We start from the raw sequence: 41990 nt of genomic DNA, 5'->3' as shown, positions 1-41990 counted from the left end.
CCACTCGCCACCAGAGCAAGCTCCGTGCTGCCGTTCGACTTGCATGTGTAAGGCATGCCGCCAGCGTTCAATCTGAGCCAGGATCAAACTCTTCAGTTTAATCTCTGTTACTTTGCCGTTTTACCGGCATGGTCGAACTATTTAACTAGTTCAAACCCCTCGCATTGCGAGGTGTTTGCTCACTCAAAAAACTGACAGGCTACTTCCGAAGAAGTATCCTATTTCATTATTTCTTGTGAACATTTGATATTTTAAGTTAGACGCCAATCCTAAGATTGGCGCTGCACTTACATCAAATGCCCACACTTATCGACTGTTAATTGTTAAAGAACTGTATTCGGTACTGCTTTCGCGCTATCGACAAAGCGTTGTGTTTGTCAGCTGCGAAGAAGGAAGAGTATGAAGCGTTTGCAGCATTTCGTCAACCTTCTTTTTCACCCTGCTTTACTCGGCATTTACATGCATCGTTCAGCGAGGGGGCGAATTATAGCCGTGCCCCGCACGCCCCGCAAGGGCTAATTTGCAGTTGGGCAAATATTGCTGTGTGATATCGTAGTACTGACAATACCCAGCCTTATCCAACTTGACTCCCATGCCTATCCCACACCTCTTCCCCACCGCCGATCCCGCCCTGGCCAGCGCACTCGAACATGCCATCAATAGCAAGACCAAGCCGCTGGGCAGCCTGGGGCTACTGGAAACCCTGGCTCATCAGATCGGCCTGATCCAGCAAAGCACACAACTGGCATTGCATCAGCCCGCCATCATCGTTTTCGCGGCTGACCATGGCGTCGTCGCCGAAGGCATTTCCACCTATCCGCAAAGCGTGACGTGGCAAATGGTAGAAAACTTCCTCGGCAACGGCGCCGCCATCAATGTTTTCGCCCGCCAGAACGATTGCGCCTTATATATAGTGGACGCCGGCGTGAATCATGACTTCGGCCCGCGCGACGGCTTGCTTGACCGCAAGCAGGGCCCCGGCACCCACAACTTTGCCAAAGAACCCGCCATGAGCCAGGAGCAATGCCTAGCCGCCATGCAGGCAGGGATGGACCTGGTCGCCACCTTGGACGGCAATGTGCTGGGCTTTGGCGAAATGGGCATCGGCAACACCACCGCTGCCGCCGCGCTGATGCACAAGCTGACGCAAATACCGGTCGCCGACTGCGTGGGCGCCGGCACCGGCCTGTCAAAGGAAGGCATATTGCACAAACAGCAGGTGATCGAAGCGGCTGTCGCCCGACATGCAGCAGCCCATGAGCCACTCGACGTGCTGGCCACCTTTGGCGGCTTCGAAATCGCCATGATGGCCGGCGCCATGCTCAAAGCAGCCGAACGGCGCATGATTCTGCTGATCGATGGATTCATCGTCAGCAGCGCCCTGCTGGTGGCGGCCCGTTTGCAGCCGGCGATCCTCGATTATTGTGTGTTTTCGCACTGCTCCGACGAAAACGGTCATCGCCAGTTGCTGGCAGGCCTGGGAGCACGTCCGCTGCTGCAGCTCGATTTGCGCCTCGGTGAAGGCACGGGTTCGGCGCTGGCCTTGCCGCTGCTGCATGCGGCCGTCAACTTCATGCGCGAGATGGCGACCTTCGCCTCGGCCCAGGTCAGCGAAAAGTCCACACCAGACTAAGACCATGACCAATCCCGTTTCCGCCGCAGTCCATCAGTGCCGACTCTTCTTCATCGCGCTGCAGTTCTTCACGCGCCTGCCCATCCCCCGCTGTGTGGGTTTCGAGCCGGCCTGGCTGCAGCACGCCTCGCGCTACTTTCCGCTGGTCGGCGTGGTGGTGGCGGCCATCAGTGGCGCCGTGTATCTGCTGGCCAGCTGGCTCCTGCCCACACCAGTGGCCGTGCTGCTGGCCGTCGCCGCCGGCATCTACCTGACGGGCGCCTTTCATGAAGACGGCTTCGCCGACATGTGCGATGGCTTTGGCGGTGGAATGACGCGCGAGCGGGTACTGGAAATCATGAAGGATTCGCGCATCGGCGCATATGGCGCCATCGGCATCCTCTGCCTGCTGGCCATCAAATGCGCGGCGCTCGCTTCGCTGCCGCCTGCCACGGTGGTGGCGACATTATTCATCGCCCATCCGCTCTCGCGCCTGGCCGCCGTCTCACTGATCTGGCTCATGGACTATGCGCGCGACGAAGGCAAGGCCAAGCCGATGGCGCAAGAAATGACCGCGGCTGAATTCAGCATCGCCGCTACCGGCGGGCTGCTGCCCGTCGCCGTATGCGGCGCCCTGGGGATATTTTACTGGGCCACGCTGGTCTTTGCCGTCGTGGCGGCAGCTGCTGCCGCATTCTGGCTGGGCCGCAAATGCCAGCACCGCCTGCAAGGCTACACAGGCGACTGCCTGGGCGCCGTGCAGCAAGTGGCGGAAGTGGCGGTCTATCTGGCCATCCTGTCCAGCTTTCAGCCTCCATTGCGCTTTTACTAAGCAAGCATGCGGCTGATCCTCGTCCGCCACCCCACGCCGCAAGTCACCAGCGGCACCTGCTATGGCCGCAGCGACGTGGCGGTGGCGCCGCACGAAATGGCCACGGTGCGCGCCAGCCTGCAAGCGACTTTGCCGGCCGGTGTGCCGCTCTACGCCAGTCCGCTGCGCCGTTGCGCCGACTTGGCGACAGCCTTGGCGCAAGACTTGCCTTCCAGCGCCCTGTACTTCGACGCGCGGCTGGCGGAGATGGATTTCGGCGCCTGGGAAATGCAGCCCTGGCACGCGATTGCGCGTACGGAAATCGATGCCTGGGCGGCCGACCTGGCCTGGTACCGCCCCGGCGGAGGCGAGAATGTACTGGCGATGGCCACCCGCGTCGATGCGTTTTTAGGCGATCTGTTGCGCGAACAACACGAAACGGCCATCATCATCTGCCATGCGGGCACCATCCGCGTGCTGTCGGCATTGCAAGCCCGGCTGCCATTGGAAGAAACGGCCCTGCTGGCCGCCCATTCGGCCCACAAAATCGCCTACGGTGCGACGGTCGCCGTCGATTTCTGATATCGAATCGTCCAGCCGGCCATTTCAGTCCACGCCTGCTGCACGTATAATGGCGGGGTTTTGGTGCCCGCGCTCATGTCCATGAGCGCAGTTAAACGGGAAACACGATGCCGCGACTGCGGCGAACGTGTGCTGCCCCCGCAACGGTAAGCAAGTGTCGCCCCTCGCAACAGGAAGCGGGCGACAAGCTATCTCTGACAACCACTGTGCTTGCAATTATCGAGCATGGGAAGGTGGGATAGCCGCACTTGCCAGCCCGGATACCGGCCAGGACAGGTGGAAGTGCGGGCCTTGCCGGGTGCCGCGCCTTCCGTTGAATCTGGCTTGCGGGGACGCGAGCCGGGTGCTTTTTCCGAAGAAAACGATATCATGACTGCTCCCGTATTACACCGCCGCGCGCCGGCAATGGCGCCGCGCGCCCTGGTTTCCGCCATCTCCCTGTGCTTCATCTCCGCCGCTCCTGCTTTCGCGCAAAGCGCTGGCAAAACGCTGGACCAGATCGTCGTCACGGGCTCCCGCTTCAACAGCGACCCGGCACTGCAGCCGATCGGCGCCACCGTCATCACGGCCGATGAAATCCGCCGCGCGGGCATCAGTGATGTGAACCAGGCTATCCGCAAGATCGGAGGCGTGTATGGTCGTCAAAGCCTCACCGGCAGCCCTGACTTTACCCTCGACCTACGTGGCTTCGGTGCCACCGCCAGCCAGAACATGGTCGTGGTCCTCGACGGCGTGCGCCTGTCGGAAAATGAACTGACCGATCCAGTCTTGGCCAGCATTCCCATCGATAGCGTCGAACGCATCGAAATCACACGCGGCGGCAGCAGCGTCCTGTACGGCGACGGCGCGACGGGCGGCGTAATCAATATCGTCACCAAACGTCCAGGCAAGCAGGCTGGCCGCGGTACGGTCTTCGCCGAAGTGGGCCAACTTGGCCAGCGCGAAGTGCGCGGCTCCGTAGCCCAGACCTGGAATAACGTCACTCTCGATGCCGCTGTCGGCAAGCAGGAAACCGACAACTATCGTGATAATAACGAATACAAGCAAACCAACTTCGGCGGCGGCGCGCAATGGCAGGACAAGAACGTCCGCGCAGGTGTGCGTATCGACAGCACGCGTCAGGATTATCGCCTCGCAGGCGCTATCACAATGGCCCAGTTTGAAGCCAATCCACGCCAGACAAACGACCCCAAAAATTTCGGTTCGATTGACAGCGACCGCTACACCGCATTTGCCGAGGGTCGCCTGGGAGCAGTCGACCTTGCGGCCGAGCTATCGCATGTTGAAAAGACAGCAAAGGCCACCTATTTCTACAGCCCCGCCCCTTCCCCATCAGAGCGCAAGACCAGGCAAAACCAATTCTCGCCACGTTTGCGTCACCTTGGCCAGTTTGACGGCATGCTCAATGAGATCGTAGCCGGTGTCGATTTCATCAAATGGGACCTCAAGAACGCTTACTCTCCTGCCAAGGCGAATCAAAAATCGCAGGCATTCTATGTGCGCGATGAGCTGAAATTCGCCAGCCCGCAAAATTTCCGCATCGCCGCCGGGGTGCGCCACGAAACCTTTGACAAGGACTTCAGCGACCCTACGGCATACTCCACGACGGCCTACAACATCAAGCAAAACTTCAATGCATGGGACGTGCAGGGCAGCTTCGACGTCGTACCGCAGGTAAATCTGTACGCCAAGGCCGGCCAAAGCTATCGCGTGGCCAACGTCGATGAAAATGGCTACACCCCTATCGTCAACAAGCCATTGCAAGGCCAGACCTCGCACGACCTGGAACTGGGCGCAACCTACGACAACAGCATCGTCAAGCTCGATGCACGCGTCTTCCGCCACAAACTGACCAACGAGATCTATTTCGATCCGACGGCAGGTCAATTTGGCGGGGGCGCCAACACCAACCTGGACCCGACCAAGCACCAGGGCTTCGAACTCGATGCCAGTACGAATATCGCGGCTGACTGGCGCGTCAGCGGCCATTACCAGCACGTAAAGGCGACCTTCACCGAAGGCGTGAACTCGGGCAAGGAACTGACACTGATCCCGAAAAACACCCTGTCGGCCCGACTGTCGTGGGTGCCGAAAGATGGTCAAAGCGCGGACATCGGCGCGCAATGGGTGGATAGCCAGCGCTATGGCAGCGATTTTGCCAATACCTGCTCTGCCAAAATCCCGTCGTTCACCACCTTCGACGCCCGTTATGCACGCAAGTTCGGCGCCTGGGAAGTGGCGGTCAATGCCTTGAACCTGACCGACAAGCAGTACTTCACCAACGCTTACAGCTGCAAAGGCGGCATCTACCCTAGCAATGGCCGTCAGATGAAACTCTCGGCACGCTACGATTTCTAAATCGGTCTGGAGATGATTACAATGGCCCGTGCGCGCGATCGCATGCGGGCCATTTTTTATACGTAGCTCCCGTTCCACCTAAGGCAGTACATGCACCCATTTTTCCGCAATATGCGCCACCGCGCCACCGTGATCCTCACGGTGCTGATCGTGTGCGCCGTTGCCAGCCTGATTTTCTCCGGCATGATCGGTTCGATCGCGATTCCGCTCGCCGACCTGCCTTCCGCCCTGTTCCATATCGTGCAGGGCAAGACCGATACCCTCGCCGCCACCCTGCTCGACCTGCGCCTTGGCCGCGCGCTGACCGCGTTCGTCACCGGCGCGGCGCTGTCGCTGGCCGGCGTCATGATGCAGGCGCTGCTGCGCAATCCCCTGGCCGACCCGTATGTGCTGGGCATTTCCGCCGGCGCCTCCGTTGGCGCGCTGGCCGCGCTGCTGTTCATGTGCGCGCTGTGGGTGGTCGATGCGGCCGCCTTTGCCGGCGCAGTCGGCGTGTCCATGCTGCTGTATTTCTTTGCCCGCCGCGACTTGCGCGGTGGCACGGCGGCCGAAGGCGGCGCCTCGCTCTTGCTGCTGACAGGCGTGATCCTGGCCTCGGCCTGCATGGCCATCGTCACCCTGATGTTCTCCATCGCTCCGGAAAGCCGCTTGCGCAGCATGGTGTTCTGGATGATCGGCGACCTGTCCGGCGCGCCCGCGCGGCTGATGCCCTGGCTGGTCCTGGCTGGCGCCCTGGTCTTCGCCTTGCGCAGCGCTCGCTCGCTGAACGTCATGGCGCTGCACGCGGAAGCGGCCAGTACCCTGGGCGTGCGCGTGGGTGCCCTGCGCAAGGGACTGTTCTTCTGCTCCGGCCTGCTCACGGCCAGCGCCGTCACCAGCGCCGGCAGCGTGGGTTTTGTCGGCCTGATCGTGCCGCATGCGCTGCGCTTTGCCTGCGGCCCCGATCATCGCCTGTTGATACCGGCCGCCGCGCTGGCCGGCGGCACCTTCCTCGTGCTGGCCGATACGTTGGCGCGTACCGTGCTGGCACCCTTGCAGTTGCCCGTCGGCGTGGTCACGGCCATGATAGGTGCGCCCGTCTTCCTGTACCAACTGCACCGATTGCGCCGCACATGATACGTACTTACCAACTCGGCCTGAAGGCAGGCACGCGCTCCCTCGTGGAAAACCTCATCTGGCACATCAAGGATGGCGAATGCTGGAGCGTGATCGGCCGCAATGGCGCGGGCAAGAGCACCTTGCTGCGCACCCTGGCAGGCTTGCGCGAACCGGATGCGGGCCATGTGACAATACAGAGCCGCGCCCTGATCGACTGGCCTTTGGGCGAACTGGCACGTGAACGGGCCTTCCTGGCGCAGGCGCGCCACGATGCTTTCTCATACCGCGTCATCGAAACCGTGCTGTCGGCGCGCCATCCGTATCACGACAACCATTACTGGGAAGGCAGCGACGACCAGCGCATCGCCCTGGCGGCGCTGGCCTCGATGGAAGTGGAGCACCTGGCCGAGCGCGATGTGCGCAGCCTTTCCGGCGGCGAACGCCAGCGCGTGGCAATCGCCGCCATGCTGGCGCAGGATACGCCCTTGCTGCTGCTGGACGAACCGGCCAACGCGCTGGACCTGGCGCACCAGGTCAGCGTCATGGGTCTGCTGTCGAAACTGTGCCGCGAACAGAATAAAACCGTGGTGATGGTGGGGCATGACCTGAACCTGGCGCACAGCGTCTCGACCCATGCGCTACTGCTGATGGGCGACGGCGGCTGGCTGGCCGGTCCTGTAGCCGATGTGATGCAGGCGTCCATCCTGAGCGACTACCTGGGCCACCCGATCGAGATCATAGCCCACGGCAAACGCAAGATATTCATACCGAAAGAGGATTAAACATGAGCGACAACAAACCCGTCGATGCGGAAACCGCAGCCAATACCGCAGCTATAAACGAACGCCACCGCGTGCGCATGGAACGAAAAAAGGCCATCATCGACGCGGCCATCGCCAAAGCCGACAAGGAAATCGGCATCATCATCGTCAACACGGGCAATGGCAAGGGCAAGAGTTCGAGCGGTTTCGGCATGGCCATCCGCGCCATGGGCCACGGCATGAAGGTAGGCGTAGTGCAGTTCATCAAGGGCGCCATGTCGACGGGCGAGGAAAAATTCCTGCGCCGCTTCCCCGATGAAATCAGTTTTCATGCGATGGGCGAAGGCTACACCTGGGAAACGCAAAACCGCGAACGCGACATCGAAAAAGCCGAACTGGCATGGGAGCAGGCGAAGACCTTCCTGGCAGACCCCAGCTACGGCCTGGTGCTGTTCGACGAACTCAATATCGCCCTCAAATACAACTACCTCGACGTGCACAAGGTCATCGCCGACCTGCTGGAACGCCCGGCCATGCAGCACGTGGTCATCACGGGCCGTGGCGCGCCGGAGGAACTGATCGCCATCGCCGACACCGTCACCGAGATGGCCGTCGTCAAACATGCGTACGCGGCCGGCATCGGCGCACAAATCGGCACCGAGTGGTAACAGCGCCATGACGCGCACCCTGGTCTTCGGCGGCGCCCGTTCCGGCAAGAGCGCCTATGCGGAAAAGCTGGCCAGCGAGTCCGGCAAGGAAGTGATCTACATCGCCACCGCGCAGGCGGGCGATGCTGAGATGGCCACGCGCGTCAGGCATCACCGTGCACAGCGCCCGGCCGAGTGGACAACCCTGGAAGAACCGCTGCGCCTGGGCGACGCCATCTTGCAGCAGGCGCACCCCGGCAGGCTGCTGCTGGTCGACTGCCTGACCCTGTGGCTGACGAATCTGATGTTTTCCACCGGCGAGACGTATCCGGACGTGGGCGACATCGCCCTGCCCGAACTGTTCCACAGCGAGCGCGCGCACCTGCTGTATGCGCTGGCTGAAATCGAGGAAACCGCTTGCGACCTCGTGCTGGTATCGAACGAAGTGGGCATGGGCATCGTGCCCTACGGCGCCATCTCGCGCTGCTTCACCGATGAAGCGGGACGCCTGAACCAGGCCGTGGCGGCCGTATGCGACAGGGCCGTGTTTGTAGCCGCCGGCCTGCCGCTGTACCTGAAAGGCGGCCCATGCTGAGCGGCTTGTCGCTGCCCATGCTGGCCGCCTTGATGGCGGTTGGCGTGCTGCTCGACCTGATCCTGGGAGAGACGCGCCGCTGGCATCCGCTGGTGGGCTTTGGCCGCCTCGCCAGCGCGCTCGAACACCTGCTGAACCGGGGCCGCGGACGTTTCCTGCGCGGCGCGCTGGCGTGGTCGCTGGCCGTGCTGCCCATCAGCTATGCCGCCTACTGGCTGTGCGGCCTGGCGGGTGCCGCCCTCCACGTCTTCCTGCTCTATCTATGTCTGGGCCTGCGCAGCCTGCGCGACCACAATCAACCGATCGCCGATGCCCTGGCCATCGATGACCTGGACAACGCGCGCCTGCTGACAGCGCGCATCGTCAGCCGCGACACGGCCAACGCCGACGCGGCCAGCCTGGCCAAGGCCAGCACGGAGTCCTTGCTGGAAAACGGCAACGACGCCGTCTTCGGCACCCTGTTCTGGTTTGCCGTGGCGGGCGGCCCCGGCGCCGTGCTCTTCCGCCTGGCGAATACGCTCGACGCCATGTGGGGCTACCGCAACGAGCGCTACGACTGGTTCGGTTGCTGCGCCGCCCGCATCGACGATATCCTCAATTACCTGCCGGCGCGCCTGACTGCCCTGTCCTATGTCTTGCTGGGCAAGTCCATGGCGGACAAGAAGCGCGCCTGGCATTGCTGGCGCAGCCAGGCCCCCAGCTGGGGCAGCCCGAACGCGGGGCCCGTGATGGCCAGCGGCGCCGGTGCCTTGGGCCTGGCCCTCGGTGGCGACGCCATCTACGACGGCGAGCTGGAACACCGCCCGCCGCTGGGCGCCGGCCGTCCCGCCGAAGCGCGCGATATCGACCGCGCCTGGCGCTTGGTGGCCGAAACGGCCGTGCTGTGGCTGATCTGGGTGGCGCTGCTGGCCGGGCTGTACTACCTGCGGGGGAAATACCTTGCTTGAACATGGCGGCAACCTGCGCGACGCCGCGCGCGAATATGGCCGGCCTCTGGAAGACTGGATCGACCTGTCGACGGGCATCAACCCGCACTGGTATGCAGCGCCAGCGCCTGGCGCCAACGCCTGGCACCGGCTGCCGGAAGCCGATCCCGCGCTGGCCGCTGCCGCCTGCGCGTATTACGACGCGCCAGCCATGCTGCCGGTTGCAGGCACGCAGGCTGCCATCCAGGCCCTGCCCCGGCTGCGCGCGCCCTCGCGCGTGGTGGTGGCCGCACCGTCGTATGCGGAACATGCGCACCACTGGGGCCAGCACGGCCACCAGTTGCGGCAAGTGCCATATGCGTTGCTGGCCGATGCCGTCGACCACTGCGACGTGCTGGTCGTCTGCAATCCGAACAATCCCACGGGCGAACGCATCGCGCCCGAGATATTGCTGGAGTGGGCAGGCGAGCTGGCCGCGCGCGGCGGCTGGCTGGTGGTCGATGAAGCGTTTGGCGACACGGAAATGCAAGCCAGCCTGGGTGCGCATACGCATCGACCAGGCCTGATCGTGCTGCGCTCCGTCGGCAAATTCTTTGGCCTGGCGGGATTGCGTCTGGGCTTTGTCGCCGCCCATCCCGCGCTGCTGGCCCAGCTGGCCGACATGCTGGGCCCGTGGACCGTCAGCGGCCCGGCGCAGCAAGTGGCGCTGGCCGCCTTGAGCGATACGCACTGGCAGGAGGCGATGCGCGAGCGTCTGCGCGGCGAAGGCGCACGCCTGCGCCAGTTATTGGCCGCGCACGGCATCGCCAGCAGCGGCACGGCGCTGTTCCAGTGGTGGCCGGAAGCGCGCGCCGCCGCCTTCTGGCAGCACATGGCAGTATCAGGCATCTGGGTGCGCCTGTTCCGCCACGCGGCCCACGGCATCCGCCTGGGCCTGCCCCCCGACGAACACGCCTGGCTGCGCCTGCAGCAGACCCTCACAACATGGAAGCACACATGAACCACTTGAAAACCACACTGCTGCTGGCCGGACTGATCTCGCTGCAGGCGCATGCCGCCATCACCGTGCGCGACGACGACGGCAATACCGTCACCGTGGAAAAACCGGCGCAGCGTATCCTCGCGCTGGCGCCGCATGTGACGGAGCTGCTGTTCGCGGCCGGTGGCGGCGACAGGATCGCTGGTGTCGTCAGCTATAGCGACTACCCGGAAGCGGCAAAGAAGATCACGCAAGTGGGCGACAACCGCCAGTACGACATAGAGCGCATCATCGCCATGAAGCCGGACCTGATCGTCGTGTGGATGCATGGCAGCGCCGAGCGCCAGATCGCCATGCTGCGCCAGCTGAAGGTGCCCATCTATCACAGCGAGCCGCGCAAACTGGCCGATATCCCCGACAGCATGGAGCGCCTGGGCAAGCTGATGGGCACGGAAAAAGTCGCCAAACCTGCCGCCGCCCAGCTGCGTGCCAAACTGGCCAGCTTGACAGCGCAATATGCGCAACGTCCGCCCGTGCGCGTGTTTTACCAGGTGTGGGATAAACCCTTGTACACCTTGAGCGGCGCGAGCATCATCAGCGACTCCATGCGTGTCTGCGGCGGCCAAAATGTGTTTGCCGCGATGAAGGTCGTGGCGCCCGTCGTCACGCCGGAAGGCGTGCTGCAGGAAGACCCGGAAGTCATTTTCGGCACCAGCGAGAAAAGCGATCCACGCAGCGAAGGCGGCCTGTCCATGTGGCGCGCCTTCCCGTCGATGACGGCCGTGCGCCTGAATAATCTGTTCCGCCTGAATGGAGACCTGCTGAACCGCGCCGGCCCGCGCATGATCGAAGGCACGGCCGCCATGTGCGAACAGCTGGAGGCGGCCCGCCAGCGCCGCACCAGCAAGGCGGCGCCATGAGTCACTACCAGCGCATCGCCTGTTTGTCGACGGAAGCCGTGGAGACACTGTACGCGCTGGGCGCGCAAGACGTCATCGCGGGCATCTCCGGCTTTACCGTGCGCCCGCCCCGCGCGCGCGCGGAAAAAACCAAGATCAGCGGCTTTTCGTCCGCTGACCTGGCACGCATCCTGGCCGTCCAGCCCGACCTCGTGATCGGCTTTTGCGACATGCAGGCCGATATCTGCCGCGACCTGGTCAAGGCCGGCATCGAAGTGCACCAGTTCAACCAGCGCACGGTGGACGGCATCCTGCGCATGATCGCCGTGCTGGCCGCGCTGGTGCAGCGCGAGGAAGCGGGCAAAGTGCTGATCGCCAGCCTGCGCGCGGACATCGCCGCCGCCCGGGCCCGCGCCGCGTCCTGGACGCGCAAGCCCGTGATTTACTTTGAAGAGTGGAACGATCCCCTGATGAGCGGCATCGGCTGGGCGGCGGAATTGATCGAAATCGCCGGCGGCACGGACGCCTTCCCGGAATTGTCCGCGCAGCCGGGCGCGAAAGAGCGCATCATCGCCGATCCACAGGATGTGGTGCGGCGCGCGCCCGACATCATCATTGCCACCTGGTGCGGCAAGAAGTTCCAGCCGGCACAGCTGATGGCACGCCCGGGCTGGGATGCAATTCCTGCCGTACGCAATGACATGCTGTTCGAAATCAAGTCGCCCGACATTCTTTCTCCCGGTCCGGCCGCCATCACGGAAGGCTTGCGCCAGCTCAGCGACATCATCGCGCGGTGGCAACATCAGCAGGAGCGGCCGGCATGAACAGCCCCTTCCCCGCCCTGATGGTGCAGGGCACGACGTCCGACGCGGGCAAGAGCACCATCGTCGCGGCCCTGTGCCGCTTGTTGAAGCGCCGTGGCGTAACGGTGGCGCCATTCAAGCCGCAAAACATGGCCTTGAATAGCGCGGTGACGAGCGACGGCGGCGAGATCGGCCGCGCGCAAGCCCTGCAGGCGCTGGCCTGTGGCATCGCGCCGCACACGGACATGAATCCGGTGCTGTTGAAGCCATCATCGAACACGGGTGCGCAAGTGATCATCCATGGCAAGGTGCGCGCCGAGATGGATGCGCGCGACTACCAGCAATACAAGACCATCGCCATGGGCGCCGTGCTGGAGTCGTACGCGCGACTGCGCCAGCAGTACGACGCCGTCGTCGTCGAAGGCGCGGGCAGCCCCGCCGAAGTCAACCTGCGCGCGCGCGACATCGCCAACATGGGCTTTGCCGAAGCCGTCGACTGCCCCGTGATCCTGGTGGCCGACATCGACCGGGGCGGCGTCTTCGCGCACATCCTCGGCACCCTGGCCTGCCTGTCCGATAGCGAACGGGCGCGCATTCTCGGCTTTGTCATCAACCGCTTCCGCGGCGACATCTCGCTGCTTCAACCCGGCATCGAGTGGCTGGAACAGCAGACGGGTAAACCCGTGCTGGCCGTGCTGCCCTACCTTCAAGGCCTGTTCCTCGACGCGGAAGATGCTGTGGTAACCATGCAGGCCGAACGCGGCGCCTTCAAGGTAGTGGTGCCGCAACTGCCGCGCATCAGCAACCACACGGATCTCGACGCGCTGCGCGCCCACACCGATATCGACCTGCAATTCGTCCAGCAGGGGCAACCGATTCCGTCGGCCGACCTGGTGATCCTGCCCGGCAGCAAAAACACGCGCGGCGACCTGGCCTGGCTGCAGCAGCAAGGCTGGCCCGCCTATCTGGCCAAGCACCTGCGCTACGGCGGCAAGGTGCTTGGCATTTGCGGCGGATTCCAGATGCTGGGGCAAAGCGTATGCGATCCGCTGGGCGTGGAAGGCGCGACGGGAGAGTCAAAAGCGCTGGGATTGCTGGACATGGTGACGGAACTGACAAGCGACAAGCGGCTGGAACAGGTGCGCGGCCACTGCGCGTTTGCCGGCGCGGCCGATGCGCCCGTGGCAGGCTATGAAATCCACATGGGCGTCTCGCATGGCGCGGCGCTGGCGCAGCCGGCCTTTGTCATCGATGGGCGCACGGAAGGAGCCGTGTCGGACGACGGACAAATCCTGGGCAGCTATTTGCACGGCATGTTCGACACGCCCGCCGCGTGTTCGGCGCTGCTGCGCTGGGCGGGGCTGGAATCGGGCCACACGGTGGACACCGCGGCCCTGCGCGAGGCCAGCCTGGAGCGCATCGCCGATGCAGCCATACCGCTGCTGGCAGCGCTCGACGCACTCCCGCGCTAGGCGCTATTTTTTCAAACACGTCGTCAGGAAGGACCGGTCGGTCGAGAACTGCACCGCCATGCTCGACGAGACGGGCATGAACATCGAATAATCGGCCTGCACGTCGGCTGGATCCTTCAGTACGGCGATACCATCGAAATCAACGGCTTGGGCGCCGGTGCCAAGTTTGTTCAAGGTCACGTTTTCCGCGTGCACCTTGCCATTGCCGTTATTCGTGACAGTGGCCACATTAGCGGCGATATCGATCTTGCCCGTCGTGCCTCCCTGCGCCGCACAGGCATAGCCGCCGTTGATTTCCGTGCCGATCTTCTGCTGTTTGGCGGCGACGATGGTGCCCACGCGCATGACGTTTTCCTGGTTGCGGCTGTAGCGGTCGATGAACAGCGCCAGCCCCCGGTCCCCGGCGTGCACGTGCACGATGCCGAAGTCCTGGCCACCCTGGCGGGCGACGAGCAAGCCGGTCTTCGCATCCTTGACCAGCGTCAGGCTGGCGTTTTCCGCTTCCAGCTGCGGCGATACCGCAGAGCACACGCCTTGCGCATTGAACACGCCGCCATTGCACAATTGGGCCGCTCCGTCGGCAGCGATCTTGAGACTGCCCTTCGGATTGAAACGGTCAGCGCCGTTCGATGCATTGCGCATGGCACCCAGGAAAATATAGCTGCCGGCCAGCTTGGTCACGTCACCCACCGCATAGCCGGTGCCGCTGACGGTCGAGACCATGTTGCCCAATTTGATATTGCCGGACAGAAGACGCGTGCGCGCATCGACGGTGACGTTGAAATCCGCTGCCGTGTAGGTGGTGAGATTGCCGGTGCTGGAAGCGGTAAACGTGCCGCTGCGGTCGCTCAAGCCGAACTGCGTCGACAGCACGCGGATGGCATAGGTTTTCTTCGCGCTGTCGAACGTGATGCGCCAGGTGTCGCCGACATCGGCGGCCACGTCATACACGCTTTCATCGGCGCTGGCGCCCGCAATGACGTTCAGGCCAGCTTCCTTGGCTACGGCTTCCGATGCCACCGTCACGCTATCGGCGGGAACGACGGGAGGCGTGACCACGACGGGCGGCGTGACGGGTGCTTCCGGCGTGCCGCCGTCACTGCCGCCGCCGCATGCGGACAAGGCGGCGCCCAGGACAAGGAAGGTAAGTGCATTTTTCATGGAGTGTGACTTTCGGGAAAAGAGCAGGCCGGAGCTGCCAGAAAACACATGCTAGCCTTGCCCGCAATCTATTGCCATGGAACAAATGTTCCATGGACGATGCCCCCGGCACGCTGCCAGAATGGACGGCGCGGGCGGCACGCCTGCGTCATTTATGTGACAATTCATCGTACTGTCGGCTCCGTTTCTCCTCCTCAGGCTCATCCATGACCAGTTCCCCGATTAAAAGCTACCTTCCCTGGGTGGTCGCCACCGCCCTGTTCATGGAGCAACTCGACTCCACCATCGTCAACACCGCCATTCCCGCCATGGCCGCCAGTCTCAACGTGACGCCACTGAGCCTCAAGGCCGTCGTCACCAGCTATATCCTGAGCCTGGCCGTGTGCATTCCCATCAGCGGCTGGATGGCCGACCGCTTCGGCACGCGGCGCGTGTTTTCCGCCGCCGTCGCCATCTTTACCATCGCCTCCATCCTGTGCGGCCTGTCCGTGAATGCGCCCATGCTAGTGGCCGCGCGCCTGCTGCAAGGGGTGGGCGCGGCCATGATGATGCCGGTGGGCAGGCTCACCATCATCCGCACCTTTCCCAAGTCGCAATTGCTGGCGGCGATGAACTTCGTCATCATCCCCGCCCTGATCGGCCCCCTGCTGGGGCCCACGGTGGGCGGACTGATCGTGCACTGGCTGTCGTGGCGCGAGATTTTCTTCGTCAACGTGCCTGTCGGCCTGGTGGCGCTGTACCTGGCGCACCGCTACATGCCCGATTACTATGGCGACAAGCCCCGTCCGCTGGACCTGATCGGCCTGGTGCTGTTCGGCACGGGCATCGCGCTGCTGTCATGGCTGCTGGAAATCTTCGGCGAACACCGCATCGATGGCACCTCGTTTGCCGTGCTGCTGCTCATTTCCATCAGCCTGCTGGCCGCGTATGTCTGGCATTCGAGCGAAGTGTTGCACCCGCTGCTGCGCCTGACCCTGTTCAAGATCCGCACCTTCCGCGTTTCCGTGGTGGGCGGTTTCGTCACGCGCCTGGGCGTGGGGGGCCTGCCCTTCCTGTTGCCGCTGCTATACCAGCTGGGCCTGGGCTTGCCTGCCTGGCAGTCCGGCTTGCTGATGATGCCGTCGGCCGCTGCCGCCATGGGCATGAAATTCATTTCCGCCCGCGTGCTGGCCCGCTTCGGCTACCGCCAGGTGCTGATCGTCAACACCGTGCTGATCGGCATCACCATCGCCATGTTTTCGCAGGTGGGCGTGGGCACGCCGCTGTACGTCATCGTCGCCATCAGCCTGTGCATGGGCTTTTTCAATTCGCTGCAATTTTCCAGCATGAACACCATCGCGTATGCCGACGTCGACAAGGCCGACTCCAGCATGGCCAGCACCATCGCCAGCTCGATGCAGCAATTGTCGATGAGCTTTGGCCTCGCCTTCGGTTCGCTGATCACGGGCTGGTACCTGGGTGACATGCCGCAGTCGGACCGCGCCATGCTCAGCACGGCCCTGCACCACGCCTTCCTGACCCTCGCCGCCCTGACGGTGCTGTCCTCGCTGACCTTCTGGACCTTGCGCCGCGACGATGGCGAAAGCATCAGCAAGGGCACGGACAGCGATGAGGAAGATGCGGCCGACGTGAAGGCCCAGGCCCTTGTGCAAACGGAAGTGCAAACCACAAAAAGCTGAGCCACATCAAGCTTGCCGCCAGCGCCGCTGGTGCTTTTGCCTGACGCTGCTACCGTGACGGCAGGAGGTGCACATGGCGGCCGAACGGGGCTTTGCGTGGAAGGGCACGGACCACCATGGCAAGGCGGTCGAGGGCGTCTTGCGCGCTGCCGACGCCAGCGCTGCCAAGGCCGCGCTAAGACGCCAGGGCATCCTGGCCACCCGGGTGAAAGCTGCGCGCACCGCACCCGGCAAGGCCATCACGCGCAATGATATCGCGCTGTTTACGCGCCAGCTGTCGACCATGATGGCGGCCGGCGTGCCGCTGCTGCACGCCTTCGATATCGCCGGCAAGGGCCACGCCAAACCCGCGATCACCGAGCTGATGCGCGACTTGCGCCATGACATCGAAGCGGGCAGCAGCCTGCAGCAGGCATTCCGCCAGTTCCCGCTGCTGTTTGACGAGCTGTATTGCAACCTGCTAGCGGCAGGCGAACAGGCCGGCATCGTGCAGGATTTGCTGGCGCGCCTGGCCACGCACCAGGAAAAAGCCATCGCGCTGCGGCGCAAGGTACGCGGCGCGCTGATGTATCCATTGGCCATCGTGCTCGTCGCCATCGTCGTCACGACCATCATCATGTGCGTGGTCGTGCCCGCCTTCCGCCAGGTCTTCGACAGCTTCGGCGCGCCCTTGCCGCTGCCCACCCTGGTCGTCATGGGCTTGTCCGCCTTTGTCGTCCGCTACTGGCTGGCCGTGCTGGCGGCGCTGCTGCTGGCCGGCCTGCTGGCGCACCTGGCCTGGCGCCGCTGGCCCGCCTGGCGGCGCAACACGCAACTGCGGGCCTTGCGCCTGCCCGTGTTCGGCCCCCTCTTGCGCAAGGCGGCGATTGCCCGCTGGACGCGTACCCTGGCAGCCATGTTCGCCGCCGGCGTGCCGCTGCTCGACTCGCTCGGCCTGGTGGGTGCCGCCTCCGGCCACGCGCTGTACCAGGAAGCGACAACGCGCATCGAACGCGAAATCCGCGCCGGCGGCAGCCTGGCCATGGCCATGGAGCACAGCGGGGTATTTCCCCCGCTGCTGACGCAACTGGCCCTGATCGGCGAGGAATCGGGCGCACTCGACGCCATGCTGTCGCGCGCGGCCGATATCATCGAGGCGGACATCGACGCCACCGTGGCCACCCTTTCCACGCTGCTGGAACCGGCGCTGATGGTGGTGCTGGGCGTGCTCGTCGGCTCCCTCGTGATCGCCTTGTATTTACCGATTTTCAAGCTGGGCGCAGTGATTTGACTACGCACCCTGCGCAAAAGATCCCCATGTGCTGGCAGATGTTTTACACTGCGGCAGTGCCAGGCAATGTTGCGCGGCAACGATCTTCACCTCAGACAAATCCACCATGCTGCAAGATACCCTGCTGTTCGCCGCGCCCGGCAACCTGCCCGTTGCCCTCGTCGCCGCCCTGTTCGGCCTCATCGTCGGCAGCTTCCTCAACGTGGTGATCCACCGCGTGCCAAAAATGATGCAGCGCGAATCCGATAATTACGTGGCGGAAGAAAGCGGCTTGCCCTTGCCGCACACGGACCGCTACAACCTGATGCTGCCGCATTCGAACTGCACCGCTTGCGGCCACCGCATCACCGCCATGGAAAACATCCCCGTTCTCAGCTACCTGCTACTGCGCGGCAAGTGCAGCGCCTGCCAAGCGCCCATCTCCGTGCGCTATCCGCTGGTGGAACTGCTGACGGGCGCGCTGTCGGCCCTCCTGATCTGGCACTTCGGCAGCGGCTGGACGGGCCTGGCCACGCTCGTGTTTGCCTGGCTGCTGATCGCCATGACCTTCATCGATGCCGATACGCAAATGCTGCCGGACGACCTCACCTTCCCCCTGCTGTGGGCGGGCTTGCTGATCAACATCAACGGCACCTTCGTGCCGCTGCAGGACGCCGTCATCGGCGCGGCCGCCGGCTACCTGGCTTTGTGGGCCGTGTACTGGGCCTTCAAGCTGGCGACAGGCAAAGAGGGAATGGGCTATGGTGACTTCAAATTGCTGGCGGCGCTCGGTGCGTGGCTGGGCTGGACCATGTTGCCGACGATCATATTATTGTCGTCTCTGGTCGCCGCCGTGGTCGGCATCGGCCTGATCGTCTTCGCCAAGCGTGGGCGCGAAAAACCGATTCCATTTGGCCCCTACCTGGCGGCGGCGGGCCTGATCGCCCTGCTGTACGGCACGCCTCTGTCGCGCCTCACGCTTGGCCTGGTCGGCTGACCGGCGCAACACTGCCCCTATGGATAAATACATGCAACAACAAAACGTCCCTTATTTCAGCGTTGGCCTCACCGGCGGCATCGGTTGCGGCAAGAGCACCGTGGCCGACCTGTTCGCCGCACGCGGCGCCTCCATCGTCGACACCGACCAGATCGCCCACAGCCTGACGGCGTCCAATGGCGCGGCCATGCCAGCCCTGGTGGCGGAATTTGGCCCAGACTACGCCGATGCACGCGGCGCCCTCGATCGCACAAAAATGCGCAAGCTCGTGTTTTCCGATGCCGCCGCCAAGGCGAGACTGGAAGCCATCCTGCACCCGCGCATCCGCCAGGCCACCCTGGCGGCGGCGACCGAAGCGAAAGGCAGCTACGTGATCTTTGCCGTGCCCCTGCTGGTCGAGTCCGGCGGATGGGTGGAGCGGGTCAACAGAGTGCTGGTCATCGATTGTCTGGAAAGCCTGCAAGTGTCGCGCGTGATGGCACGCAATGGCTTATCGGAAGAACAAGTCAAAGCCATCATGGCCACGCAGGCCACGCGGGCCATGCGCCTGGCGGCGGCGGACGATGTGATCGACAACAACGGCGATTTGGCCGCCCTGGCGCCGCAGATTGCCCAGTTGCACGATTTATATCTGGCATTTTCAAAAAGAATGGCAGGAATCGGGCCGCAACGTTTGTAATTTGTCGACGCTTGGTTCAAAATCACGGGATTGTTTGCAGGTCCTTACTTAAGGGAATTATTTTGATTGTCTACGAATACCCTTTCAACGAACGCATACGTACCTTGTTGCGGCTGGAAGACCTGTATGACAAATTCAAGTTCTTCATCCAGCAAGAGCATGCAATGCAGCATCATGTTGCCTTGGCAACTATTTTCGATATGCTTGAAGTGGCCGGCCGCGCCGACCTGAAGTCCGACCTGTTGCAGGAACTCGAGCGCCAGCGCCAAAGCCTGCTGGGTTACCGCAGCAATCCGAATGTGGAACCGGAAACGCTCGATGCCATCCTCGGCGAACTCGACAGTGTCAGTGGCGCCCTGGTGGCGGCGCAAGGCAAGACGGGGCAGAATATCCGCGACAATGAATGGCTGATGAGCATCCGCGGCCGCACCATCATCCCGGGTGGCGCCTGCGAATTTGACTTGCCTTCCTACTTTGCCTGGCAAAAACGCAGCTCCGAGCAGCGCCTGACCGACATCCACGCCTGGTTCGCCCCGCTGGCGCCCCTGTTCGATGCGCTGGCCCTGGTCTTGCGCCTGCTGCGCGATTCCGGCGGACCCGTTAAACTGATCGCCAATGGCGGCAGCTACCAGCAAATGCTGCAAGGCAAGGTGTACCAGATGTTGCGTCTGAGCCTGGATGAAAACAGCGGCGCCATCCCGGAAATTTCCGCCAACAAATATATGCTGTGGGTACGCTTCACCACCCAGGGCGGCGACTTGAAACCCAAGCCGCTGGAAGAAGATGTCCCGTTCGAGCTCACGCTCTGTAATTTTTAACTGTTACTTATTTGCCCCATCATGACCGTCGTTAACTGCCCTACCTGTGCCGCCAAAGTCGAATGGACTGAAGCCAACAAATTCCGCCCCTTCTGTTCGGAACGCTGCAAGCAGATCGACTTGGGCGCCTGGGCCGAAGAGAAATACACGATCCCCGCTGCCGATCCGTTCGAAGATCCGCTGGCAGACGAAGACAACAAGCCGCAATAATCCTCAGGAAAACGGATTTTCCAGGCGCAGCCCCTGCGCCGCGAAACTGTCGAGCCTGCCGCTGACCACCGTCAAGCCATAGGCGATACCCATCGCCGCGATCTGCCCATCGACGCCGTGCGCAGCGCCACGGGCGTGCAAGCGCGCGCACACGAGCGCGCAATCGAGATCGAATTCCAGCAGCCGCGGCGCATATTCTGCCTGCACGGCATCCAGCCAGCCTTCCAGCGCCAGTGCTTCCAGCGCTGCCTCGCGACGCCAACTACGCTGTATGCCTGCGCGCAATTGCGCGATCACCTGCACCGGCACATAGCGCCAATCCGGCGCCACCCGCTCGAAAAAATCGGCCACGCCCGCCGGCGCAGCGCTACCGTTGCGCGCTGCAACGATCACATCCGTATCGACCAGGTAGGCGGGCATGGCGCTTCAGGAGCGGCGCTCGAAATCCGTATCAGGCCCCACGTCGGGCATGCCGCGCAAAATATCGTCGAGCGGGCGCTTCGGCAGCGGCCGCAAGGCGCTGCGCAAGATATCGCGGTGCTCATCTTCGATGCTGCGTCCATGCGCGCGGGCACGCTTGTGCAAGGCGGCAATCAGCAATTCATCGGTATCGGTAAAGGTCAGTGTCAGCGGCATGCGAGACTCCCCAGTGCGTGATGAAAGCACTGTAGCGCAAAGCGCCGCCGATACAAGGAAAGTAACAGGAAAGCTTGCGCCAGCACGCAGCATGCTGCTGCCTGCTGGCACCAGATCAGGCAGGCGCCAGGGATTCCCGGCGCACTTCGTCGAGCCACTCCAGCAGGGGAATGGTGGCCGGCAGCAAGGGTTCCACGCCAACCGTGCCTTGCCAGGCGAACGCCTGGCCTTCCAGGCTTTGCGGCTCGCCCCGCCATTCGCGGCTGATATAGAAATGCAGGCGCACATGGGCGTGCGGATACACATATTCGACGCCGCACCAGGCCTCGGCACTGTCGATATACAAGCCCAGTTCCTCGACAAACTCGCGTTTCAAGGCGTCAAAAATGGCTTCGCCCGGTTCGACTTTGCCGCCAGGAAATTCCCAATAGCCGTCATACGGTTTGCCGGCCGGGCGCTGGCCTAGCAGCACGTCGCCGTTCGGCTTCATCAGGATACCGACGGCGACGTCCACGGGTGTGACTGTCACCTCGCTCATTGCGGCAACTTTCCCGCGTAATCGCGTGCAAACTGCCACGCCACCCGGCCCGAACGGGAACCACGCTGCAAGGCCCAGCGCAGTGCGTCACCGCGCGCCGCGGCAATCTGTTCCGGCGTGCAACCGAACGAGGCGAGCCAGTGCGCGGCAATGTCCAGGTAGTCATCCTGCTTGAACGGGTAGAACGACAGCCACAGGCCAAAGCGCTCGGACAGCGAGATTTTCTCTTCCACCGTCTCGCCCGGATGCAAATCGCCATCATCGTCCGTCTTGTAGCTGGTATTGTCCGACATCCGTTCCGGCATCAGGTGACGGCGGTTCGAGGTGGCATAGATCAGCACATTGTCCGATTGCGCGGCGATGCTGCCGTCGAGCGCCACTTTCAGCGCCTTGTAGCCACTCTCGCCTTCTTCGAACGACAGGTCGTCGCAAAAAATGATGAAGCGCTCGGGGCGCGCCGCCACCAGGTCGACGATGTCGGGCAAGTCGGCCAGGTCGGCCTTGTCGACTTCGATCAGGCGCAGGCCCTGGTCGGAAAACTGGTTCAGGCAGGCCTTGATCAGCGACGACTTGCCCGTGCCGCGCGCGCCCGTCAGCAGCACGTTGTTGGCAGGACGGCTGGCGACGAACTGGCGCGTGTTCTGTTCGATCTGGGCTTTTTGCGTGCCGATATTGTGCAAGTCGTCCAACGCGATGTTCGACACATGCGCCACCGCCTGCAGATGGCTGGCCGCGCCCTGGCGCCGGCGCCAGCGGAAGGCAAAGCTGTTCCAGTCGGTCGCCGGCAAAGCCGGCGGCAAGATCGACTCGACGCGCGCCAGTACCCGCTCGGCGCGGATCAGGAATTGATCGAGACTGGTCATGAGCGATAGTCGGCGTTGATCGACACGTAGTCATGCGACAGGTCGCACGTCCACAGGGTGGCTGTGGCATCGCCGCGCGCCAGTTTCACGCGGATGGTGATTTCGCTTTGCTGCATCACGCGCTGGCCATCCTGCTCCTGGTAGTCCGGGTTGCGGCCGCCATTCTTGGCCACCCACACGTCGTCCAGGTACAGGTTCAACTGGCCCACGTCCAGGTCGTCCACGCCGGCATAGCCGATGGCGGCCAGGATGCGGCCCAGGTTCGGGTCGGACGCGAAGAACGCCGTTTTCACCAGCGGCGAATGGGCGATGGAATAGGCGATCTTGCGGCATTCGTCCACGTTGCGGCCGTCTTCCACGGTCACGGTCATGAACTTGGTCGCGCCTTCGCCGTCGCGCACGATGGCCTGCGCCAGGAAAGTCGACAGTTCGGTGACGGCAGCGGCCAGTTCCGCATAGTGCGGCGAATCGATCGAATCGATGACCAGGCTACCTGCACCCGTGGCCACCAGCATGAACGAGTCATTGGTGGAGGTGTCGCCGTCGATGGTGATGCAGTTGAACGACTTGTCAGCCGCCTGTTTCACCAGCTGGTCCAGCACTGGCTGGGCCACGGTGGCGTCAAACGCGAGGAAACCGAGCATGGTGGCCATGTTCGGCTTGATCATGCCGGCACCCTTGCTGATGCCTGTCAGGGTGACCGCATGGCCACCGATGGTGACGGTACGCGAACCGGCTTTCGGCTGCGTGTCGGTGGTCATGATGGCTTCGGCGGCCGAGAACCAGTTGTCCGACGTCAGCGCGGCCACGGCTTGCGGCAAGCCGGCGACCAGGCGCTGCACAGGCAGCGGTTCGAGGATCACGCCGGTGGAAAACGGCAGAATTTGCTGCGGCGTGCAGCCCAGCAGCTCGGCCAGCGCGGCGCAGCTGGCCTGCGCGTCGGCCAGGCCCGATTCACCCGTGCCCGCATTCGCGTTGCCCGTGTTGACCAGCAGCGCGCGGATCGGCGCAGCGCCAGCCGTCACGGCGGCCAGGTTGGCTTTCGAGATTTGCACGGGCGCGGCGCAGAAGCGGTTCAAGGTGAACACGCCGGCCACGGTGGCCGTCGGCGCCAGTTTCAATACCAGCAAATCCTTGCGGTTGGGTTTCTTGATGCCGGCTTCGGCAACACCGATTTCAATGCCGGCGACGGCTTTCAAGTCGGCGGCGACGGGCTTGGGAGAATTGACGGCCATGGTGATTTCTTCTGCGAGGGAAAAGGGAAGCGCTATTGTAGCGCCTTCGCAGCGCCGGTGACCATGCGCGCCCGTAAATTGAAAAGGCATAAAAAAACGGAGACCGCAGTCTCCGTTCTTGTTCATGCCATGCAGCCGGCTTTAGGCCAGCTTGCCGTGGCAAGCCTTGTACTTCTTGCCGCTGCCGCAAGGGCATGGGTCATTACGGCCCACTTTGACACCCATGCTCACGCTCATGTCGTCGACGTTGTCCATATTGCCGCCGGCAGTAGGCGCCAGCAGTTCTTCCGGCGCCGCGTTCGGGTCGAATTCGGCGTGCTGGTAGTGCACGTTTTCCACGTGCGACTGCTGCATCGCCTGTTCGGCCGCATCGACTTCTTCGCGCGACTGAATACGCACCGTCATCACGTGTTTCGTGACGTCGTTCTTGATCATGTCGAGCATCTGGCCAAACAGTTCAAACGCTTCGCGCTTGTATTCCTGTTTCGGGTTCTTCTGCGCATAACCGCGCAGATGGATACCCTGGCGCAGGTGATCGAGCGCCGCCAGGTGTTCGCGCCAGTGGCTGTCCACGCTTTGCAGCATGACATTGCGTTCGAAGCCGCCAAACGATTCCTTGCCGACGATATCGATCTTCGACTGGTACACGGCATCGGCCGCGGCCAGCACTTTTTCCAGAATCTCGTCGTCCGTCAGGGTCGAATCGGCTTCCAGCATTTCATGCAACGGCAAGTCGAGCTGCCATTCGCTGGACAGGGTGTTTTCCAGGCCCTTGATATCCCACTGCTCTTCCACCGATTCATGCGGCACGTACTCGTGTACCAGGTCGGTGAACACGCCATGACGCAGGGAAGCGATCATGTCCGAGATATCGGTCGTTTCCAGCAACTCGTTACGCTGCTGGTAGATGACTTTACGCTGGTCGTTGGCGACGTCATCGTATTCCAGCAATTGCTTGCGGATGTCGAAGTTGCGCGCTTCAACCTTGCGCTGGGCCGATTCGATCGAACGCGAGACGATGCCTGCCTCGATCGGTTCGCCTTCCGGCATTTTCAAACGATCCATCACGGCGCGCACGCGGTCGCCGGCGAAGATGCGCAGCAGCGCGTCGTCGAGCGACAGGTAGAAGCGCGACGAACCCGGATCGCCCTGGCGGCCGGCACGGCCACGCAACTGATTGTCGACGCGGCGCGATTCGTGGCGTTCGGTGCCGATGATGTGCAAGCCGCCCGCATTGACCACGTGGTCGTGCAGGGATTGCCATTCATCGCGCAAGGTCTGCGACTGGGCGGCCTTGTCGGCATCGCTCAGTTCAGCATTGGCTTCGATGAACTTGATCTGGTTTTCGACGTTACCGCCCAACACAATGTCCGTACCGCGACCGGCCATGTTGGTGGCGATGGTGATGGCTTTCGGGCGGCCTGCCTGGGCGATGATTTCCGCTTCGCGGGCATGCTGCTTCGCGTTCAGCACGTTGTGCGGCAAATCGGCCTTGCTCAGGATGCCCGACAGCAGTTCCGAGTTTTCGATCGAGGTCGTACCCACCAGCACGGGCTGGCCGCGCTCGTAGCAGTCGCGGATGTCGTTCAACATCGCGTTGTATTTTTCCGCCGACGATTTGTAGACCTGATCCTGGCGGTCCTTGCGCTGCAGCGGACGGTTTTGCGGGATCACGACCGTTTCCAGGCCGTAGATTTCCTGGAATTCGTACGCTTCGGTATCGGCCGTACCGGTCATGCCGGCCAGCTTGGCGTACATGCGGAAGTAGTTCTGGAAGGTGATCGAGGCCAGGGTCTGGTTCTCGTTCTGAATCTTGACGCCTTCTTTTGCTTCGACGGCCTGGTGCAAGCCATCGGACCAGCGGCGGCCCGTCATCAGACGGCCCGTGAATTCATCGACGATCACCACTTCATTGTTCTGCACCACATAGTGCTGATCCTTGAAGTACAGCGCATGCGCGCGCAGGGCCGCATACAGGTGGTGCACGAGGGTGATGTTGGCCGAATCGTACAGCGACGCACCTTCCGGCAGCAGGCCCATTTCCATCAGGATGCCTTCGGCCTTTTCGTGGCCGGCTTCCGTCAGCAGCACCTGGTGCGCTTTTTCATCCTTGGTGTAGTCGCCCGGCACTTCAACCTTGCCCTTGCCGTCCGGCGTTTCTTCGCCGATCTGCAAAGTCAGCAATGCAGGCACTTCATTGATCTTGTAATACAGGTCGGTATGGTTCTCGGCCTGGCCCGAAATGATCAAAGGCGTACGCGCTTCATCGATCAGGATCGAGTCGACTTCATCGACGATGCCGAAGTTCAGGCTGCGCTGCACGCGCTCGCGCGCTTCGTAGACCATGTTGTCGCGCAAGAAGTCGAAACCGAATTCATTGTTCGTGCCATACGTGATGTCGGAGTTGTACGCCTGTTGTTTGGCGCTGTGCTCCATCTGCGACATGTTCACGCCCGTCGACAGGCCCAGCCACGCATACAGGCGGCCCATGGTCTCGGCATCGCGCTGCGCCAGGTAATCATTGACGGTGACGATATGCACGCCCTTGCCGGACAAGGCATTCAGGTAGGCTGGCAAGGTTGCCATCAGGGTCTTGCCCTCGCCCGTGCCCATCTCCGCGATCTTACCGAAATGCAAGACCATGCCGCCGATCATCTGCACATCGAAATGGCGCATGCGCAGGACGCGCTTGCTGGCCTCGCGGCAGACGGCAAAGGCTTCCGGCAACAAGGCATCGAGCGATTCGCCGGCGGCGATGCGTTCCTTGAAGGCAGGCGTCTTCGCTTGCAGCTCGGCATCCGACAGCTTTTCGATTGCCGGCTCGAGCGCATTGATCTCGCGTACCGTTTTTTGGTATTGCTTGAGCAGCCGCTGGTTGCGGCTACCGAAAATCTGGGTCAGTAATGACATGCTTGAATTCTTGAAAAAACGCCGTTAAAAAAAGCTCGGTAGGTGACAACGAGGTAACAATCGCGTGACCGCACGGAGTTCGACTATGGCAAAAGACGATGATTTTATCATGCGTTCCCGACATGGTTGGGGTAATGCGCCATATAACAATAGCTTAATGACAAACAAATGGCAGAAAATGCGGACATTTCCCATACTGTAAGGCAATACGGCTGGCCCGCTTGCACCGCACCCGCCGCCGCACTCGTCACGCGCGGGCGAGTGTGCTATGTTTCGGCCATGCGAACTCCCACTTATTCTCCGGCACCGCGCCGCGGCTACGGCTTTGCCCGTTCAGGCCCGGCCGTCACGGACGCAACCGATTTTCTGCGCGGCAACGCCACGATGGCCTCCCTGATGCCCACCGTCACGCGCCTGGCCGCCCTGCAAAAAGATTGCGCCAAGGCCCTGCCGGCGATGTTCGAGCATTGCGACATCCTGCAATTCGAGGGCGGCCAACTGGTGCTGGCCACGCCGAACGCGGCGCTGGCGGCCAAGCTCAAGCAGCAATTGCCGAAGTTACAAGGGGAGCTGGAAAGAAAGGGCTGGCAAATTTCAGGCATCAAGCTGAAAGTGCAAGTCATCAAGAGCATCGCGCCCATCGTGCATACGCGGGCGCTGGTCTTGCCGGAAAAAGCCATGTCGGCCCTGGAAGAGCTGAGCACGGCCCTGCCGGCGTCGAAGCAGAACGAGCAACTGATCGCGGCGCTGCGCAATATGCTGCGCCACCACCGCGAACCTAAAGATTAAGACTGCCCGGCAACATTTTGACACCTTAGAAAACCGTAGCGAGCGGGCCTAGTTCTGGTCAAGAAGCGCAACTGTGCTAGAGCACAGTGAGCATCGCAGGCGGCCTATACCGACGCGCAGTAGGTTTAATGAAGTGTCGCTCAGATCAGGTCAACGACCACTCGCGCTCCATCTGGCGCAGATAGGATTGCGGCGCCGCCTCGTTGGTGGCGAACGACACGATCTCATACGCTTCCGGCTGCTCCAGCAGCGCCAGCAGCAGCTGGTTGTTCAGCGCATGGCCCGATTTGTGCGCCGTGTAGTACGCCAGCAAGGGGTGGCCCACCAGGTACAGGTCGCCGATGGCATCTAGGATCTTGTGGCGCACGAATTCGTCTTCATAGCGCAAGCCATCGGCGTTGAGGATGCGGTACTCGTCCATGACGATGGCGTTTTCCAGCGAACCGCCACGGGCCAGGCCCATGCCGCGCAAGCTTTCCACGTCCTGCATGAAACCGAAGGTGCGCGCGCGCGCCACGTCGTGCACATACGACACGTCGCCGAAGTCGACCGAGGCGCGCTGCATCGTGCCATCGACGGCCGGGTGATTGAATTCGATGAAGAAATCGAGCTTGAAGCCGTCGTACGGCGACAAGCGCGCCCATTTCTCCGCGTCGCCCTTGCCGTGACGCACTTCCACAGGCTTGATGACCTTGATGAATTTCTTCGCCGCCTGCTGCTCTTCCACGCCCGCCTGCTGCAGCAGGTAGACGAAGGACGAGGCGGATCCGTCCATGATGGGAATTTCTTCCGCATTCACGTCGATATACATATTATCGACGCCCAGGCCAGCCGCCGCCGACATCAGGTGTTCCACGGTGGACACCCTGGCGCCGTCCTTGATCAGCACGGAAGCCATGCGCGTATCGCCCACCGCCATGGCGCTGGCGGGGAACTCGACGATGGGATCGAGGTCGATGCGGCGAAACACGATGCCCGTGTCGATCGCGGCAGGACGCAAGATCAGCTCCACCTTGGTGCCAGAGTGCAAACCGACACCGATGGTGCGGACCTGTTGTTTGATAGTGCGTTGTTTTAACATCTGTCGATTATATCTATTTGCCGGATTTTCGTTGCGGCGCGGCATGGCCCACGCCAGAAATACCACAACCGCTCCTCACGGATGTTCGCTTTCCGCATGCACGGCTTCGCGGCGCACCAGATAAATACCGCTGCCGATGATAATGGCCGCGCCAATCAAGGTGTATTCGTCGGGCAAGGCGCGCCACAGCATCCAGTCCAGGGCCATGCCCCAGGCCAGGGCCGAGTATTCAAACGGCGCCACGCTGGACGCCTTGCCAAAACGAAATGCCTCCGTGATGGCCAGTTGCCCCAGGAAGCCACTCAGTGACAGGCCCGCCAGCAGCCACCAGTCTTCGCGGCGGATACTCACCCACTCGTGCGCCGACAGGGCCACGCCGCCGAGGGCCATCATCAGCATCAGCCAGAAAACCATGCTTTCGCTGGCATCCGTGCGGCTCAGGATGCGGCCCGTGACGGCGGAAATGGCGTAACAGGCAGCCGAACCCAGCACGGCCAGCCCGGCCAGCGAAAAGAATCCCGAGCCGTCGGGGCGCAGCGCCACCAGCACGCCCAGCAGACCCACGGCGATGGCGCACCAGCGCGCAAAGTCGACTTTTTCCTTCAGGATAAAAACCGACAGAACCGTGATCAGCAAGGGGGCGACGAAGAACAGCGCATACGTTTCGGCCAGCGACATGCGCTTCAAGCCGTAGGCGAACAGGGTAATCATCAACACGCCCAAGGCGCCGCGCAGCAAGTGCAGCGGCCAGCGCACCTTCAGCACGTTCTTGAAAGCGCCACGGTACAGCAGGTACAGGCACACGAGCGGCAAGGACGACAGGGCGCGCAAGGCCGTCACCTGCATGGGCGGATAATGGGCGGACAACAGCTTCATGGCCGTGTCCATCAGGGAAAACATGGCGACGGCGATCAGCATCACATAGATGCTGCGCAGGTTAGGATTGCGGGATATCAGGACAGACTCCTGGCGAAAGAGCGGGACCGTCATCATGGCGACGGCCGGAGCCAGGACAGCATGGTTTGCAAAGGCAGGGCCAGGCGGTCAGCCCGATTATAACAAGCGCGCCGTTTACCTTATGACACCGGCAACAGCATCACCAGTTTCAAGTCATGCTGGCGCGCCAGGTGCAAGGTCACCTGGTGATAACCAAGCAGGCCCTGCAGCGGATGCTGGAACTGGCGCAAGCCCCCATCGCGGCCCTGCACTTGCTGCGCCCCCCACCACTGGCGAAATTCAAGGCTGGCCCCGGCCAGTTCCGCAATCAGGCCGGCCAGCGGCGCCTGGTCCGCCTGCCGGCCGATATCGGCGCGGAACTCCGCCACCAGCCGCTGCGCCCGCTCGGGCCAGCCAATGACCAGGTCACGCGCGCCTGCGTCCAGGAACATGAAGCGCAGCTGGTTCGGCGCGGCCGCATCGCCATGCAGCCAGCCGGCAAACAAGGTGGACGCCGCTCCGTTCCACGCCACGGCGTTCCATTCCCGGTCGAGGATGTACGCGGGCGCGTCGATGGCGGCGACGATGGCGGCCAGCTCGGCGCTAGCAAGCCCGCCACCCTCGCCTGTGCCATGGCTGGGGTCATGCTTGTCGGCCACCTCGAACAGATAGGCGCGCTCGGCCGCGCTCAGCTGCAGCACCTGCGCCAGGCGGGCCAGCATCTTGGCCGACGCCGACACGGGCCGCCCCTGCTCCAGCCACGTCAGCCAGGTGGGGCTGACCTCGCACAGCTGCGCCAGCTCTTCGCGCCGCAAGCCCGGCGTGCGGCGCCGCCCGCCACCGGGCAAGCCGGCCATGGCGGGGGTGACGGCTTCGCGCCGGGCGCGGATGAATTCAGCGAGTTTATTCGACATGGGATGCCAGCATGGTAGTGGATATACCAGTATAAGTTATGGTCTTGTTACAGGATAATTTTATCCTTATTCTGCAGGAACTCACCCATCAACAGGAGAAAACCATGCAGCAGCACGATGTCGTTACCGAACAGTTTGGCAAGACGGCCAATGCCTACCTGAGCAGCGCAGTACACGCGCAAGGGGCCGACCTGGTGCTGATGCAGGAATGCGCGCGCCGCCATGGCAAGCCGGTGGTACTGGACCTGGGCTGCGGCGCCGGCCACGCCAGCTTCGCCGTCGCCCCCGTGGCGCAATCGGTGGTCGCCTACGACCTGGCACAGCCCATGCTCGACGTGGTGGACTGCGCCAGGGTGCAGCGCGGCTTGCACAACATCAGCACGCAACAGGGCGACGTGGCCCGCCTGCCGTTTGCCGACGCCAGCTTCGACATGGTCGTCACGCGCTTTTCCGCGCACCACTGGAACGACGTGGCGGCAGCGCTGGCGGAAGCCTGGCGCGTGCTGCGCCCGAACGGCACCTTGCTGGTGGTCGACATCGTCGCGCCGAAAACGGCCCTGTACGACAGCACCTTGCAGGCGGTGGAAATGCTGCGCGACGCTTCCCACGTGCGCGACTACCGCACCTGCGAATGGGGCGCCAAGTTCGACAACGCGGGATTCACGCACAGCTTGCGCAGCGTGTGGAAACTGACCATGCAGTTCGACGAGTGGGTGGCGCGCATGCGCACGCCGGACGAAAGAGTGGCGGCCATCCGCAACCTGTTCGATGGCGCGCCCGAGGAAGCGCGCAGGTATTTTGCGCTGCAGGACGATTATTCGTTCAGCATCGATGCGGCCATGTTCGAGGCGACCAAGCCTTCGGTACAATAAAAAAACGGCGCCGATGGCGCCGTTTTCATGCGAACAGGAAGCGCTTAAGCCAGTTGGCCCAGCAAGGTTTCCGCATTCGACACTTCAAACTTGCCGCCCTGCTCGACGTTCAATTGCGTCACGACGCCATTGTCGACCAGCATCGAGTAGCGCTGCGAGCGCGTGCCCATGCCGTGCTTGGAAAAATCAGCGTCCAGGCCCAGGGCCTTGCTGTAGGCGGCATTGCCGTCAGCCATCATGCGCACGACGCCGGTGGCTTTCTGATCGCGGCCCCAGGCGCCCATCACGAACGCGTCATTGACGGAGATGCACCAGATTTCATCGACGCCCTTGGCTTTCAGGTCGGCAGCGTGCTGCACGTAGCCTGGCACGTGCTGTGCGGAGCAGGTCGGGGTATACGCGCCTGGCAGGCCGAAGATGGCGATCTTCTTGCCCTTGACCAGGTCTTGCACGTTGAACGTATTCGGGCCCAGCGCGCAACCTTCGGTTTCGCTTTCGATAAATTCGGCCAGGGTGCCTTCTGGCAGGGTGTCGCCGATCTTGATGGTCATGTTGACTCCTTGTGTACTGTCGGTTGAGGATGCTGCCCGTCTCATGGAGCGGACAGCACCCGTGATCTGGTTCGGCTAGCATGATGCTGGCTCAGCGCGATAGTATGCCTGACTTGCCGTATTTGTGCAGAAAATGGCCGGAAAGGCAAAGTCAAAAGTCAAAAACCGGCAAAAAAAACGGCGGCCCTCAGGCCGCCGTCATGCTTGCATACATCAAACCACCTTAGTCAGCTTGTTTGCGCAGGAAGGCTGGAATGTCATACGTCTCCATACCATTCTTTTCCATCGCGCGCACTTGCTCGGAAGCCGATTCGCGGCGCCATACTGCCGGTGCCTTCATGCCGTCGAAACCGGCTGCCGGCGTGGCCACGCCAACCGTCGTCGTCGCCGCCTGCGCGCTACCCATGGCAGCCGATGGGGTCAACGGGCTGTTGTGGGTGCCGGTGCGCAGCACTTGCTGCGGTACCAGCTGGATGTTTTTCTTCGCGCGGCCCAGGCCCGTGGCCACCACGGTGACGCGGATGTCGTCGCCCATCGCATCGTCGTAGGCGATACCTTGCGCGATCGACGCGTCCGGCGCGGCAAACGCGCGCACGGCAGCCATGACTTCCTTGATCTCTTTACCTTTCAAACCACGGCTGGCCGTGACGTTGACCAGCACGCCGCGCGCGCCGGAGAGATCGATGCCATCCAACAGCGGCGAAGCGACAGCCTGTTCGGCGGCGATGCGCGCGCGGTCGACGCCGGAAGCAGTCGCCGTACCCATCATGGCCTTGCCCTGCTCGCCCATGATGGTTTTCACGTCGTTGAAGTCGACGTTGATATGGCCAGGCACGTTGATGATCTCGGCAATACCGGCCACCGCGTTGTTGAGCACATCATCGGCGTGCTGCATCCATTCCAGCATGCTTTCGTCTTCGTAGATCTCTTCCAGCTTTTCATTCAGGATGATGATCAGCGAATCGACGTGCAGGGACAGCTGCTCCAGGCCTTCGTCGGCGATGTCCATGCACTTCTGGCCTTCGTACGAGAATGGCTTGGAGACCACGGCCACCGTCAGCGCGCCCAGTTCCTTGGCCACTTCGGCCACGATAGGAGCGGCGCCCGTGCCCGTGCCGCCACCCATGCCGGCAGCGATGAAGACCATGTGCGCACCGCGCAGCGAATCGGCGATGCGTGCACGCGATTCTTCCGCCAATTGACGGCCGACGGCAGGCTTCATGCCGGCGCCCAGACCGGTATCGCCGATCTGGATGATGTTGTGGGCCTTCGATGTCGACAGGGCCTGTGCGTCGGTGTTGGCGGCAATGAACTCCACACCCGACATGCCTTTGTTGATCATGTGTTGGACTGCATTGCCACCCGCACCGCCGACGCCGACGACCTTGATGACGGTACCTAAAGCTGTGTTATCGACCATATCGAACTCCATGATGTGCTCCTATCAGATGCGGTTTCCAAGCGCCAGGCCTCATATTGGTAGGAGAACTGGAGATTGAAAACTGCGGTTAAATATAAAATAAAGTTATGTGTGTGTACCTGCGATGCTGCCAAAAAACCTGTGCTGCCGGGCGAAAATCATGCCCTTAAAAATTCCCTAAAAACCATTCCTTCATGCGCTGCCAGACTGCCTTCACCGAGCCGTCCTGACGCGTCACGATGTGGCCGCGCAGGTATTGCTTCTTCGCTTCGAGCAGCAGACCCAGTACCGTGGCATAGCGCGGACTGCGCACCACGTCGGCCAGCTGTCCCCGATACTCTGGCGTGCCCAGACGCGCCGGTTTCAGGAAAATGTCTTCCGCCATTTCCACCATGCCGGGCATGATGGAGGTGCCGCCCGTGAGCACGATGCCCGACGACAGCACGCCTTCGTAACCGGATTCGCGCACCACCTGGTGCACCATCGCGAACAGCTCCTCGACGCGAGGCTCGATCACTGCCGCCAGCGCCTGGCGCGACAGGTTGCGCGGGCCGCGGTCACCCAGGCCGGGCACTTCCAGCGATTCGCCGGGGTCGGCCAGGACCTGCTTGGCCACGCCATAGCGGATCTTGATTTCTTCCGCTTCCGCGGTCGGGGTACGCAAGGCCATGGCGATGTCGTTGGTGATCTGGTCGCCGGCGATGGGAATGACTGCCGTATGGCGGATCGCGCCATCGGAGAATACCGCCACATCGGTCGTGCCGCCGCCGATGTCGATCAGCACCACGCCCAGTTCCTTCTCGTCGGGCGTGAGCACCGCATCGGCGGACGCCATCGGCTGCAGGATCAGGTCCGACACTTCCAGGCCGCAGCGTCGCACGCACTTGACGATGTTCTGCACCGCCGACACGGCGCCAGTGACGATATGCACCTTCACCTCCAGGCGGATGCCGCTCATGCCGATAGGCTCGCGCACATCTTCCTGGCTGTCGACGATAAACTCTTGCGGCACCGTGTGCAGCAATTGCTGATCGGTCGGAATGTTAACCGCTTTTGCCGTCTCGATGACGCGCGCCACGTCGGTCGCCGTTACTTCCTTGTCCTTGATGGCCACCATGCCGCTGGAATTGAAGCTGCGGATATGGCTGCCCGCAATGCCCGCGTACACATTGCGGATCTTGCAGTCGGCCATCAGCTCGGCCTCTTCCAGCGCGCGCTGGATGGACTCCACCGTGGCCTCGATATTGACCACCACGCCTTTTTTCAGGCCCTTCGATTCGTGCTGGCCCAGCCCGATCACTTCGTGGCGCCCATCGGACATCACTTCGGCTACCACCGCCACCACTTTCGAGGTGCCGATGTCGAGGCCGACGATCAGGTTTTTCGCGTCTTTTGTCATTTCTGTCGCCTACTGTATGGGCTATAAATTAAATTATTGGGTTAAGTCGGTTTTTTAATCGGACTACTGTTTTTCTTCTTCATGACTGGCTTTCCTGGCTTTCCATCCTTGCCTTCGGCCGGTATCACCAGGCCGGCGGAACTGAGCGCCAGGCCATTCTGGTAGCGCATATCGATCGTGTCGATATTTTCCAGCCGGCTTGCCAGCTGCGGGTAGATGCCCACCAGCCGGTCCACCCGCGCCTTCAGTGTCGTATGATTCTGTTCGCGTCCCAGCGCCACGCTCATGCCGTTATCCAGTTTCACGGTCCACGCATAGCGGCTCGACAGCGACAGGCTTTCCGGCACCATCTTCAGCGGCGAAAACCACTTTGCCAGCTGCACGTAGGTGGCCAGCACTTCCTTCTCACTGCCATCGGGACCGGCGAAGGCGGGCAATTCATGGTCGTCTTCGGCTTCGGCCACATTGGCTGTAAACACGTCGCCCTTGACCGACAGCAGGCGCCCGTCCTCGCCCCAGGTGCCCAGCGCTTCGTGTTCTTCCAGCGCCACGATCAGCTGGTTCGGCCACTCGCGCCGCACACTGGCACGGCGCACCCAGGGCACCGATTCGAACACGCCGCGCACGCTTTCAAGGTTGGTCGTGAAGAAATTGCCCTTGATGCGGCCCAAAGTGCCGCTACGCAGGGTCAGGTAATTCACGTGGCGCAGACCCTTGTCGTCCGCGCTTTCCACCTTGATGGTGCGCAGGTCGAACATGGGACGCTGCGACACCCACCAGACGCCGGCGGCCACGCACACGACCAGAACCGCGGCCAGCAAGCCGTTGGCAGTCGTATTGAGGCTTTTAGCGTCATGCCACATATCAGCGCTGTCCCTTGTGCATTTTCAGGCTTGCGCCGGAGACGATTTCCAGACACAGGTCTTCATAGCTGGTGCCCACCGCGCGCGCCGCCATCGGCACGAGTGAATGGCCCGTCATGCCGGGCGAGGTATTCACCTCCAGCAAAAACAGCTTGCTGTCGGCAGCACGCATCAGCACGTCCACACGTCCCCAGCCTTCGCAGCCGAGGGCACGGTACGCTGCCAGGGCGATGCGCTCCATCTCGGCCACGATCACCTGGTCCAGCTGCGGCGGGCAGAAATACTGCGTATCGTCCGTGAAGTACTTGTTCTGGTAATCGTAATTGCCTTGCGGCGCGACGATTTCGATCGGCGGCAGCGCGCGCGCCGTGGCGCCCTTGCCCAGGATCGCGACGGTGAACTCGCGGCCCTTGATGAATTCCTCGGCCAGCACAGAATCATCGAGGCCGGCGGCGATGTCGTAGGCAGCCTGGAAGGCCGATGCTTCGTTGACCGTCGTGATGCCGATGCTCGAACCTTCATGCGGCGGCTTGACGATCAGCGGCAAGCCCAGTTCCGCAGCGACCTTGGCCAGGTCGGAGCTATCGTCCAGCACCGCGTACTTTGGCGTCGGCAGCTGGTGCATCAGCCAGATCATCTTGGTGTAAACCTTGTCCATACCCACCGAGCAAGCCATCACGCCGCTACCCGTATACGGGATGCCCAGTTGCTCCAGCGCGCCCTGCAGGCTGCCGTCTTCGCCGAAACGGCCGTGCAGCGCGATGAAGACGCGGTCAAATTGTTCAGCGGCCAGTTCGGCCAGGCTGCGTTCGCCCGTATCGAAACCATGCGCGTCCACGCCATGGCTTTTCAGAGCGGCCAGCACGCCCGCGCCGGACATCAGCGACACTTCGCGCTCGGCCGAACGGCCGCCGAACAGGACGCCGACTTTGCCCAATTGTTTAACGTCGATAGCTGAAGCTTGGTTCACGTCAGGCCTTTACAGTGTGAGATTGATACGTTGTCAGTTGTTGCGGGATGCCGCTGATCGAGCCGGCCCCCATGGTCAGCACGACGTCGCCGTCGCGCGCCACGCTCATGATGGTGTCGGCCATGTCCGTCATGGACTCGACGAAAATCGGTTCGACCTTGCCGCGCGCGCGCAGCGCATGCGCCAGTGCGCGGCCGTCGGCGGCGACGATAGGCGCTTCACCCGCCGCATACACTTCGGACAAGAGCAGCACGTCTGGCGCGCCCAGCACCTTAACGAAATCCTCGAACAGGTCGCGCGTGCGGCTATAGCGGTGCGGCTGGAAAGCCAGCACCAGGCGGCGGCCAGGATAGGCGGCACGCGCGGCGGCCAGCGTCACTTCCGTTTCCACCGGATGGTGGCCGAAATCGTCGACCAGCGCGAAGCTGCCGCCGTCCGGCAGCGCCACGTCGCCATAGCGCGTGAAGCGGCGGCCCACGCCGGAAAATTCGGCCAGGCCCTGCTGCGTGGCGCTGTCGGCGATGCCGATTTCGCGCGCGATGGCAATCGCCGAGCAGGCATTCTGCACATTGTGCATGCCGGGCTGGTTCAGCACCACGTCCAGGTCGGGATAGCCTTCCTGCAGCACGGTGAAATGCATTTCCAGGCCGACGGCGCGCGCGTTGATGGCGCGCACTTGCGCGTCTTCCGCGAAACCGTAAGTGGTGACCGGCTTGGTGACGGACGGGATGATGGCACGCACGTGCGGATCGTCGATGCACAGCATGGCGCGGCCATAAAATGGCAAGCGGTGCGTGAACTGCACGAAGGCCTGCTTGAGCTTTTCAAAATCGTGCTCGTAGGTGTCCATGTGATCGGCATCGATATTCGTGATCACTTCGATCATCGGCGTCAGGTTCAGGAACGAGGCGTCCGATTCATCGGCTTCGGCCACCAGGTAGTCGCCGGAGCCCAGCTTGGCGTTCGCGCCGGCGCTGGTCAGGCGGCCGCCGATGACGAACGTGGGATCGAGACCGCCCTGCGCCAGCACGGAAGCGACCAGGCTGGTGGTGGTCGTCTTGCCGTGCGTGCCGGCGATCGCGATGCCGCGCTTCAAACGCATCAATTCACCGAGCATCACGGCGCGCGGCACCAGCGGAATCTTGCGCGCGCGCGCCGCCGCCACTTCCGGATTGTCTTGCGGGACGGCGCCCGATGTCACCACCGCATCGGCGTCGCCGATGTTTTCAGCCGCGTGGCCGAGCATGACGGTCGCGCCCAGGCTCGCCAGGCGCTGCGTCGCCGCATTGCTGCCCAGGTCGGAGCCCGACACCTTGTAGCCGAGGTTGACCAGCACTTCGGCGATGCCGCTCATGCCGCTGCCGCCAATGCCGACAAAGTGGATATTGTTTACTTTATGCTTCACAGAGCTAACCTCATGCCAGTTTTTCCAATACGTGTGCGATCGCCTCATTGGCGTCGCGCTTGCCTGCTGCCAGTGCCGCTTGCGCCATCTGCTGGCAGCTGTCGCGCGTCAAGGACGCCAACAAGGCGCTCAGCGACGCCGCACTCATTTCCGTCTGCGGCAGATGAATCGCCGCGCCTTGTTTTGCCATCCATTGCGCGTTGTCGCGCTGGTGGCTGGTGGTCGACGCCACCAGCGGCACGAGCACGCTGGCCACGCCGGCCGCCGTCAATTCCGACAAGGTGATCGCGCCTGCGCGGCAAATCACCAGATCGGCCTCGGTGTACGCCTTGGCCATGTCGTCGATGAAATCGACCACATTGGCTTGCACGCCCGCCTGCGCATATGCGGCATGCAGGGCGTCGATATTCTTCTTGCCCGACTGGTGCGTCACCAGCGGACGTTCGCCCTCCGGCATCAGCGCCAGCGCGGCAGGCAGATTGTCGTTCAGCGCTTTCGCGCCCAGGCTGCCGCCCACCACCAGGATGCGCAGCGGCCCGCTGCGGCCCGCGAAACGGGATGCCGGCGGCGCCATGGCGAGGATCTCGGCGCGCACGGGATTGCCCGTGACGACGGCCTTGCCGGCGGCGCTGCCGAAATCGGCGGGAAAGCCGAAACACACTTGCTGCGCCAGCGGCACCAGGGTCTTGTTCGACAACAGCAGCGCCGCGTCGGCATTCACCAGCACCAGCGGCACGCCCTTCAGGCGCGCCATCAGGCCGCCCGGCACGGTGACGTAGCCGCCCATGCCCATCACCACGTCCGGCTTGCGGCTGGCGATGAAACGGCGGATGGCAAAAAAGCTGGCCAGCATCCTGAAACCGCCCTGGATGGTGTGCGCCAGGCCCTTGCCGCGCATGCCCGAGAACGCGATGGCGTCCATGGGAATACCGCTTTTCGGCACCAGCTCCTGCTCCATGCCGTGGGTCGTGCCCAGCCAGCTCACTTCCCAGCCGCGCGCGCGCATCGTCTGCGCAATCGCCAGGCCCGGGAAAATATGGCCGCCTGTACCGGCTGCCATGATCATCAGTCTTTTCGTCGTTTTCAAGTTCGTCACGTTGTTCATAGCCGGCCTCCCCGCATCAGGATCCGGTTTTCGTAATCGATGCGCAGCAAAATCGCCAGGCCGATACAGTTAATCAGTACGCCCGTGCCGCCATAACTCATCAAAGGCAAGGTCAGGCCCTTGGTCGGCAGCAGGCCAAGGTTCACGCCCATGTTGATGAAGGTCTGCACGCCGATCCAGATGGCGATGCCTTTCGCCGTCAGGCCGGCAAAGGTCTGGTCGATGGCGATCGCCTGGCGGCCGATGTCGAAGGCCCGCTTGATAATCCAGTAGAACATGCCGATCACGATCAGCACGCCCACCAGTCCCAGTTCCTCACCGATCACGGCCAGCAAAAAGTCCGTATGCGCTTCGGGCAGGTAATGCAGTTTTTCCACGCTGCCACCCAGGCCCACGCCAAACAGTTCGCCGCGCCCGAAGGCGATCAGCGAGTGCGTCAGCTGGTAAGCCTTGTTCAGCGCATTGTCTTCCTGCCACGGATCGAGATACGCAAAAAACCGCTCGCGGCGGAATTTCGACAAGGCGATGATGGTGACGAAGATCGCCGTCAGCATGGCGCCGATGCCGCCGAACCAGATGGCGTTGACGCCGCCCAGGAACAAGATGCCCATGGCGATGCAGACGATCACGCCGAAAGCACCGAGATCGGGCTCCATCAGCAGCAGCAGGCCGACGAAGCTGACGGCCAGCGCCATCGGCATGAAGCCCTTGGTCAGCTTGTGCATGTATTCCTGCTTGCGCACCGTGTAGTCGGCCGCGTACAGCACCATCACCACCTTCATCAGCTCGGACGGCTGCGGCCGCAGGCCCGGCAGGTTCAGCCAGCGGCGCCCGCCGTTGACCGACACGCCGAGGCCCGGTATCAGCACCATCACCAGCAGCACCAGGGTGCCGATGAACAGCCACGGCGCCATCTTTTGCCAGGTGGCCACGGGGATGCGGAACACCAGCGCGCCGACGACGATCGACACGCCGATGAACAGCGCCTGGCGTACGACAAAATAATTGTTGGTGTAGGCGGCAAACTTGCGCGCGTCCGACAGCGAAATCGACGCCGAATACACCATCACCATGCCCAGCAACATGAGCAGCAGGACTACCCACACCAGCGGCTTGTCATAGTCCATCATCTTCGACTGCCGCGCGCGGCTATCCAGCGGCTTGGCAGCCGAGCCGGAACCAAAGCTGAAGGGCAGTTGGAAGGCCATCAGATATCCTGTCCGTTTTCCAGGGCGATGTCGCGCACGGCGTCGACAAACACCTGCGCGCGGTGCGCATAGTTCTTGAACATGTCCAGGCTGGCGCATGCGGGAGACAGCAGCACGGCATCGCCGGCCAGCGCCAGGCTGCTGGCGCGCTTGACGGCTTCCGGCAAGGTGGCGCAGTCGACGATGTCCACGCCGGCAGGCTCAAGGGCCATGCGCAAGGCCGGCGCATCGCGGCCGATCAGCACCACGGCGCGCACATAGCGCGCCACAGGTTCAGCCAGCGGCGAGAAATCCTGCCCCTTGCCATCGCCGCCGGCGATCAGCACCAGACGCTGTTCCGCGCCGCCAAACGCCTTGCCCAGGCCGAACAGGGCCGCCACTGTCGCGCCCACATTCGTACCCTTGCTGTCGTCGTAGTATTCGACTTCATTGACGGCCGTGATCAGCTCCACCCGGTGCGGCTCGCCCTGGTATTCGCGCAAGCCATGCAGCAGCGGCGCGAATGGCAGGCCGATGGCGCGGCACAGGGCCAGCGCCGCCAGCGCATTCGAGGCATTGTGCTGGCCGCGGATTTTCAGCGCGTCGGCCGGCATCAGCTTCTTGGCCATCGTCGGCACCGGTTCCGGCGCAGGATCGTTCTTCTTGCGTTTTTTCTCGATGACTTCTTCGCTGGGCACGGCTTGCGCCAGCCAGAAGATGCCCCGTTCATTGACCAGGCCAAAACTGTCCACCTCCGCTGGCTCGCCCGTGCCGAAGGTGACGGTCTCGGTCAGCGGATCGGCCATGTGCATCACGGCGGCATCGTCGCGGTTCAGGATGCGCACGGTCTGGTCGCCGAAGATGCGCGCCTTGTCCTTGGCATACGCAGCCATGTCGCCATGCCAGTCCAGGTGGTCCTGCGACAGATTCAGGACCGTGGCCGCATCGGCCTGCAGGCTGAAGGTCGTGTGCAACTGGAAGCTGGACAACTCCAAAATCCACGCCTGCGGCAAGGTGCTGGCGACAGCTTCCGCCACGTCAGCTTCCGCATCCACCGGCTGCGGCGCAGGCTCGGCATCGAGCACTTCGCGCAGCACATCCAGCGCGGCCGGGCTGATATTGCCGGCCACGCGCGTGGCCAGGCCCGCGCGTTCGCACAGCAAGCCTACCAGGCTGGTCACCGTCGTCTTGCCATTCGTGCCCGTGATGGCGATGACTTTCGGCGCATAGCCGCGTTCCGCCTTGAGCGCGGCCAGCGCTTGCGCGAACAGTTCGATCTCGCCCCACACGGGGATATTTTTTTCCAAAGCGGCCGGCGCGATTCCAGCCAGTTCGCGCTGCGGCGCCAGGCCAGGACTGACGGCGACGAAATCGACGCCGTCGAGCAGGTCGGCCGTGAAGGCGCCGGCGATGAATTGCGCCTGCGGCACGGCGGCCTGCAAGGCAGCCAGGCGCTCAGGGGCTTCCCTTGTATCGGCCACGCGCACGGCCGCACCGCTGCGGGCCAGCCACAGGGCCATCGCCAGCCCCGATTCGCCGAGGCCCAATACCAGTGCGGTTTTAGCGTCGTACATCATCAGCGCAGCTTCAAGGTGGTCAGGCCGAGCAGCACCAGCATCATGGTGATGATCCAGAAACGCACGACAACCTGCGTCTCCTTCCAGCCTTTTTGTTCAAAATGGTGATGCAAGGGCGCCATCAGGAAGACGCGGCGGCCCGTGCCATAGCGCTTCTTGGTGTACTTGAACCAGACTACCTGGATGATCACGGATAGTGTTTCGACGACGAAGATGCCGCCCATGATGAACAGGACGATTTCCTGACGCACGATGACGGCGACGGTGCCCAGTGCGCCGCCCAGTGCCAGTGCGCCCACGTCGCCCATGAACACTTTCGCGGGGTGCGTGTTATACCAGAGGAAGGCCAGACCGGAACCGGCCAGTGCGCCGCAGAAAATCACCAGTTCGCCGGCGCCCGGGA

At 62.7% G+C, this 41990-nt stretch carries 41 protein-coding genes, 1 rRNA gene and 1 riboswitch (1 of these 43 running past the window's edge); of the genes, 21 read left to right on the top strand and 21 right to left on the bottom strand.

The window, feature by feature from the left end:
- Positions 1–99, bottom strand: a 16S ribosomal RNA gene (locus tag ACQ4WY_RS24425); the annotation flags it as partial.
- Positions 100–592: 493 nt separating this feature from the next.
- Here ACQ4WY_RS24425 and cobT point away from each other — a divergent pair.
- The 13 genes from cobT (at position 593) to ACQ4WY_RS24360 (ending at position 13543) form a co-directional block, all read left to right on the top strand.
- Positions 593–1633, top strand: coding sequence for a nicotinate-nucleotide--dimethylbenzimidazole phosphoribosyltransferase (gene cobT, locus ACQ4WY_RS24420; protein WP_436506292.1), 1041 nt, complete (start codon positions 593–595; stop codon positions 1631–1633).
- A gap of 4 nt (positions 1634–1637) precedes the next feature.
- On the top strand, positions 1638–2444 hold the full coding sequence (locus ACQ4WY_RS24415) for an adenosylcobinamide-GDP ribazoletransferase (protein ID WP_436506291.1): 807 nt from the start codon (positions 1638–1640) through the stop codon (positions 2442–2444).
- Positions 2445–2450: 6 nt separating this feature from the next.
- The gene (locus tag ACQ4WY_RS24410; RefSeq protein WP_436506290.1) at positions 2451–3005 is read left to right on the top strand and encodes a histidine phosphatase family protein; all 555 of its coding nucleotides are present in this window, start codon (positions 2451–2453) and stop codon (positions 3003–3005) included.
- A 44-nt stretch (positions 3006–3049) separates the two neighbouring features.
- Positions 3050–3291: riboswitch (cobalamin riboswitch) on the top strand.
- An 83-nt stretch (positions 3292–3374) separates the two neighbouring features.
- On the top strand, positions 3375–5363 hold the full coding sequence (locus ACQ4WY_RS24405) for a TonB-dependent receptor (protein ID WP_436506289.1): 1989 nt from the start codon (positions 3375–3377) through the stop codon (positions 5361–5363).
- 90 nt (positions 5364–5453) lie between these two features.
- Positions 5454–6479, top strand: a complete 1026-nt coding sequence (locus ACQ4WY_RS24400; protein ID WP_436506288.1) for a FecCD family ABC transporter permease — start codon at positions 5454–5456, stop codon at positions 6477–6479.
- A complete protein-coding gene (locus ACQ4WY_RS24395) occupies positions 6476–7243 on the top strand; it encodes an ABC transporter ATP-binding protein (RefSeq protein ID WP_436506286.1) in 768 nt (255 codons plus the stop codon). The genes ACQ4WY_RS24400 and ACQ4WY_RS24395 overlap by 4 nt, the downstream gene beginning before the upstream one ends.
- 2 nt (positions 7244–7245) lie before the next feature.
- Positions 7246–7890, top strand: a complete 645-nt coding sequence (gene cobO / locus ACQ4WY_RS24390; protein WP_436506285.1) for a cob(I)yrinic acid a,c-diamide adenosyltransferase — start codon at positions 7246–7248, stop codon at positions 7888–7890.
- Between the two features lie 7 nt (positions 7891–7897).
- Positions 7898–8464 carry a bifunctional adenosylcobinamide kinase/adenosylcobinamide-phosphate guanylyltransferase gene (gene cobU / locus ACQ4WY_RS24385; RefSeq protein ID WP_436506284.1) on the top strand — a complete coding sequence of 189 codons (567 nt, stop codon included), beginning with the start codon at positions 7898–7900 and terminating at the stop codon, positions 8462–8464.
- Positions 8458–9411 (top strand): adenosylcobinamide-phosphate synthase CbiB, encoded by a 954-nt coding sequence (gene cbiB / locus ACQ4WY_RS24380; protein ID WP_436506283.1) that lies wholly within the window; start codon positions 8458–8460, stop codon positions 9409–9411. The genes cobU and cbiB overlap by 7 nt, the downstream gene beginning before the upstream one ends.
- Positions 9404–10390 carry a threonine-phosphate decarboxylase CobD gene (gene cobD / locus ACQ4WY_RS24375; protein WP_436506282.1) on the top strand — a complete coding sequence of 329 codons (987 nt, stop codon included), beginning with the start codon at positions 9404–9406 and terminating at the stop codon, positions 10388–10390. The genes cbiB and cobD overlap by 8 nt, the downstream gene beginning before the upstream one ends.
- Positions 10387–11289, top strand: a complete 903-nt coding sequence (locus ACQ4WY_RS24370; protein WP_436506281.1) for a cobalamin-binding protein — start codon at positions 10387–10389, stop codon at positions 11287–11289. The genes cobD and ACQ4WY_RS24370 overlap by 4 nt, the downstream gene beginning before the upstream one ends.
- Complete coding sequence (locus tag ACQ4WY_RS24365) at positions 11286–12092, top strand: ABC transporter substrate-binding protein (RefSeq protein ID WP_436506280.1); 807 nt, start codon at positions 11286–11288, stop codon at positions 12090–12092. The genes ACQ4WY_RS24370 and ACQ4WY_RS24365 overlap by 4 nt, the downstream gene beginning before the upstream one ends.
- A complete protein-coding gene (locus ACQ4WY_RS24360) occupies positions 12089–13543 on the top strand; it encodes a cobyric acid synthase (RefSeq protein WP_436506278.1) in 1455 nt (484 codons plus the stop codon). Before ACQ4WY_RS24365 ends, ACQ4WY_RS24360 begins: the two co-directional genes overlap by 4 nt.
- Before the next feature lie 3 nt (positions 13544–13546).
- Here the strand turns inward: ACQ4WY_RS24360 and ACQ4WY_RS24355 are convergent, their stop codons facing one another.
- Positions 13547–14704, bottom strand: coding sequence for a hypothetical protein (locus ACQ4WY_RS24355; protein ID WP_436506277.1), 1158 nt, complete (start codon positions 14702–14704; stop codon positions 13547–13549).
- Positions 14705–14910: 206 nt separating this feature from the next.
- Here ACQ4WY_RS24355 and ACQ4WY_RS24350 point away from each other — a divergent pair, with 206 nt between their 5' ends.
- From ACQ4WY_RS24350 to yacG, 6 genes are all read left to right on the top strand, one after another.
- A complete protein-coding gene (locus ACQ4WY_RS24350; RefSeq protein WP_436506276.1) occupies positions 14911–16383 on the top strand; it encodes a DHA2 family efflux MFS transporter permease subunit in 1473 nt (490 codons plus the stop codon).
- A 73-nt stretch (positions 16384–16456) separates the two neighbouring features.
- Complete coding sequence (locus tag ACQ4WY_RS24345) at positions 16457–17653, top strand: type II secretion system F family protein (RefSeq protein ID WP_436506275.1); 1197 nt, start codon at positions 16457–16459, stop codon at positions 17651–17653.
- A gap of 106 nt (positions 17654–17759) precedes the next feature.
- Positions 17760–18629, top strand: a complete 870-nt coding sequence (locus ACQ4WY_RS24340) for a prepilin peptidase (RefSeq protein WP_436506274.1) — start codon at positions 17760–17762, stop codon at positions 18627–18629.
- Between the two features lie 31 nt (positions 18630–18660).
- Positions 18661–19308, top strand: coding sequence for a dephospho-CoA kinase (gene coaE / locus ACQ4WY_RS24335; RefSeq protein ID WP_436506273.1), 648 nt, complete (start codon positions 18661–18663; stop codon positions 19306–19308).
- Positions 19309–19370: 62 nt separating this feature from the next.
- Entirely contained in the window at positions 19371–20126 is a 756-nt protein-coding gene (gene zapD / locus ACQ4WY_RS24330; protein ID WP_034748811.1) for a cell division protein ZapD, read from the top strand.
- Between the two features lie 18 nt (positions 20127–20144).
- The gene (gene yacG, locus ACQ4WY_RS24325) at positions 20145–20336 is read left to right on the top strand and encodes a DNA gyrase inhibitor YacG (RefSeq protein WP_034748814.1); all 192 of its coding nucleotides are present in this window, start codon (positions 20145–20147) and stop codon (positions 20334–20336) included.
- A gap of 3 nt (positions 20337–20339) precedes the next feature.
- Here yacG and ACQ4WY_RS24320 read toward each other — a convergent pair whose 3' ends face one another.
- The 6 genes from ACQ4WY_RS24320 to secA all read right to left on the bottom strand — a co-directional run bounded on the left by ACQ4WY_RS24320 (position 20340) and on the right by secA (position 26518).
- Positions 20340–20756, bottom strand: a complete 417-nt coding sequence (locus tag ACQ4WY_RS24320; RefSeq protein WP_436506272.1) for a PIN domain-containing protein — start codon at positions 20754–20756, stop codon at positions 20340–20342.
- 6 nt (positions 20757–20762) lie between these two features.
- Entirely contained in the window at positions 20763–20972 is a 210-nt protein-coding gene (locus ACQ4WY_RS24315; RefSeq protein WP_436506271.1) for a FitA-like ribbon-helix-helix domain-containing protein, read from the bottom strand.
- Between the two features lie 115 nt (positions 20973–21087).
- Complete coding sequence (locus ACQ4WY_RS24310; RefSeq protein ID WP_353658806.1) at positions 21088–21510, bottom strand: NUDIX domain-containing protein; 423 nt, start codon at positions 21508–21510, stop codon at positions 21088–21090.
- Positions 21507–22373: an ATP-binding protein gene (locus tag ACQ4WY_RS24305; RefSeq protein ID WP_353658807.1), complete on the bottom strand. Its 867-nt coding sequence runs from the start codon at positions 22371–22373 to the stop codon at positions 21507–21509. The genes ACQ4WY_RS24310 and ACQ4WY_RS24305 overlap by 4 nt, the downstream gene beginning before the upstream one ends.
- The gene (gene argJ / locus ACQ4WY_RS24300; protein WP_436506270.1) at positions 22370–23608 is read right to left on the bottom strand and encodes a bifunctional glutamate N-acetyltransferase/amino-acid acetyltransferase ArgJ; all 1239 of its coding nucleotides are present in this window, start codon (positions 23606–23608) and stop codon (positions 22370–22372) included. Before argJ ends, ACQ4WY_RS24305 begins: the two co-directional genes overlap by 4 nt.
- 141 nt (positions 23609–23749) lie before the next feature.
- A complete protein-coding gene (gene secA / locus ACQ4WY_RS24295) occupies positions 23750–26518 on the bottom strand; it encodes a preprotein translocase subunit SecA (RefSeq protein ID WP_353658809.1) in 2769 nt (922 codons plus the stop codon).
- Positions 26519–26797: 279 nt separating this feature from the next.
- Between secA and ACQ4WY_RS24290 the strand changes: the two genes are divergently transcribed.
- Positions 26798–27307 carry a DciA family protein gene (locus tag ACQ4WY_RS24290; RefSeq protein WP_436506268.1) on the top strand — a complete coding sequence of 170 codons (510 nt, stop codon included), beginning with the start codon at positions 26798–26800 and terminating at the stop codon, positions 27305–27307.
- A gap of 145 nt (positions 27308–27452) precedes the next feature.
- On the opposite strand, the gene lpxC is transcribed toward ACQ4WY_RS24290, so the two are convergent.
- The 3 genes from lpxC to ACQ4WY_RS24275 all read right to left on the bottom strand — a co-directional run bounded on the left by lpxC (position 27453) and on the right by ACQ4WY_RS24275 (position 30238).
- Positions 27453–28388, bottom strand: a complete 936-nt coding sequence (gene lpxC, locus ACQ4WY_RS24285) for a UDP-3-O-acyl-N-acetylglucosamine deacetylase (RefSeq protein WP_436506267.1) — start codon at positions 28386–28388, stop codon at positions 27453–27455.
- A 75-nt stretch (positions 28389–28463) separates the two neighbouring features.
- The gene (locus tag ACQ4WY_RS24280; protein WP_436506299.1) at positions 28464–29306 is read right to left on the bottom strand and encodes a DMT family transporter; all 843 of its coding nucleotides are present in this window, start codon (positions 29304–29306) and stop codon (positions 28464–28466) included.
- Between the two features lie 158 nt (positions 29307–29464).
- Complete coding sequence (locus ACQ4WY_RS24275; protein ID WP_436506265.1) at positions 29465–30238, bottom strand: helix-turn-helix transcriptional regulator; 774 nt, start codon at positions 30236–30238, stop codon at positions 29465–29467.
- Positions 30239–30342: 104 nt separating this feature from the next.
- Here ACQ4WY_RS24275 and ACQ4WY_RS24270 point away from each other — a divergent pair, with 104 nt between their 5' ends.
- On the top strand, positions 30343–31110 hold the full coding sequence (locus ACQ4WY_RS24270) for a class I SAM-dependent methyltransferase (protein WP_436506264.1): 768 nt from the start codon (positions 30343–30345) through the stop codon (positions 31108–31110).
- A gap of 44 nt (positions 31111–31154) precedes the next feature.
- Here ACQ4WY_RS24270 and ACQ4WY_RS24265 read toward each other — a convergent pair whose 3' ends face one another.
- From ACQ4WY_RS24265 to mraY, 10 genes are all read right to left on the bottom strand, one after another.
- Complete coding sequence (locus tag ACQ4WY_RS24265; protein WP_058050716.1) at positions 31155–31661, bottom strand: peroxiredoxin; 507 nt, start codon at positions 31659–31661, stop codon at positions 31155–31157.
- Positions 31662–31884: 223 nt separating this feature from the next.
- Positions 31885–33093, bottom strand: a complete 1209-nt coding sequence (gene ftsZ / locus ACQ4WY_RS24260; RefSeq protein ID WP_034784974.1) for a cell division protein FtsZ — start codon at positions 33091–33093, stop codon at positions 31885–31887.
- Between the two features lie 154 nt (positions 33094–33247).
- Positions 33248–34480, bottom strand: coding sequence for a cell division protein FtsA (gene ftsA, locus ACQ4WY_RS24255; protein ID WP_010394955.1), 1233 nt, complete (start codon positions 34478–34480; stop codon positions 33248–33250).
- A gap of 41 nt (positions 34481–34521) precedes the next feature.
- Positions 34522–35343, bottom strand: a complete 822-nt coding sequence (locus tag ACQ4WY_RS24250; RefSeq protein WP_353658813.1) for a cell division protein FtsQ/DivIB — start codon at positions 35341–35343, stop codon at positions 34522–34524.
- Position 35344: 1 nt separating this feature from the next.
- The gene (locus ACQ4WY_RS24245; RefSeq protein WP_436506263.1) at positions 35345–36313 is read right to left on the bottom strand and encodes a D-alanine--D-alanine ligase; all 969 of its coding nucleotides are present in this window, start codon (positions 36311–36313) and stop codon (positions 35345–35347) included.
- A 1-nt stretch (position 36314) separates the two neighbouring features.
- Complete coding sequence (gene murC / locus ACQ4WY_RS24240) at positions 36315–37718, bottom strand: UDP-N-acetylmuramate--L-alanine ligase (RefSeq protein ID WP_436506262.1); 1404 nt, start codon at positions 37716–37718, stop codon at positions 36315–36317.
- A gap of 10 nt (positions 37719–37728) precedes the next feature.
- Entirely contained in the window at positions 37729–38823 is a 1095-nt protein-coding gene (gene murG, locus ACQ4WY_RS24235) for an undecaprenyldiphospho-muramoylpentapeptide beta-N-acetylglucosaminyltransferase (protein ID WP_436506261.1), read from the bottom strand.
- Positions 38820–40031, bottom strand: a complete 1212-nt coding sequence (gene ftsW, locus ACQ4WY_RS24230) for a putative lipid II flippase FtsW (RefSeq protein ID WP_436506260.1) — start codon at positions 40029–40031, stop codon at positions 38820–38822. The genes murG and ftsW overlap by 4 nt, the downstream gene beginning before the upstream one ends.
- Entirely contained in the window at positions 40031–41587 is a 1557-nt protein-coding gene (murD, locus tag ACQ4WY_RS24225; protein ID WP_436506258.1) for a UDP-N-acetylmuramoyl-L-alanine--D-glutamate ligase, read from the bottom strand. Before murD ends, ftsW begins: the two co-directional genes overlap by 1 nt.
- Positions 41587–41990, bottom strand: the 3' portion of a protein-coding gene (mraY, locus tag ACQ4WY_RS24220) for a phospho-N-acetylmuramoyl-pentapeptide-transferase (protein WP_101483926.1). 772 nt of this gene lie beyond the right edge of the window; the window shows 404 of its 1176 coding nt (coding positions 773–1176); its start codon lies off the right edge, out of view; it ends in the stop codon at positions 41587–41589. Before mraY ends, murD begins: the two co-directional genes overlap by 1 nt.

This window comes from Janthinobacterium salmonicoloratum, from assembly GCF_051380845.1.
GTDB classification, from domain to species: domain Bacteria; phylum Pseudomonadota; class Gammaproteobacteria; order Burkholderiales; family Burkholderiaceae_D; genus Janthinobacterium; species Janthinobacterium lividum_F.
The sequence above is the reverse complement of the archived record's forward strand: the minus strand, read 5'-3'. Positions and strand labels throughout refer to the sequence as shown.

Bases quoted from the DNA above. Each gene is read 5' to 3' on its own strand.
- cobT (WP_436506292.1), top strand. From the start codon at position 593: ATGCCTATCCCACACCTCTTCCCCACCGCCGATCCCGCCCTGGCCAGC.
- ACQ4WY_RS24415 (WP_436506291.1), top strand. From the start codon at position 1,638: ATGACCAATCCCGTTTCCGCCGCAGTCCATCAGTGCCGACTCTTCTTC.
- ACQ4WY_RS24410 (WP_436506290.1), top strand. From the start codon at position 2,451: ATGCGGCTGATCCTCGTCCGCCACCCCACGCCGCAAGTCACCAGCGGC.
- ACQ4WY_RS24405 (WP_436506289.1), top strand. From the start codon at position 3,375: ATGACTGCTCCCGTATTACACCGCCGCGCGCCGGCAATGGCGCCGCGC.
- ACQ4WY_RS24400 (WP_436506288.1), top strand. From the start codon at position 5,454: ATGCACCCATTTTTCCGCAATATGCGCCACCGCGCCACCGTGATCCTC.
- ACQ4WY_RS24395 (WP_436506286.1), top strand. From the start codon at position 6,476: ATGATACGTACTTACCAACTCGGCCTGAAGGCAGGCACGCGCTCCCTC.
- cobO (WP_436506285.1), top strand. From the start codon at position 7,246: ATGAGCGACAACAAACCCGTCGATGCGGAAACCGCAGCCAATACCGCA.
- cobU (WP_436506284.1), top strand. From the start codon at position 7,898: ATGACGCGCACCCTGGTCTTCGGCGGCGCCCGTTCCGGCAAGAGCGCC.
- cbiB (WP_436506283.1), top strand. From the start codon at position 8,458: ATGCTGAGCGGCTTGTCGCTGCCCATGCTGGCCGCCTTGATGGCGGTT.
- ACQ4WY_RS24370 (WP_436506281.1), top strand. From the start codon at position 10,387: ATGAACCACTTGAAAACCACACTGCTGCTGGCCGGACTGATCTCGCTG.
- ACQ4WY_RS24365 (WP_436506280.1), top strand. From the start codon at position 11,286: ATGAGTCACTACCAGCGCATCGCCTGTTTGTCGACGGAAGCCGTGGAG.
- ACQ4WY_RS24360 (WP_436506278.1), top strand. From the start codon at position 12,089: ATGAACAGCCCCTTCCCCGCCCTGATGGTGCAGGGCACGACGTCCGAC.
- ACQ4WY_RS24355 (WP_436506277.1), bottom strand. From the start codon at position 14,704: ATGAAAAATGCACTTACCTTCCTTGTCCTGGGCGCCGCCTTGTCCGCA.
- ACQ4WY_RS24350 (WP_436506276.1), top strand. From the start codon at position 14,911: ATGACCAGTTCCCCGATTAAAAGCTACCTTCCCTGGGTGGTCGCCACC.
- ACQ4WY_RS24345 (WP_436506275.1), top strand. From the start codon at position 16,457: ATGGCGGCCGAACGGGGCTTTGCGTGGAAGGGCACGGACCACCATGGC.
- ACQ4WY_RS24340 (WP_436506274.1), top strand. From the start codon at position 17,760: ATGCTGCAAGATACCCTGCTGTTCGCCGCGCCCGGCAACCTGCCCGTT.
- coaE (WP_436506273.1), top strand. From the start codon at position 18,661: ATGCAACAACAAAACGTCCCTTATTTCAGCGTTGGCCTCACCGGCGGC.
- ACQ4WY_RS24320 (WP_436506272.1), bottom strand. From the start codon at position 20,756: ATGCCCGCCTACCTGGTCGATACGGATGTGATCGTTGCAGCGCGCAAC.
- ACQ4WY_RS24315 (WP_436506271.1), bottom strand. From the start codon at position 20,972: ATGCCGCTGACACTGACCTTTACCGATACCGATGAATTGCTGATTGCC.
- ACQ4WY_RS24310 (WP_353658806.1), bottom strand. From the start codon at position 21,510: ATGAGCGAGGTGACAGTCACACCCGTGGACGTCGCCGTCGGTATCCTG.
- ACQ4WY_RS24305 (WP_353658807.1), bottom strand. From the start codon at position 22,373: ATGACCAGTCTCGATCAATTCCTGATCCGCGCCGAGCGGGTACTGGCG.
- argJ (WP_436506270.1), bottom strand. From the start codon at position 23,608: ATGGCCGTCAATTCTCCCAAGCCCGTCGCCGCCGACTTGAAAGCCGTC.
- secA (WP_353658809.1), bottom strand. From the start codon at position 26,518: ATGTCATTACTGACCCAGATTTTCGGTAGCCGCAACCAGCGGCTGCTC.
- ACQ4WY_RS24290 (WP_436506268.1), top strand. From the start codon at position 26,798: ATGCGAACTCCCACTTATTCTCCGGCACCGCGCCGCGGCTACGGCTTT.
- lpxC (WP_436506267.1), bottom strand. From the start codon at position 28,388: ATGTTAAAACAACGCACTATCAAACAACAGGTCCGCACCATCGGTGTC.
- ACQ4WY_RS24280 (WP_436506299.1), bottom strand. From the start codon at position 29,306: ATGCTGATCGCCGTCGCCATGTTTTCCCTGATGGACACGGCCATGAAG.
- ACQ4WY_RS24275 (WP_436506265.1), bottom strand. From the start codon at position 30,238: ATGTCGAATAAACTCGCTGAATTCATCCGCGCCCGGCGCGAAGCCGTC.
- ACQ4WY_RS24270 (WP_436506264.1), top strand. From the start codon at position 30,343: ATGCAGCAGCACGATGTCGTTACCGAACAGTTTGGCAAGACGGCCAAT.
- ACQ4WY_RS24265 (WP_058050716.1), bottom strand. From the start codon at position 31,661: ATGACCATCAAGATCGGCGACACCCTGCCAGAAGGCACCCTGGCCGAA.
- ftsZ (WP_034784974.1), bottom strand. From the start codon at position 33,093: ATGGAGTTCGATATGGTCGATAACACAGCTTTAGGTACCGTCATCAAG.
- ftsA (WP_010394955.1), bottom strand. From the start codon at position 34,480: ATGACAAAAGACGCGAAAAACCTGATCGTCGGCCTCGACATCGGCACC.
- ACQ4WY_RS24250 (WP_353658813.1), bottom strand. From the start codon at position 35,343: ATGTGGCATGACGCTAAAAGCCTCAATACGACTGCCAACGGCTTGCTG.
- murG (WP_436506261.1), bottom strand. From the start codon at position 38,823: ATGAACAACGTGACGAACTTGAAAACGACGAAAAGACTGATGATCATG.
- ftsW (WP_436506260.1), bottom strand. From the start codon at position 40,031: ATGGCCTTCCAACTGCCCTTCAGCTTTGGTTCCGGCTCGGCTGCCAAG.
- murD (WP_436506258.1), bottom strand. From the start codon at position 41,587: ATGATGTACGACGCTAAAACCGCACTGGTATTGGGCCTCGGCGAATCG.